Below are 56,607 nucleotides of genomic sequence, written 5' to 3'. Positions count from 1 at the left end.
CAGATTGACCGCCAGTTTGAAGGCTTTGTCGTTCTCACCAACGTAGGTCAAAGAAGTGGTCAGCGGGCCCATGAAGCTGTCGGCGAAACCGACTTTCAAGGTGTTGCCCAGATAATCCAGGCCCCAGTTGTCAGCGGCATAACGCGCGGCGTCGGTGAATTGATTGTGCTTGAGGGCGACTTTGCCGTTCAGGCTATTGATGAACACCAGCATGCGCGCCACCGGGTTCACGCCGGACTCTGGCTCGGAGGAGTGCGCAGAAACACCGGTCACCGTCAGTTTGACGTCTTTGCCGTCAACCTTGGCCGCCACTTCGAAGTTGCCGCCGTTGTTTTTGGCGAACTCATTGCCGGCCTTTTGCAGACTCGCCGCCAGTTCGGCAGGTTTGTCCGTCACCAACGTCACGACGGAGGCCGATGGAATCTGGTTGGTCGCCAAGCCGCCGGTCATCGAAGTGATTTCCGCACCTTTGCCTTCAGCTTTGCGCTTGGCGAAGTTGGCCATCACGGTGCCGTAACCTTTCTCGGCAATTACCACCGGGTAACCGCCATCCAGCGCCATGTTGTAGGCCGGCGTCGGGTTGTGTTCGAAGTAGTAAGGGATCGCGTCGCCGGTGGTCTCTTCGGTGGTGTCGACTAGCAGCTTGAAGTTGCGTGCCAGTGGCAGCTTTTCTTCTTTGATGACTTTCATCGCGTACATGGCGACGACGATGCCGTTCTTGTCATCCTCGGTGCCGCGACCGTACATGCGATCGCCGATCAGCGTGACCTTGAACGGATCGAGTTTGGTGCCGTCCTTGAGCACCCAGTTTTCCGGAGTGACCGGCACCACGTCGGCGTGCGCGTGAATGCCGACGACTTCATCGCCCTGGCCTTCCAGCGAAATCTCGTAAACGCGGTTATCGACGTTGCGGAAATTCAGGTTGAAAGATTCGGCCAGGCTCTTGATCTTGGCAGCGATCTTGATGAACTCAGGGTTGTCGTGCTGTGCCACACCTTCCTTCTGGAAGGTCGGAATCTCGACCAGTTCGCGCAGGGTTTCCAGCGCGGCTTTGCCGTACTTCACGCGGGTGTAAATGCCTAGCAGACGATGAATCTCGTTCTGCTGCTCAGCGTTCAGGGTTTTGTTGTCGAGGAAAGCGCTGATGGCCGGGCCGAGGTTGTCGGTTTTAGCGATGTCGCTTTTGGCCAGACTGCCCAGAAACTCGCGAAAATCCGTGACGGTTTTGGCGTCGAAGGATTTCAGGATGACCGCGCTCTGCTCTGGGGTGATGTTGGCTTGAGCGGCGGTGGTGAACGAGGCGAGGCTGGCCAGCATCAGGGTAGCGGCGGCCAGTTGCTTGAGGGAAAAGTCCATTACGGAGGCATTCCTTTGCAGGCGGTTAATGAGATGTTGCCGACGGGTGTGTCAGAAACATTTCGCAAACTAACACTGCAAGCACCTGCCGTGGGAGGCTCTAAACGGGATGTGTCGCACAGAACTGCAAAAGAGGCGCACAAATGAAAAAGTCCCGGCAGGCATCGCCGGGACTTTTTTTGCATTACATGGAGAGCATCAAGCGCCCGGCGAACAGAATCAAAATCACCCCCATGCTGCGTTCGAACCAGTGGCCCATGCGCATAAACAGCACGCGCACTTTGTTGCTGGAGAAGAACAGCGCGACGATGACAAACCACAGCGCGTTTACAAAACACATCCACAAACCATAGAAGGCCTGGATTTGCAGGGGCGTGCTGGCGCTGATGATCGTGGTGAAGATCGCCAGGAAAAACAGGGTTGCTTTGGGATTGGTCGCATTGGTCAGAAAACCGGTGCTGAACGCTTTGAACAAAGACTGTTCAACCAGTGGTTCCTCGGCCGTTTTTTCTCCTTCCAGTGCTGTCTTCGGTTTGCTGCGAATCAGGCTGACACCGAGGTACAAAATGTAAGCACCACCAACCACTTTGGCCACGGTCAGCAACCACGGCGTGGTGTGCATCAGCGCGCCGACCCCAAGCAACGTGTACAGCACGTGCACGGAAATCCCCGCACCAATGCCCAGCGCCGTGCAGATCCCCACCAGTCGCCCGAAGCGCACGCTCTGGCGGATGGTCACCGCGAAATCAGGGCCGGGAGCGACCACGGCAAGGAAGTGAATGGTGGCCAGCGCCAGAAACTCGCCCAGGTAATTCGAATACATCTCAGCTCCAGAAAGTCAGGGGTGAAGCATTGCCGCGATAGCCGACAAAGAAGGAAAGGCTCAAACGCGGATCGGCCACGCCCGGGGTCACCGAGTGCATGCAGCGCGAATTGAACATGATGAAATCGCCGGGTTCGGGGCGTACCTCAAGGGCTGGGCGGCCTAACAGCGCCGGGTCGATGCCGTAGCTGTCGCCGCGCATTTCGTCGAACTGATCCGGCGTGATGTCGTCGTCCCACATCTGCAAGGCGCCGCCCTCGGTGGGCATGTTCAGGTACACGTTGCAGGCAAATTGCGCATCGAGGCTGCGCGCCTGAAAACTGTCCGGGGCGTCCTTGGCGAAAATGTCGTGGTGGGCGAGAAAGCACACGCCGGGCTTCACCACGCGCGACAGGCCGACGTACATTTTGCGACCGTAGAGGTTTTCCAGATGCGCACCGGCCGGCCAGGATTCGTCGAGCATGCAGCGCAGCGTGTCGACCGGCGAGGAGTAGGGCGCGCAGCGATGGCGTAGTTCGGCGATGTTGCGGGTGGCGAGTTCGAAGTAGTCCTCGATCAGCATCGGCTGATTTTCTGCCTCGTAAAACGCCATGCCGATTCGGCCGATACTCGGCGCGTTGATGTAGCCCTCATAGCCCGGGGCGAGAATCTTGTCGCCAATTTCGATCGCCAGCGGCTTGGGCAAAAAGCCTTTGACGCGGATGGCGAGGACTTCTTCGTTGGCCAGTTTTTTTATGCACGTCTCATCGAGACGCTCGACGTCTAGCATCATTTTATTTTAGGTCCATCTATCGATAGTCAACGGAACCGGCGAGTGCGGTTCCACGGCGTCGGGCGCTGCGCGGCGGCAGCGCCCGAAATGCTCAATCCACGCTGTAGTGGACGGACAGCGTGCCCTTCTTCTGCGAGAGGGACGCGATCGTGACTGTGCCCAGATCCTTCAGGCTACGTACGTGGGTGCCGCCGCAACCGTAGGCTGGCAGCTCACCGAAACTGATTTCCCGTGCGCCTTCGCGCAGCGAGGTAAGGCGTGGCAGATCGTGCTCGATCCACTGGCCGACGCCGTATTGAACGGTCTCGGCATCGACATCCTGGGCGACATCGCTCGGTTTGAATTGCACTCGGCCTTCGTCCGGCCAGTGATGCGCCTTGATCGGTGTCCAGCCCATTGCCTGGACGAAATGACCGATCAGGTGCCCGGCCGAATGCATGCGTGTGTTGAAGCGGCGGCGATCTTCGTCGACGCGGATACAAGTCATGCCGAGCGGTACCGGGCGATCAACGAAATGCACGATGCGCTCTGGCTCCTGCACCACGCGCAGCACCTGGCCTTCGCCGATCCAGCCGGTATCGCAAGGCTGACCACCGCCCTGTGGGTGAAACAGGGTGGCACGGAGCACAACGGCATATTCGTTTTCGTGGGGTGTGCAGTCGAGGACTTCCACGTTGGCCTTGAGGTCATCACTGTGGAAAAACAGGCGAAGCGTCATGTTTCAGGCCTTATTAAAGTTCTGTTTTTATTATATGAATCGTGCAATAACGTGATAATCCATCCAAACATCAAAGGACTTGTGCGCTGTGAGCATCAATCTGCCGCTACCGCTGCTCGGTGAAATGGCGATTTTCGTGAAGGTCGTGGAGACCGGCAGCTTCTCTGAAGCGGCTCGCCAACTGGGCTCTTCGCCGTCGGCGGTCAGTCGCAGCATCTCGCGGTTGGAGAAAGCCTTGGCCACGCGCTTGTTGCAGCGCACCACGCGCAAACTGCGCTTGAGCGATGGCGGCGAAGAAGTGTTCAAGCGCTGTCAGGAGATGGTCAGCGCGGCCAAGTCGGTGATGGAAATCAGCGGCCAGTTCACCCACGAAGCGGAAGGGCTGGTGCGCGTCAGCGTGCCGAAAGCGGTGGGGCGCTTTGTGATTCATCCGCACATGCCGGAGTTTCTGCGGCGCTATCCCAAAGTCGATGTCGAGTTATTGCTGGAGGATCGGCAGGTCGATCTGATCGACGATCATGTAGATCTGGCCATCCGCATCACCGATCGGCCGCCGGCGGGGTTGGTCGGACGTCAATTACTGACCATCGACCATATGCTCTGCGCCACGCCGCAATACCTCGCCGAACACGGCACACCCACACATCCGCATGACCTGCTCAATCACAGCTGTATTTATCTGGGCGAAACCCCGAGCGATGCGCGCTGGAAATTCAAGAAGGGCAGCAAAGCAGTGACGGTCGGCGTGCGTGGTCGCTATGCCGCCAATCACACTGGCGTGCGACTGGGCGCGGTGTTGCAGCACATCGGCATTGGCAGCCTGCCGTACTTCACTGCGCGTTATGCGTTGGAGCAGAAGTTGGTGGTGCAGGTGTTGCCGGACTGGACGTTCCTTGCTTCGTATCACGGTGGGCTGTGGCTGTTGCATTCGCCCACGCGGTATCTGCCGCCGAAGCTGCGGGTGCTTATCGATTTTCTGGTGGAGTGTCTGGAGAAGGAACCGACCCTGAGCAAGCCGGGGAAGGTGGGCAATGCGAGTAACGCCGCGATGGCGTATGAACTGCCTGAAAGCGAAGGGTTGTTGTAGCGCAAAAGCAAAAGATCGCAGCCTTCGGCAGCTCCTACAGGGCGATTGCGTAATTCCCCTGTAGGAGCTGCCGAAGGCTGCGATCTTTTGATCTTCAACCAATCTATTTGATCAGTGCTTGCTGTCCTGAGCAGACATCGCCAGCAACTGCTTTTCCTGATTCCAGTCGAACGGTTCGTCATTCTGTTCAGCTTCGAAACGACGTTCTTCCAGCGCCTGATACAAGTCGATTTCTTCATCGGCCAGGTAATGCAGGCAGTCACCGGCGAAGAACCACAGCAAATCCCGCGGGATCAGGTGGGCAATTTGCGGATAACGGCTAATCACTTGAGTCAGGATGTCCTGGCCCAGGTATTGGCTTTCGATCGGATCGATCGGCAACGAAGCGAGCAGTTCGTCGAAACGCTCCAGAAACAAGGCATGGCTTTCTTCGGGAACCTGTTCGGCCTCACCTACGGCGACCAGGATACTGCGCAGGTGGTCGAGCAACACAAGATGATCGGCAACGACGTTGGACACGAGATAAGTCCTCAAGAGCAAAACGGGCGCGGGAGTATAAAGCTCCTGTGCCCGCTTGGACATGGGTCTCAGGATCAGCGGACTTTGCCCTCTGCCTGTTTCAGCTCTTCTTTGTCGAAATCATCGACATCAATCACCTTGCGGCGCGCCGCTTCGGCATCGCGCAAGCTCTGCGCTTCCACTGCTTGCAACACGCCAGCCTCCAGTGCCGCATCGATCGCGTGTTCGCCGGCGACCGGCTTGACCTGACCGCTTTTCAGCGACGCATGCAGCTTTTTATGCAGCGGTTGCGCAGCCGTCAGCAGATCGCTGGCGTGTTGCAACGCACCGACCGCGTCGTCCGGCGACTGTGGGCGATAGCAACCGGCGAGCAGTTCTTCCAGCGCCGGATCACCTTTCGCCCGACCAATCACGCCAGCCACTTCGGCCCCGAGTTTGTCCGACGGGCCTTTGTGACGACGGCCAAACGGGAAGACGATGACGCGCAGCAGGCAACCGAAGACCTTGTTCGGGAAGTTGCGCAGCAACTCGTCCATGGCGCGTTCCGCCTGGCCGAGGCTTTCTTCCATGGCCCAGCGGAACAGGGGCTCCATGTACGCCGGCGAATCCAGATCGTGATATCGCTTGAGCGCAGCGGAGGCCAGATACAGGTTGCTCAACACATCACCCAGACGTGCCGACAGACGTTCGCGACGTTTCAGCTCGCCACCGAGCAGCATCATGCTGAAGTCGGCGAGCATCGCAAAGGCTGCAGCCTGACGGTTAAGCGCGCGGAAGTAGCCTTGGCTGATCTTGTCGCCCGGCGCATGTTCGAAGTGGCCGAAACCAAGGTTCAGCACCAGTGTGCTGGCGGCGTTGCTCACGGCAAAACCGATGTGCTTGAGCAGCAGGCCGTCGAACTCTTTCAGCGCCTGATCCTTGTCCTCGCGACCGGCGAGGGCCATTTCCTTGAGCACGAACGGATGGCAGCGAATCGCGCCCTGACCGAAGATCATCAGGTTGCGTGACAGGATGTTCGCGCCTTCCACGGTGATGAAGATCGGCGCACCGTTCCAACTGCGCCCCAGGTAATTGTTCGGGCCCATGATGATCGCCTTGCCGCCGTGGACATCCATGGCGTGGCTGATGCATTCGCGGCCGCGTTCGGTAAGGTGGTACTTGAGAATCGCCGACAGTACTGAAGGCTTCTCGCCGAGATCCACCGCGTTGGCGGTGAGCATCCGCGCCGCGTCCATCATCCACGCGTTACCGCCGATGCGCGCCATCGCTTCCTGAATACCTTCGAACGCCGACAGCGGCACGTTGAACTGCTCACGAATCTGCGCGTACTGGCCGGTGACCAGACTGGTGAATTTCGCCGCACCGGTACCCACCGCTGGCAGCGAAATCGAACGGCCGACCGACAGGCAGTTCATCAGCATCATCCAGCCTTTGCCGAGCATCTCTTGACCGCCGATAAGGAAGTCCAGCGGGATGAACACGTCTTTGCCCGAGTTCGGGCCGTTCATGAACGCCGCGCCCAGTGGCAGGTGACGACGGCCGATTTCGACGCCGTCGGTGTCGGTCGGAATCAGCGCCAGGCTGATGCCGAGGTCTTCCTTGTCGCCGAGCAAGTGCTCTGGGTCATACGCTTTGAATGCGAGGCCGAGCAGCGTCGCCACCGGGCCGAGGGTGATGTAGCGTTTTTCCCAGTTCAGGCGCAGACCAATGACTTCCTGACCTTCCCACTGACCTTTGCAGATAATCCCGGTGTCGGGCATCGCGCCGGCATCGGAACCGGCGAGCGGGCCGGTGAGGGCGAAGCACGGAATGTCGTCGCCACGGGCCAGACGTGGCAGGTAGTGATTGCGTTGTTCGTCGGTGCCGTAGTGCAGCAACAATTCGGCCGGGCCGAGGGAGTTGGGCACCATCACGGTGGAGGCGAGGTCGCCGCTGCGGGTCGCGAGTTTCATCGCCACTTGCGAGTGGGCGTAAGCCGAGAAGCCTTTACCGCCAAATTCTTTCGGAATGATCAGGGCAAAAAAGCCGTGTTCCTTGATGTGCGTCCAGGCTTCCGGCGGCAAGTCCATCGACTGGCCGATCTGCCAGTCAGTGACCATCGCGCACAGCTCTTCGGTCGGGCCATCGATGAAGGCTTGTTCTTCTTCGGTCAGTTGCACCTTGGGATAGGCCAGCAGTTTGTCCCAGTCCGGACGGCCGCTGAACAGCTCGCCATCCCACCACACGGTGCCGGCATCGATCGCGTCGCGTTCGGTCTGCGACATCGGCGGCAGGGTTTTCTGGAACCAGTTGAACAGCGGCGCGGTGAAATGTTTGCGGCGCAGGTCAGGCAGCAGCAACGGCGCGGCGACCACCGCCAGCAGCACCCAGAACACCAGCAGCAGCCAGCCCGGTGCGTGACTGAAAATGCCCATTGCCAATAAGTAGACGGCAACGATGCCCAACGCGGGCAGCGGGGCGATACGCCGGTGGGCGATATACGCCACGCCGACAATCAAAATCAGTATCCACAACAACAGCATATTTCAGTCCTCCGTGAACCAAGGCAAATCGACCCTCCAGAGCTTAGACCGCATCTGCAAAACCGGGTGGTCAGACCAAGGTGATTGAAATCGTGGGAAACCCCGGATGGTGTTCGTAGGTTCGGTGGGCAACACGTGTGGGAAATCGTTCGGTGATCCCGCGTCTTTGCGTCCAAGTTTGGCCGAAACGTCGTTATCTCTGTGCTTGAGCTGTCGCTAGACTCCAGTTTCATCAAGGAGATTGTCGTCATGCACGAATATCTGAGTCCCGGCCGCTTCACCGATAGTGACCATCCGGCGGTGGTGGAGTTCGCTGAACGACACCGGGGTGCCAGCCGCGACCCGGTAGAGCAGGCGATCAATCTTTATTACGCCGTGCGCGAAGCGGTGCGCTACAACCCTTACACCTTCAGCCGTGATCCGCAAACCCTGCGTGGCAGCTATGCATTGGCGGCGGGGGAGAGTTATTGCGTGCCCAAAGCCACGCTGCTCGCGGGTTGCGCGCGGCATTGCGGGATCCCGGCGCGGATCGGTCTGGCCGACGTGAAGAATCATTTATCGACGCCACGTCTGCTCGAATTGCTGAAAAGCGACATGTTCGCCATGCACGGTTACACCGAGTTTTTCCTCAACGATCGCTGGGTAAAGGCCACACCGGCGTTCAACCAGAAACTCTGCGCACTGTTCAACGTCGCGCCGCTGGAATTCGACGGCATCAACGACAGTGTTTTCCACCCGTTCAATCGTGATGGCGCGCAGTTGATGGAATACCTGGTCGATCACGGCCAGTTCACCGATGTGCCGGAAACCTTCTTCTTCGAACACCTGGAAAAATGCTATCCGCACCTTTTCGGCGATCAGCAGCCACAACTGTTGGGTGACATGCACAGCGATGTAAGCCGCGTCTGATCCGGCGTATGCTGGCCGCCCACTCATTTGAAAAGAGGCGGTCATGCTGAAGATCTGGGGACGGAAAAACTCATCGAATGTCAGGAAGCCATTGTGGGCTGCCGAGGAACTCGGTCTGGCTTACGAGGCGATTGATGCCGGTGGCGCGTTCGGTGTGGTCGACACGCCGGAGTACCGGGCGATGAATCCGAACGGGCGTGTGCCGGTGATTGAAGACGACGGTTTCGTGCTGTGGGAATCCAACGCCATCGTGCGTTATCTGCTGGGTAAACATGCGCCGAACAGCACTTGGTATTCTGCCGATCCGCAAGCCCGCGCCCTCGCAGACAAGTGGATGGACTGGACGACCTCGAGTTTTGCCGGGCCGTTCCGCACGGTGTTCTGGGGCGTCTTGCGCACCCCGGCGGACAAGCAGGACTGGCCTGCGATCAACGCCGCGATCAAGGAATGCACCGAGTTGCTGAGCATGGCCGACGAGGCGCTGGTCAGCCAACCGTACCTGTCCGGAAAAGACATCGGCATGGGCGATATTCCACTGGGCAGTTTCATTTATGCCTGGTTCGAAATGCCCATCGAACGCGCCCCGCAACCGCATCTGCAAGCCTGGTACGAGCGCCTGAAGCAGCGTCCGGCCTACAAAAAAGCCGTTATGACCGCGTTGACTTAATACCTACTATCGACACACTTGACTGTACTTGTACGGCGGCGGCAAGCACCATTGCGCACTTGCGCTGCGGTTGGATCCATCGCCGCCGTCTCCTTTCTTCCTTCCATGGTGCGTAAATCAGATATGAGTTCCGCTCTGTCCATCCGGCAGCTAACCAAAACCTACGGCAACGGGTTCCAGGCCTTGAGTGGTATCGATCTGGACGTCGCCGAAGGTGACTTTTTCGCCTTGCTCGGCCCCAACGGTGCCGGCAAATCCACGACCATCGGCATTCTCTCGACCCTGGTCAACAAGACCAGCGGCAGCGTGAATATCTTCGGTCATGACCTCGACAAGAATCCTGCGCAGCTCAAGCGCTCGATCGGCGTGGTGCCGCAGGAATTCAACTTCAATCAGTTTGAGAAGACCTTCGACATCGTCGTCACTCAGGCCGGTTACTACGGCATTCCGGCGAAGATCGCCAAGGAACGCGCCGAGCAGTACCTGACGCAACTGGGCTTGTGGGACAAGCGCGATGTGCCGTCGCGTTCGCTGTCCGGCGGCATGAAGCGCCGTTTGATGATCGCCCGCGCGCTGGTGCACGAACCGCGTCTGCTGATCCTCGATGAACCGACCGCAGGCGTCGACATCGAGCTGCGCCGATCGATGTGGACGTTCCTCACCGAACTGAACCAGAAAGGCATCACCATCATCCTCACCACGCATTATCTGGAGGAGGCTGAGCAGCTGTGCCGCAACATCGGCATTATCGACCACGGCACCATCGTCGAGAACACCAGCATGAAACAGTTGCTGGGCCAGTTGCACGTGGAAACCTTCTTGCTCGATCTGAAAAACGACTTGAGCGTCACGCCGCAATTGCTCGGCTACCCCGCGCGGTTGATCGACAGCCATACCCTGGAAGTCCAGGTCGACAAATCCATGGGCATTACGGCGTTGTTCACTCAATTGGCGCAGCAGAACATCGAAGTGCTGAGCCTGCGCAACAAAACCAATCGCCTTGAGGAGCTGTTCGTGTCCCTGGTGGAGAAAAATCTGTCGAAGGTGGCGGTATGAGTTCCGAGTTACGTCCCAACCTCGTCGCCCTCAACACCATCGTTTATCGCGAGGTCCGACGCTTCACGCGGATCTGGCCGCAGACCCTGCTGCCGCCGGCGATCACTATGGTTTTGTACTTTGTGATCTTCGGTAACCTGATCGGTCGGCAGATCGGCGACATGGGTGGCTTCACCTACATGCAGTACATCGTGCCGGGGCTGATCATGATGTCGGTGATCACCAACTCCTACGGCAACGTGGTCTCGAGTTTCTTCGGCAGCAAGTTCCAGCGCTCCATCGAGGAATTGATGGTCTCGCCGGTGTCGCCGCACACGATCCTGATCGGCTATACCTGCGGCGGCGTGCTGCGCGGTTTGATGGTCGGCGTGATCGTGACGATTCTGTCGATGTTCTTCACCGATTTGCAGGTGCATCACCTCGGCGTGACGATTTTGGTGGTGGTACTGACGGCGACGATTTTCTCGCTGCTGGGCTTTATCAACGCCGTATTCGCGCGCAACTTCGATGATATTTCGATCATTCCGACGTTCGTGCTGACACCGCTGACTTATCTGGGCGGCGTGTTCTATTCGATCACCTTGCTGCCGCCGTTCTGGCAGACCGTATCACTGGCCAACCCGGTGCTGCACATGGTCAACGCCTTCCGTTACGGCATTCTCGGTGTGTCGGACATCAAGATCGGCATCGCCATCACCTTCATGCTGGTGGCGACGGTGGTGCTGTACCTCGGTTGTGCACGGTTGCTGGTGAGTGGACGCGGGATGCGTACCTGATCCACACACAATCCCTGTAGGAGCTGCCGAAGGCTGCGATCTTTTGATCTTGAAGATCACAATCAAAAGATCGCAGCGTGCCGCAGCTCCTACAGATAGTGTCCAGACAACACAAAACAAAACGGCCTCCCATCGCGGAGGCCGTTTTGCATTCAGGATTTGCGACTTTTCTTGCGCCGTGCCCACTGCCGCGCCACCCACCAGCGCCAATACATCATCACCAGAAAGTAGGCGAGGGCACCGAGCACCAGTCCCACCACCACCGATCCCAGCAAAAACGGCTGCCACAATGTCGACAACTCACCGCTGATCCATTCCCAGGTCAGCTCATCGGGCAGATGCCGCGCGGGCACATCCATCAACCACGCTCCGGCCTGATAGGTGCAGAAAAACACCGCCGGCATGGTGATCGGATTGGTCAGCCAGACCAGGCTCACCGCAATCGGCATATTGCCGCGCACCATGACGGCAAGCGCAGCAGCCACCAGCATCTGGGCCGGAATCGGCAGGAAAGCGGCAAACAAACCGACCGCCATCGCCCGCGCGACCGAGTGGCGATTGAGGTGCCAGAGGTTCGGGTCATGCAGCAACTTGCCGAGAAAGCGTAAGGATTTGTGTTCCCTGATGCTCGTCGGGTCGGGCATGTAACGTTTGAATAAGCGCCGGGGCATAAGGCTTCTCGGTCGGTTAAGGCGGCAAGTATGTCTGGATTCGATGAACCGCCCATTCAGACTTTGTGACAATTGTTGACGGCGCGAGTGCGCAACACCCGCTATGCCTAAGAACGGGACTCTCAAGGACGGGCTTATGCGCACAGGGATGATGGCGCTGGCAGTCGGTCTGCTGGCCCCGATGTTTTTACCGGCCTTACCGCCGGTCGGGTTGATACCGGTGTTGCCGGTGGTGGGTTTGATGCTGCTGCCGTTTCGCACCTATCCAGTGGCGTTTTTATTGTTTGGCTTTAGCTGGGCTTGTGTCAGCGCGCAATGGGCGCTGAATGATCGATTGCCCGCGGCTCTCGACGGTGAAACCCGCTGGCTCGAAGGGCGGGTGATTGGCTTGCCGCAAAATGCGGACGGCGTGGTGCGCTTCGAACTGGCCGATGCGCACTCGCGTCACGAAAAACTGCCGTCGCTGCTGCGTCTGGCCTGGTACGCCGGGCCGCCGGTCAACAGCGGCGAGCGTTGGCGATTGGCGGTCAAACTCAAGCGTCCAGTTGGTTTGCTCAATCCGGATGCGTTCGATCACGAGGCGTGGCTGCTCGCGCAACGTGTCGGCGCGACCGGCACAATCAAGGATGGCCAGCGCCTGAGTGAAGCACGCTGGGCTTGGCGCGACAGCATTCGTCAGCGCTTGCTGGCAGTGGACGCGCAAGGTCGCGCCGGAGCATTGGCGGCGCTGGTGCTGGGCGACGGTTCGGGGCTCAGCCGTGAGGATTGGCAGATTTTGCAGGACACCGGCACCGTGCATTTGCTGGTGATTTCCGGGCAGCACATCGGTTTGCTGGCGGCGGTGATGTACCTGCTGGTCGCCGGGCTCGCGCGTTTTGGACTGTGGCCATTGCGCTGGCCATGGTTGCCGTGGGCTTGTGGATTGGCGTTCGCGGCGGCGCTGGGTTACGCCTTGCTCGCTGGTTTCGACGTGCCGGTGCAGCGCGCCTGCGTGATGGTCGGATTAGTGTTGTTGTGGCGCCTGCGCTTTCGTCATCTGGGCGCGTGGTGGCCGCTGCTGCTGGCGTTCAACGGCGTGCTGTTGCTGGAACCGCTTGCCAGTTTGCGTCCGGGTTTGTGGCTGTCGTTTGCGGCGGTGGCGGTGTTGATTTTCACCTTTGGCGGACGCTTGGGCGCGTGGCGTTGGTGGCAAACGTGGACGCGGGCGCAATGGTTGATTGCCATCGGTTTATGCCCGGTGCTGCTGGCGCTGAATCTGCCGATCAGTCTCAGCGGGCCGCTGGCGAATTTGCTCGCGGTGCCCTGGATCAGTCTGGTGGTGTTGCCGCCGGCGCTGCTCGGCACTGTGTTGTTGCCGGTTCCTTATGTCGGCGAAGGGCTGCTGTGGCTGGCCGGCGGTTTGATCGATTGGCTGTTTCGCGCGCTGGCACTGATTGCCGGGCAATGGCCTGCGTGGATTGCGCCGTCGATACCGTTCTGGGTGTGGATTCTCGGCAGTCTCGGCGCCGTGCTGTTGCTATTGCCACGCGGGGTGCCACTGCGACCACTGGGCTGGCCGTTGTTGCTGATTCTGGTGGTGCCGCCGCGCGAGCGACTGGACGAAGGACTGGCCGATGTCTGGCAGCTCGATGTCGGCCAGGGCCTGGCGATCCTGGTCCGAACCCGCCATCACACGCTGCTCTACGACGCCGGCCCGCGCTTCGGCGATTTCGATCTCGGCGAACGCGTGGTGCTGCCGGCCCTGCGCAAACTCAGCGTGGACAATCTTGATGTGATGCTGCTCAGTCACGCCGACGCCGATCATGCCGGCGGTGCGCTGGCGATTGCGCGGGGCATGAAAGTCGTCCGTGTATTGAGCGGCGATCCGCCGGGCCTGCCTGCCGAATTGAGCGCTGAGGCCTGCGAAAGTGGCGAGCAATGGCAGTGGGACGGTGTGCGTTTTCAACTGTGGATGTGGGCGGATGCCCGCGACAGCAACCAGCGCTCTTGCGTGTTGCAGATCGAAGCCAACGGCGAGCGTCTGCTGCTGACCGGCGATATCGATGTGCATGCCGAGCGCGTTCTGCTCGGCAGTCCTTTGGCGGTGCCAACGCAATGGCTGCAATCTCCGCACCATGGCAGTCGTAGCTCATCATCCATGGCCCTGCTCAACGCGCTGAAGCCCGAAGCCGTGCTGATCTCCCGAGGCCACGGCAACTCCTTCGGCCATCCGCACCCGACCGTGCTGGCGCGTTATCGCAAGCAAGGCCTGCGCATTTACGACAGCGCCGAGCAGGGCGCCATTCATCTGCAACTGGGCCGCTTTCAAGCGCCGTGGACTATGCGTCAACAGCGGCGTTTCTGGCGCGATCCGCCTGCGCTCGCCCGTTGATCGGTGCCAGCATGGATGGCACATCACGGTCGTCGGAGCGGCGGGTCTTAATCGCGGATCGGTATGGTAAAGTGGCGCACTTTTTCGAGGGGACTGTCACTGTGTGGGAATTGGTCAAATCCGGCGGCTGGATGATGTTGCCGATCATTCTGAGTTCCATCGCGGCCATGGCGATTGTCGCCGAGCGCCTGTGGACCCTGCGCGCCAGTCGCGTCACCCCCGAGCATCTGTTGGGCCAGGTCTGGGTCTGGATCAAGGACAAACAGCTCAATAAAGAAAAACTCAAGGAACTGCGTGCCAACTCGCCGCTGGGGGAAATCCTCGCCGCGGGTCTGGCCAACTCCAAGCATGGTCGCGAGATCATGAAAGAGTGCATCGAAGAGGCCGCCGCCCGCGTCATTCACGAGCTCGAACGCTACGTCAATGCGCTGGGCACCATCGCTGCGATGTCGCCGCTGCTGGGTCTGTTGGGTACGGTGCTGGGCATGATCGACATTTTCAGCGCCTTCACCGGTTCCGGCATGACCACCAACGCCTCGGTATTGGCCGGTGGTATCTCGAAAGCGTTGATCACCACGGCAGCGGGCCTGATGGTCGGTATTCCGGCGGTGTTCTTCCACCGGTTCCTGCAACGCCGCATCGACGAGTTGGTGGTCGGCATGGAGCAGGAAGCGATCAAACTGGTTGAAGTGGTGCAGGGCGACCGTGACGTCGATCTGGCCGAGGGCCGCGCGTGAAATTCCGTCGCAAACCACGGGAAACGATCGACATCAACCTCGCGTCGCTGATCGACGTGGTGTTTATCCTGCTGCTGTTTTTCGTCGTGACCACCACGTTTACCCGCGAAACCCAGTTGCGCGTTGATTTGCCGGAAGCCGTCAGCGGCTCGCCCGCCGAAGATCAGCAGCTCAAGCAGATCGACGTGGCCATCAGCGCTGAAGGCGTGTTTTCGGTGAACAACAAGATTCTGCCGAAAAACGATCTGGCGACATTGATGGAAGCCATGCAGAAAGAATCCAACGGTGACACCAATATGCCGTTGTCGATCAGTGCTGACGGCAAGACTCAGCATCAATCCGTGATCACCGCCATGGACGCGGCCGGCAAGCTCGGTTTCAGCCATCTGCGCATGACCACGGTCGAGGCGGCGCCCAAATCCTGATGAGCCTGTCCGATCGCTTGCTCGCCGCGTGGTATCAGGGGCACCCGGCCCTGACGCTGCTGCGGCCGCTGGAAATGTTGTATCGCCGCGTGGTGGTCAACAAGCGTCAGCGTTTTCTCGATGGCCAGGGCGAAATTTATCAGCCGCCGGTGCCGTTGATCGTGGTCGGCAACATCACCGTGGGCGGCACCGGCAAAACGCCGATGATCCTCTGGTTGATCGAACACTGCCGGCGCAGCGGTTTGCGGATTGGTGTGGTCAGCCGTGGTTACGGGGCGAAGCCGCCGCAATTGCCATGGCGCGTCGAGGCCGACCAGACCGCTGACATCGCTGGCGACGAGCCACTGCTGATCGTCCAGCGCACCGGCGTGCCATTGATGATCGACCCCGATCGCAGCGCCGCCGTCAAAGCCTTGCTCGCCAGTGAACCGCTGGATCTGATTCTCTCCGACGATGGCATGCAGCATTACCGTCTGGCGCGAGACCTGGAGCTGGTGTTGATTGATGCCGCTCGCGGTCTCGGCAACAAGCGCTGCCTGCCGGCGGGGCCGTTGCGTGAGCCGATCGAACGTCTGCAAAGCGTCGACGGCGTATTGTTCAACGGTGCCACTGAAGATCGCGACGACGGTTTCGCTTTCCATCTGCAACCGACCGCGCTGGTTAATCTGCGCAGCGGCGAGCGCAAGTCGCTCGAGCATTTTGCGCCGGGTCAGAGCGTCCACGCAGTCGCCGGGATCGGCAATCCGCAACGTTTCTTCAATACCCTCGAAGCGCTAGACTGGCGCGCAGTCCCGCATGCATTTGCTGACCACGCTGAATACAGCGTGCAGGCGTTGAATTTCACACCGTCATTGCCGTTGGTGATGACCGAAAAGGACGCGGTGAAGTGCCGTGCCTTCGCTGCTGCCGACTGGTGGTATCTGGCGGTCGATGCCGTGCCGTCGCCGGCCTTCGTGGCCTGGTTCGACACACAGCTGATGCGCCTGATGCCCGATCGGCTTTTGCCTTAACTCATTTATCAGGGAAAGTTCATGGACACCAAATTGCTCGACATCCTCGCGTGCCCGATCTGCAAAGGCCCGCTCAAGCTCAGCGCCGACAAGACCGAACTGATCAGCAAGGGTGCCGGCCTGGCGTACCCGATCCGCGACGGCATTCCGGTGATGCTCGAAAGCGAAGCCCGCACCCTGACCACCGACGAGCGTCTGGATAAATGACCACCGCGTTCACCGTTGTCATCCCGTCGCGTTACGCCTCGACCCGTCTGCCCGGCAAACCGCTGCTGGACATCGCCGGCAAGCCGATGATCCAGCACGTCTGGGAACAGGCGAGCAAAAGCAGCGCGAGCCGCGTGGTCGTCGCGACTGACGATCCGCGCATCGTCGAGGCCTGCAAAGGCTTTGGCGCCGAAGTGGTGCTGACCCGTGAAGATCACAATTCCGGCACTGATCGTCTAGCTGAAGTCGCAGCGAAACTGGGCCTTGAGCCCGATGCGATCGTGGTCAACGTGCAGGGCGACGAGCCGCTGATTCCGCCGAGCGTGATCGATCAGGTCGCTGCCAACCTGGCCGCACACACCGAAGCGCGCATGGCCACGCTGGCCGAGCCGATCGAAGACGTGGAAACCCTGTTCAATCCGAACGTGGTCAAGGTCGTCAGCGACATCAACGGTCTGGCGCTGACCTTCAGCCGCGCGACTTTGCCATGGGCACGCGATGCCTTCGCCAAAAGCCGCGAGCAACTGCCGGAAGGTGTGCCGTACCGTCGCCATATCGGCATTTATGCCTACCGCGCCGGGTTCCTTCAGGACTTCGTGAGCTGGGGCCCGTGCTGGCTGGAAAACACTGAATCCCTCGAGCAACTGCGTGCGCTGTGGCACGGCGTGCGTATTCATGTTGCCGATGCGTTGATCGCGCCGCCGACTGGTGTCGATACCGTCGAAGACCTCGAGCGCGTTCGTCGCCTGCTGGGGGCCTGATGCGCGTTCTGTTTGTGTGCCTGGGCAACATTTGCCGTTCGCCCACGGCTGAAGGCGTGTTACGCCACAAGTTGCGCGCCGCAGGGCTGGCGGATCAGGTTGAAGTGGCCTCCGCCGGCACCGGTGACTGGCACGTCGGCAATCCGCCGGACAAACGCAGCCAGGCCGCTGCCAAAGTGCGCGGTTATGACTTGTCGGCGCAACGCGCGCAGCAAGTCAGCCGCGCCGATTTCGCCAGTTACGATCTGATTCTGGCGATGGACAACAGCAACCTGCGCAACCTCAAGGCCCTGCAACCGTCCACCGGCCGCGCTGAACTGGATCTGTTCCTGCGCCGTTATGCCGGGCTCGTCGATGAGGTGCCGGATCCGTATTACGACGGCGATCAAGGGTTCGAGCAGGTGCTGGATCTGATTGAAGCGGCTTGTGACCAATTGTTGATCGAAGTGAAGGGCCGGTTATGAGTTTGCAGGTGCAACCGCAGGTTTCCCTGAAACCGTTCAACAGTTTTGGCGTCGACGTTCGCGCGCAACTGTTCGCCGAAGCCCATAGCGATGGCGATGTTCGTGAAGCGCTGGCCTATGCCGTTGCTCATGATGTGCCGCTGCTGGTGATCGGCGGTGGCAGCAACTTGCTGCTCACGGCAGATATTCCGGCGCTGGTGCTGCGCATGGCTACACGCGGGATTCGTGTGATCAGCGATGACGGTAACCGTGTGGTGATCGAGGCGGAAGCGGGCGAACCGTGGCATCCGTTCGTGCAGCACACGCTGGCGCAAGGATTCTCCGGACTGGAAAACCTCAGCCTGATTCCCGGCACCGTTGGCGCTGCGCCAATGCAGAACATTGGCGCTTACGGTGTCGAGATCAAGGATGTCTTTGCAGGGCTCACCGCGCTGGATCGCCAGACCGGCGAGCTGCGCGACTTCAGCCTCGAAGAGTGCAACTTTGCCTACCGCGACAGCCTGTTCAAACAGCAGCCGGGGCGATGGTTGATTCTGCGCGTGCGTTTCAAACTGGATCGCGTCGCCCATCTGCATCTGGAATACGGCCCGGTGCGTCAGCGCCTGACCGAGCAGGGCATCGAACAACCGACGCCGACCGACGTCAGCCGCGCGATTTGCAGCATCCGCAGCGAAAAACTGCCGGATCCGGCGGTGCTCGGCAATGCCGGCAGTTTCTTCAAGAACCCGCTGGTGTCGGCGGCCATCGTCGCGCAGATCAAAGCGCAGCACCCGGATGTGGTGGCTTATGCGCAGCCGGACGGGCAGATGAAGCTGGCGGCGGGTTGGCTGATCGAACGCGCCGGTTGGAAAGGTTTCCGTGAAGCCGATGCCGGCGTGCATAAATTGCAGGCGCTGGTGCTGGTCAATTACGGCGCGGCGACCGGCCTGCAATTGCTCGATCTGGCGCAACGTATCCAGAAAGACATTGCCGAACGTTTCAATGTCGACCTGGAAATGGAGCCCAATCGGTATTGAAGCTACGCTTTCCAGGCGCCATCCAGAGCCCTGCACTGATGAAAAAGTGCAGGGCTTTTTTGTTAACGCTGGGTTAACTTAGCGAGCTAACGATAACCGTCATTTGCTCCACCAAAGGCCCGGTGCAGACGTTCGCGTCGACACAAGAGAGCCTCATTAGCCTGAGTCGATCTGCGTGAACCACCGCCGATGCTACGGCGGCAGATTGCTCGACCCCATAACCACCAAAAATATGCGGGCGTGCCCATGATTACCCTGAAACTCAATGGCCAGGATCATTCTCTCGACGTCACGGAGGACATGCCGCTGCTTTGGGCGATCCGCGACGTTGCCGGTTACAACGGCACCAAGTTCGGCTGCGGCATGGGCCTGTGTGGCGCGTGCACCATTCATATCGATGGCTTGCCGGCGCGCAGTTGCATCACGCCGATCGGCTCAGTGATCGGGCAGAACGTCACCACCATCGACAACCTGCATGCCGATCCGGTCGGGCAAGTCGTCCAGCAAGCCTGGCTCGATACGGCAGTCGCGCAGTGCGGTTTCTGTCAGGGCGGGCAAATCATGTCGGCCACCGCGTTGCTCAAAACCAATCCAAACCCGAGCGACGAGCAGATCGAAGAAGCCATGGTCGGCAACATCTGCCGCTGCGGTACTTATAACCGCATCAAAACCGCGATCCGCCAAGCCTCCACGCATTTGAAGGAGGCGAAAGCATGAGTCGCCTTCCGAATGATTTCGCCCTGAGCAATCTCAGTCGCCGCGGTTTCCTAAAAGGCGTCGGCGCGGCGGGCGCGTTGGTGCTGGCCGCGAGTTGGGGTTGGCAGGATGCGCTGGCCGACCAGAAAGAAAAGAAATTCGGCGCTGACGGCATGCCCAACGGCTGGATCGATGACCCGAAAGTCTACGTGAGCATTGCCGCTGACGGCACGGTCACCGTGGTCTGCAACCGTTCGGAGATGGGGCAGGGCGTGCGCACCAGTCTGACCATGGTGGTTGCCGATGAACTGGACGCCGATTGGGCCAGGGTCAAAGTGCAGCAGGCGCCAGGCGATGAAGTGCGCTTCGGTAATCAGGACACCGACGGTTCGCGCAGCATGCGTCACTGGTACGAACCGATGCGGCGTTGCGGTGCTGCAGCGCGGACGATGCTTGAACAAGCGGCGGCCACGCAGTGGAAAGTGCCGGTCGGCGAATGCCACGCGCAGTTGCACAAAGTCATTCACAAGCCGTCTGGTCGGGAGCTGGGTTATGGCGAACTGGCCGCTGCCGCGAGTGCGTTGGCGGTGCCAGCGCGTGACAGCCTGCGACTCAAAAAACCGTCGGAATTTCGCTACATCGGCAAGGAAGGCACCAAAGCCATCGACGGTGCCGATATCGTCAACGGCCGCGCGGTGTACGGTGCCGACGTGCATTTCGACGGCATGGTTTACGCGACCATCGCCCGTCCGGCGGTGTATGGCGGCAAGGTCAAATCGCTGGATGACAGCGCTGCACTGAAAGTCCCCGGTGTGCTTAAAGTGATTCAGATTGAAGGTCGTCCACTGCCTTCTGAATTTCAGCCATTGGGTGGCGTGGCGGTGGTGGCCAGCAATACTTGGGCTGCAATCAAGGGCCGCGAGGCGCTCAAAATCGAATGGGATGACGGCCCCAACGCCAGTTACGACTCGATCGCCTATCGCAAGGAGCTGGAAGCCGCCTCGCTGAAACCCGGCAAAGTGGTACGCAATACCGGCGATATCGACAAAGCATTGAGCGGCGCTGCCAGCACACTCGAAGCTTCGTATTATTTGCCGCATCTTGCGCAGGCGCCGATGGAACCAATGGTCGCCATCGCCCGTTACAAGGACGGTGTCTGTGAAGCCTGGGCACCGAGTCAGGCGCCGCAAGTCACCCGCGAGCGTATTGCCGAGCGTCTCGGTCTGCCGTTCGACAACGTCACCTTAAATGTCACGCTGCTCGGCGGCGGTTTCGGGCGCAAGTCGAAACCGGACTTCGTCGTTGAAGCGGCGATCCTCGCCAAAGAATTTCCCGGCAAAGCCGTGCGGGTGCAGTGGACGCGTGAAGATGACATCCACAACTCGTATTTTCACACCGTGTCCGCCGAATATTTGAAAGCAAGCGTCGGCAAGGACGGCATGCCGTCCGGCTGGTTGCATCGCACGGTGGCACCGAGCATCACCGCGCTGTTCGCGCCGGGCATGAACCACGAAGCGGCGTTCGAGCTGGGCATGGGTTTCACCAACATGGCCTACGCCATTCCCAACGTACGCCTGGAAAACCCCGAAGCGACCGTGCACACGCGGGTCGGCTGGTATCGCTCGGTGTCGAACATTCCTCATGGTTTCGCCATCCAGAGTTTCGTCGATGAGCTGGCGCACAAGGCCGGTGAAGATCCGCTCAAGTACCAGATCAAACTGCTTGGGCCTGATCGCCAGATTGACCCGCGCACCTTGAGCGAAGAGTGGAACTACGGCGAATCCCCCGAGCGTTATCCGATCGATACCGGGCGCATGCGCACCGTGCTGGAAACCGCTGCCAAAGCCGCCGGTTGGGGGCGTAAATTACCCAAGGGCCGTGGCTTGGGGCTGGCGGTGCATTACAGCTTCGTCACCTATGTGGCGGCGGTGATCGAAGTCGAGGTTAAAGACGATGGCACGCTGATCGTGCACAAAGCTGACATCGCCGTGGATTGCGGGCCGCAGATCAACCCTGAGCGGATTCGCTCGCAGTTCGAAGGCGCCTGCGTCATGGGTCTGGGCAACGCGGTGCTGGGTGAAATCAGCTTCAAGGACGGCAAGGTTCAGCAGGACAACTTCCATATGTACGAAGTGGCGCGCATGTCGCTGGCGCCGAAGGAGGTCGCAGTGCATCTGGTGACGCCGCCGGGCGATGTGCCGTTGGGCGGTGTCGGTGAGCCGGGCGTGCCGCCGATTGCGCCGGCGCTGTGCAATGCGATTTTTGCTGCCACGGGCAAGCGCATTCGTAACTTGCCCGTGCGTTATCAACTGCAGGATTGGCAGAAGGCGGACGCCTGATGGACAGTGTCGACCTCAATGTTCTGCGCAGCGTGCTCGAATGGCGCCGCGCCGGGCAGCGGGTGGTGTTGTTTAGCGTGGTGCAAACCTGGGGCACCGCGCCCCGGGCACCCGGGGCGATGCTCGCCTTGCGCGAGGATGGCGTGGTGATCGGTTCGGTGTCGGGCGGTTGCGTCGAGGATGACTTGATCGCCCGCCTGCACGATGGACGGATTGCCAGCGACGGGCCGCCGGTGCAACTGATCACCTACGGCGTGACCCGCGAAGAAGCGGCGCGGTTTGGCTTGCCTTGCGGCGGTACGCTGCGCCTGACCGAAGAGCGGGTTGGCGATCCGTATTGGGTCGCCGAGCTGCTCGCGCGTTGTGAAGCCCACGAAATCGTCGCCCGCGAACTGAATATCGAAACCGGTGAAGTGGTTTTGACAGCGGCGAGCAAAACCGATGCTCTGGAGTTCGACGGCAAGGTTCTGCGCGCGATTTACGGCCCGCGCTGGCGCTTGCTGTTGATCGGTGCCGGGCAATTGTCACGCTACGTCGCGGACATGGCGCGGCTGCTGGATTTCGAAGTGCTGATCTGCGATCCGCGCACTGAGTTCGTTTATGGCTGGGAAGAGCAGCACGGTCGCTTCGTTAAGGGTATGCCGGATGAGGCGGTGTTGAACATTCAGACCGATGAGCGTACGGCGATTGTCGCGTTGACCCACGATCCGCGTCTGGATGACATGGCCTTACTGACGGCGCTGGATTCGCCGGCGTTTTATGTTGGCGCACTCGGCTCGCGGGTCAATAGTTTGAAGCGCCGGGAGAATCTGGCTCAGCTAGGCTTGTCGGTAGAGGCGATTGCTCGATTGCATGGGCCGATCGGTCTGCACATCGGCAGTCATTCGCCGGCGGAGATTGCCTTGTCTTTGCTCGCAGAGATCGTCGCGATCAAAAACGGCGTTGAGTTGAAGCAGAAGAAACCCGTGGAGGGCGCATGAGCCGAACCATTGGCGTGATTGTGTTGGCCGCAGGCGAGGGCAGTCGCTTTCGCAAAGTGGCGGGTGCGGACAAGGATAAGTTGCTCGCCGATTGCACCGGTCGCGATGGCGCGGTGCGCTCGGTGATCGAGCAGGTGCTGGTGAATCTGCCGGCGAGCCTCGACAAACGTGTACTGGTCACGACGGAAGAACGACCGCAAGCGATGCGTATGGCTCAGGCGTATGGCTGTGAAGTTGTGACGATTGGCACGACCGGCATGGGCGACAGCATTGCGGCGGGCATCGCGACGTGCCCGCAAGCGGATGGCTGGCTGATTGTGCTGGGGGATATGCCGTTTATCTTGCCCTCGAGTATTGAGCGGGTTGTTGCGGCGATGGCTGATGATGCGGTGAGCGTGCCGGTGCAGGACGGTGAGTTTGGGCATCCGGTGGGGTTTGGCCGGTCGTTTGGTGCGGGGTTGCTGGCGTTGAGCGGTGATCGTGGGGCTCGGCCGTTGTTCAAGCAGGGCAGGGTGGTTGAGGTGTCGGTGGATGATCCCGGGGTTTTGTGGGATATCGATGTGCCGGAGGCTTTGGTTTTTAAATAACAGCAAGATCAAAAGATCGCAGCCTTCGGCAGCTCCTACAGGGGAACGTATTTCAAATTGTTGGAGCTGCCGAAGGCTGCGATCTCTTGATCTTTTAAATGGCATAAAAAAAGCCCCGCCAGGCTTTCACCGGGCGGGGCTTTTTTACAGCTTCAGGAATCAGACGAGGGGTTTAGGCTCGTGTTCTTTTTCCTGGGCTTCTTCGTGGTGCTCTGCTGCGTCTTGAACGGAGCGAGGCGCTTCAGCGATGACCGCTTCAACTACCGCTTGTTCAGCGACGACTTCTGCAACCGGAGCAGCAGCGGCAGCCTGTTCGGCTTCCTTCTGCAGGCGCTCTTCTTCACGCTTGCGACGACGCACTTCACGAGGATCGTTCGGTGCGCGACCGTTTGCAGCCAGAGCGCTGACCGGAGCCACTTCAGCCTCCGGAGCAGGAGCTTCGACAACTACCGGCGCTTCGACGACTGGAGCTGGTTCAGCAACAACCACTGGCTCGGCAGCTTTGGTCTCTTCAACCACTGGAGCTTCGGCAACAGGCGCTTCGTACGCTGGTGCTTCGAACACTGGCGTCTCAACAACCAGCGCTTCAACCACTGGCGCTGGTGTTTCAGCGACAACCGGCTCGGCGACCCAGTTGAACGCGGTCTGCTCTTCGCGAACTTCACGTACGGTTTCGGTCACGGTTTCAGCGACGGTTTCAACCACCGGCTCAGCAACCACAACTGGAGCCGGCTCTACCTGAGGCAGCGTTTCCTGAACCGGAGCCACTTCGACTTCCGGAGCAGCAACCACTTCTACTGGAGTGGTCGCTTCAACAACCGGCGCTTCCACTGGAGCGGTTTCCTGAACAGCAGCGGTGGCGCGTTCGGCTTGCTCAAAGGCTTGGGCTTCGGCCGGAGCGCTGATCACGGTGCTGGCAACGGCTGCGGTAACAGCCAGGCCGGCGGCCAGATCGGCATTGCTTGGCTCTTCAGCGTTTTCGCCGGCTTCGGATTCTTCCGAACCTTCGATCACGTTGCCGTTGGCATCACGCTGACGCTCACGACGGTTGCTGCGACGACGCTGACCGCGCGAACGACGACGTGGGCGATCGCCTTCGGCGCTCTCCGAACCGTCTTCCGGCAGTTGCTCTTCGTTGGTATTCACTTCTTCTTCAGCGACGGCAGCAGCGGCCTGTTCGGCGCGCGGTTGACGCTCTTCACGCGGCGGACGCGGTGCGCGCTCTTCGCGTGGCTGACGAACCGGACGCTCTTCAGCAGCCACCTCGGTGGTCACGGCAGGAGCGGCATCGAGTGGCTCGCGCAGTTCACGTACACGTTCTTCACGCTCGCCACGTGGCTTGCGATCTTCACGCGGAGCGCGCGGAGCACGTTCTTCACGCGGCGCACGTGGCGCGCGTTCTTCACGGGCGGCTGGCGCTGCTTCGGTACGGGCTTCACGCGGCTCGCGAACTTCGCGGGCTTCACGTGGCTGACGCTCTTCACGCGGCTCACGTGGGGCGCGTTCTTCACGCGGTGCACGCTCTTCGCGCGGTTTGCGTTCTTCATCGCGGCGACCATTACGGTTGCGGCTCTGTTGACGACCGTTGCGACGCTCTTCGTTACGGGCCGGACGCTCGGCAGCCGGTTTTTCAACCACGGCCGGAGCAACTGGCTCTTCTTTGGTAGCGAACAGGCTGACCAGCGACTTCACCAGACCTTTGAACAGGCTTGGTTCTGGCGCGGCAGCCGGAGCCGGCGCGGCGGCAGCAGCAGGTGCGGCCACTTCGGTCGGCACCGGAGCGTTGGCGCGAGCCGGTGCAGTTTTGACCGCGGCTTCCTGGCGAACCAGGGTGCGGGTCGCGGCGGCTGGCTGAACTTCTTCAACTTCGGCAGCGGCGGCAGCGATTTCGTAGCTGGACTGGTTGGTCGCGGCTTCCGGGCTGTCGTCACGCAGGCGCTGAACTTCGAAGTGCGGCGTTTCGAGGTGATCGTTCGGCAGAATGACGATGCGAGCACGGGTGCGCAGTTCGATCTTGGTGATCGAGTTGCGTTTTTCGTTGAGCAGGAACGCGGCCACCGGGATCGGCACTTGTGCGCGAACTTCGGCGGTGCGGTCTTTCAGGGCTTCTTCTTCGATCAGGCGCAGGATCGCCAGCGACAGCGATTCAACGTCACGAATGATGCCGGTGCCGTTGCAACGCGGGCAGACGATGCCGCTGCTTTCGCCCAGCGATGGACGCAGGCGCTGACGCGACATTTCCAGCAGGCCGAAGCGCGAGATGCGGCCGATCTGCACGCGAGCGCGGTCGGCTTCCAGGCATTCGCGGACTTTCTCTTCCACGGCGCGCTGGTTCTTGGCAGGGGTCATGTCGATGAAGTCGATGACGATCAGGCCGCCGATGTCGCGCAGGCGCAACTGACGGGCGATTTCTTCGGCGGCTTCAAGGTTGGTCTGCAGAGCGGTTTCTTCGATGTCGCTGCCTTTGGTGGCGCGCGCCGAGTTGATGTCGATGGACACCAGGGCTTCGGTCGGATCGATAACGATGGAGCCGCCGGAAGGCAGTTCAACGACGCGCTGGAAAGCGGTCTCGATCTGGCTTTCGATCTGGAAACGGTTGAACAGCGGCACGCTGTCTTCGTACAGCTTGATCTTGCTGGCGTACTGCGGCATCACCTGGCGGATGAAGGTCAGGGCTTCGTCCTGGGCTTCAACGCTGTCGATCAGCACTTCGCCGATGTCCTGGCGCAGGTAATCGCGGATGGCGCGGATGATCACGTTGCTTTCCTGATAGATCAGGAATGGCGCGGAGCGATCCAGCGAGGCTTCTTTAATAGCGGTCCACAGTTGCAGCAGGTAATCGAGGTCCCACTGCATTTCTTCGCTGCTGCGGCCAAGGCCGGCAGTGCGCACGATCAGACCCATGTCGGCCGGTGCAACCAGACCGTTCAGCGCTTCACGCAGTTCGTTGCGCTCTTCGCCTTCGATGCGGCGGGAGATACCGCCGGCACGCGGGTTGTTCGGCATCAGCACGAGGTAACGACCGGCCAGGCTGATGAAGGTGGTCAGGGCTGCGCCCTTGTTGCCACGTTCTTCTTTTTCGACCTGAACGATGACTTCCTGGCCTTCGCTCAGGACGTCCTTGATGTTGACGCGGCCTTCGGGGGCTTTCTTGAAGTATTCGCGGGAGATTTCTTTGAGGGGCAGGAAGCCATGGCGCTCAGAGCCAAAATCGACAAAGGCAGCCTCAAGGCTTGGTTCGATGCGAGTGATACGGCCTTTATAAATGTTGGCCTTCTTCTGCTCGCGTGCACCGGATTCGATGTCCAGGTCGTAGAGGCGTTGGCCATCTACCAGTGCAACACGCAACTCTTCGGGTTGAGTTGCGTTAATCAGCATTCTTTTCATGTAGTACCGTCGGTTTCCGGGCTGCCGGAAACGGCGTTCGGCACACACGACTTCTCACGGTCGGTGTCAGGTGCGTCGGGAGTGGTTGGCCATTCCCGTGTCCAGCGATATGCGGCCAATTGGGCCGATATAGCGACGTACGCGTCCTGCTTGCTGTGGCTACTTAAGCACTCAGTCAGGAGGAGGAATCAACCGTGGCTGTGGACGAGATGAAGCGTCTTGATAAAGCCTATTGCTACACAGTCCAGCGGTTGTGCATCTCCACCCTACACGTATCCCTGATAATTCGGGTGCTGCCGCGCGCAGAATCCGCAGCGGGTTGGCATTTACCGTGAGCTCCGAAAGGGGAGGTCACGCATCATGGCTAATCAGGCGGTGTTTCCGAAGCTCTCGCTCGGGGTCATCTGCGGTTGACTGCACTTTGTGAACTGGCCGTGAATATCTGCCTGTCAGGCGAGTAAAAACTCTGCTCGACGGTGTAATTCAGGCCTCATGTCACCTGCGCTTGTTACAACTGCAAACTCCACCGTTACGTAGCAAAAGCCCCGTAGGACGGCCTCGCGTCCTGGTGAATTGCGATGGTCAGGGCCGGTTTTTGACCGTGGTGCCGCTGTCCAGGCCGCTTTTGGCGGCGTTCGCGACTATAGCAGCAATGATTAAGTGCTTCAATTCCATAAAAATTGTTATCATCCGCGGCATGACAACTACTGCCCCTTCGACTCCAGGCGTTCAATTGCTTGAAGTCTCGCCGGAGTATGCCGGCCAACGAATCGACAATTTCCTCCTCGCCCGGCTCAAAGGCGTGCCCAAGACCTTGATTTACCGCATTTTGCGCAAAGGCGAAGTGCGCGTGAACAAAGGTCGGATCAAGCCCGAATACAAGCTGCAGGCCGGTGATATCGTGCGCGTGCCGCCCGTTCGCGTGCCTGAGCGCGACGAACCGGTGCCATTGGCCCAGGGTCTGTTGCAGCGCCTGGAAGCCTCGATTGTCTTCGAAGACAAAGCCCTGATCGTGATCAACAAGCCCGCGGGCATTGCGGTTCACGGCGGCAGTGGCTTGAATTTCGGTGTGATCGAAGCCTTTCGTCAGTTGCGCCCGGATACCAAAGAGCTGGAGCTGGTTCACCGTCTCGATCGTGACACCTCCGGCCTGCTGATGATCGCCAAAAAGCGCAGCATGTTGCGTCACCTGCACGAGCAATTGCGTGGTGATGGCGTCGACAAGCGCTACATGGCGCTGGTGCGTGGCAACTGGGCGACCTCGATCAAGAAAGTCAGCGCGCCATTGCTCAAGAGCAATCTGCGTTCCGGCGAGCGCATGGTCGAAGTCAACGAAGAAGGCAAAGAGGCCCTGACGATGTTCAAGGTGCTGCGCCGCTTCGGTGATTTCGCCACCATGGTCGAAGCCAAGCCGGTTACCGGTCGCACCCACCAGATTCGCGTGCACACTTTGCATGCTGGCCATTGCATTGCTGGCGACAGCAAATATGGCGATGAAGATTTCACCAAGGAAATCCGCGATCTGGGCGGCAAGCGTCTGTTTCTGCACGCTTACATGCTGACCGTGCCGCTGCCGGATGGCGGCAAGCTGACCTTGCAGGCGCCCGTCGATGAAATGTGGGCCAAGACCGTGGAGCGATTGAGTGCGCCCATCTGATTACAAGCTGCTGATTTTTGATTGGGACGGCACGCTGGCCGATTCCATCCATCGGATCGTCGAGGCGATGCACTCGGCGTCCGGGCGCTCCGGTTTCGAGTTGCGCGATGATTTCGCCGTCAAAGGCATCATCGGCCTGGGCCTGCCTGAGGCGATCCGTACCTTGTATCCCGAGATCAGTGACGCCGAAATGACCTTGTTTCGCGAGTATTACGCTGATCACTACATCGCCGCCGAAGCCGTGCCTTCGCCGTTGTTCGAAGGGGTGGTCGAGTCGATGGCGTCGTTCCGCGAGCAGGGTTATCACCTGGCCGTGGCCACCGGCAAGAATCGCCGGGGTCTGGATCGAGTGCTCAAGGCCAATGGTTGGGAAGATTATTTCGATATCACCCGCGCTGCCGATGAAACTGCGAGCAAGCCGCACCCTCTGATGCTGGAGCAGATCCTTGCTCATTGCGGCGTGCGCGCCGAGCAGGCGCTGATGGTTGGTGATTCGTCCTTCGATCTGCTGATGGCGCGTAACGCGGGGATGGATTCGGTGGCGGTCAGTTATGGCGCGCAATCGATCGAATCGCTGCAGCAGTTCGAGCCGCGCCTGTCGATCGACCGTTTTTCCGAATTGCATGCCTGGCTGGCGCAGCAGGCTTAATACGTTTTTGGGGTGGATGGCATGACCGACGAATGGAAAGCACCGGCCAAGGCAGATGCCGACGGCGGTGACGAGAAAAGCTGGAAGCTGCTGGAGAAGACTCTCCTGGCCGGCGTGCAAGAGCAGCGCCGTTCGCGGCGTTGGGGGATCTTCTTCAAGCTGCTGACGTTTGTTTATCTGTTTATTGCGCTGATCCTGTTCACGCCGCTGATGGACATGGAAAAAAGCGCCACCCGTAGCGATAACTACACCGCGTTGATCGATGTCACCGGGGTGATTGCCGATAAAGAGCCGGCCAGCGCCGATAATATTGTCGGCAGTCTGCGCGCTGCGTTTGAGGACAAGAAGGTCAAAGGTGTCGTCCTGCGCATCAACAGCCCGGGCGGCAGTCCGGTGCAGTCAGGTTATGTGTATGACGAGATCAAGCGCCTGCGCGGCCTGCACCCGGATATCAAGGTGTATGCCGTGATTTCCGATCTGGGTGCTTCCGGTGCTTATTACATCGCCAGCGCGGCGGATCAGATTTATGCCGACAAGGCGAGTCTGGTCGGTTCGATCGGTGTGACGGCGGCCGGTTACGGTTTTGTCGGCACCATGGAGAAGCTTGGCGTTGAGCGTCGCACGTACACCTCGGGCGAACACAAGTCGTTCCTCGATCCGTTCCAGCCGCAGAAGCCGGATGAAACGGCGTTCTGGCAGACGGTGTTGGATACCACGCACAAACAGTTCATCAATAGCGTCAAGCAGGGTCGTGGTGATCGTCTGAAGGACAAAGAGCATCCGGAGCTGTTCTCCGGGCTGGTCTGGTCGGGCGAGCAGGCGCTGCCGTTAGGTTTGATCGATGGGCTGGGCAATGCCAGTTCGGTTGCGCGTGACGTGATTGGCGAGAAAGAACTGGTGGATTTCACCGTTCAGGAATCGCCGTTTGATCGCTTCTCGAAAAAGCTTGGCGCCAGCGTGGCTGAGCAGTTGGCGATGTGGATGGGTTTCCACGGGCCTTCGTTGCGTTAATTCGTTGTAAAGATCAAAAGATCGCAGCCTGCGGCAGCTCCTACACGTTTCATGTCCGATCACATTTTCGTGATGGTATGAATCCCGTAGGAGCTGCCGCAGGCTGCGATCTTTTGCTTTTAAGGAATCTGCACGCCTTCCACCAACAGCATGTCAATCAGCCGAATCAATGGCAGGCCGATCAGGCTGGTCGCGTCCGGCCCTTCAGTAGACTGAAACAAGCTCACCCCCAAACCTTCAGCCTTGAAGCTGCCAGCGCAGTCATAAGGCTGCTCGATACGCAGATAGCGCTCAATGCGCGCCTGATCGAGCTGGCGCATGTGTACGGTAAACGGCACGCAGTCGACCTGGCATTCGCCGGTCTGGCTGTTGAGCAGCGCCAGGCCGGTCAGGAAGGTCACGCTGGCGCCGCTGGCGGCCATCAGTTGCTCGCGGGCCTTCTCGAAGGTGTGCGGCTTGCCGATGATCTGCTCGCCGAGCACGGCAACCTGGTCAGAGCCGATGATCAAGTGCGCAGGATGACTGTCGGCCAGTGCCCGGGCTTTTTGTTCGGCGAGGCGTTTGACCAGTTCGATGGCTGGCTCGCCCGGACGATGACTTTCATCGATATCCGGCGAGGAGCAGACGAACGGCACGTGCAGTCTGGCGAGCAATTCGCGACGATATGTCGAGCTTGAAGCGAGTAATAAAGGCAGCATTCGTGTCTCCTGAGGCAGGTGCGAATTCTAGCGGAGGCGTGCAAGTGACGGACAGGGAACAATTTCCTTTGACATGGGTGGGTGCATCCCTATAATGCTGCGCCTATGTTGAATGACCCGATTCCACCTCACGTTGACCCGCGCAAATTGGCTGATCGTGGCACCACCCTTCAAGGTGAATTGCTGCTAGCCGATTTGAAGAGACTCTGCGACCCGCTTTCCGACGATGTCGGTACGGTGCAGGCGAAATTCGTTTTTGAACGAGATGAACGTAAATCTGTGGTGATCCACAGCTTTATCGACACCGAGGTCAAAATGGTTTGCCAGCGTTGTCTTGAGCTGGTCACCCTGCCGATCCACAGCGAATGCAGTTATGCTGTGGTGAAAGAGGGTGCGAATACCCAGTCGTTGCCGAAAGGTTATGACGTGCTGGAACTGGGCGAAGATCCATTGGATCTGCAGTCACTGATCGAGGAGGAGCTTCTGCTCGCCTTGCCCATTGTGCCTGCTCATCATCCGGAAGAATGCCAGCAGCCGGCGGGTCTCGATGAGCCCGAACCGAGCGAGGACGAGTCAACGCGGTCCAACCCGTTCAGTGTATTGGCGCAGTTAAAGCGTGACCCAAACGTTTAGGAGTTAATCAATTATGGCTGTTCAGCAGAACAAAAAATCCCGCTCTGCCCGTGACATGCGCCGTTCGCACGACGCTCTCGAGGCTAGCACCCTGTCTGTAGAAAAAACCACTGGTGAAGTTCACCTGCGTCACCACGTATCGCCAGAAGGCGTATACCGTGGCCGTAAAGTGATCGACAAGGGCGCTGACGAGTAATCACTTGTCCGCTCAAGTCATCGCGATTGACGCAATGGGCGGGGACTTCGGTCCCCGCAGCATTGTTCAGGCCAGCCTTGCTTGCCTTTCTGCTACGCCCTCGCTGCACCTGACCCTCGTCGGTCAACCCTCCCTTCTTGAAGAATTGATCCACGGCCAATCGGCTGCCGATCGCGCGCGCCTGACGATTGTGGGTGCCAGCGAAGTCATCACCATGGACGAAAAACCGACTCAAGCCTTGCGTGGCAAGCCGGACTCGTCGATGCGTGTCGCCCTGGAGCTGGTGCGTGATGGCAAGGCGCAAGCCTGTGTCAGTGCCGGCAATACCGGTGCGTTGATGGCGCTGTCGCGATTTGTGCTGAAGACCTTGCCGGGTATTGATCGCCCGGCGATGGTGGCGGCAATTCCGACGCAGAAGGGTTTTTGCCAATTGCTCGATCTGGGCGCCAATGTCGATTGCAGTGCCGAGCATCTGCTGCAATTTGCGGTAATGGGTTCGGTGGCGGCGCAGACGCTGGGGATCAATCGTCCGCGCGTGGCGCTGCTGAATATCGGCACTGAAGACATCAAGGGTAACCAGCAGGTCAAACTGGCAGCGACGTTGTTGCAGGCTGCTCGTGGCATCAATTACATCGGCTTCATCGAAGGCGACGGGTTGTATCGCGGCGAGGCGGATGTGGTGGTGTGCGACGGTTTCGTCGGCAATATTCTGCTCAAATCCAGCGAAGGCCTGGCGACGATGATTGCTGCGCGCATCGAGGCGCTGTTCAAAAAGAATCTGGCGTCCCGTGCGGTGGGTGCGTTGGCGCTGCCATTGATGAAGCGTTTGCAGGCTGATCTGGCGCCGGCGCGACATAACGGCGCAAGCTTTCTCGGCTTGCAGGGTATCGTCGTGAAAAGTCACGGTTCGGCCGGTGTTCAGGGCTTCCAGAGTGCGATCCAGCGTGCGCTGATCGAGATTCAAGAGAACTTGCCCGAGCGTCTCCACGGTCGTCTGGAGGATTTGTTGTCTTAGGCGTTTTCGTCGGACAATGCTTAAATGTGACCGCCCGGTTCAAAGGGCCATCCAACTGTCAGTTTCTTGCGTCCCCAAGCGGGGCGTCATTTTCCGACGACAAGATCATTAGGGGCTTGTTACATGTCTGCTTCCCTCGCATTCGTCTTTCCAGGACAGGGTTCGCAGTCCCTCGGCATGCTGGCCGAGCTGGGCGCGCAATACCCGCTGATCCTCGAAACATTCCAAGAAGCCTCCGCTGCTCTGGGCTATGACCTGTGGGCACTGACCCAGCAGGGCCCGGAAGAGCTGCTCAATCAAACCGATAAAACCCAACCGGCCATTCTGACCGCTTCGATCGCCCTGTGGCGTCTGTGGCTGGCAGAAGGTGGCGCGCGTCCGGCCTTTGTTGCCGGTCACAGCCTGGGTGAATACAGCGCGCTGGTTGCCGCTGGCAGCCTGACACTGGCTGACGCGGTGAAGCTCGTTGAGCGCCGTGGTCAACTGATGCAGGAAGCGGTTCCGGCCGGGCAGGGTGGCATGGCCGCGATCCTCGGTCTGGAAGACGCTGACGTGCTGGCAGCCTGTGCCGAAGCTGCGCAAGGTGAAGTGGTCAGCGCCGTCAACTTCAACTCGCCTGGCCAAGTCGTTATCGCCGGTGCCAAGGCTGCCGTTGAGCGCGCCATCGAAGGCTGCAAGGCCCGTGGTGCCAAGCGCGCGATGCCGCTGCCGGTAAGCGTGCCGTCGCACTGCGAATTGATGCGTCCGGCCGCCGAGCGCTTTGCCGAATCCATCGCCGCTATTAACTGGCAGGCGCCGCAGATCCCGGTGGTTCAGAACGTCAGCGCGCAAGTGCCGGCTGATCTGGAAACCCTCAAGCGTGATCTGCTCGAACAACTCTACAAGCCAGTCCGCTGGGTTGAATCGGTACAGACACTGGCAGCCAAGGGCGCGACCAATCTGGTCGAGTGCGGCCCGGGCAAAGTCCTCGCCGGTCTGAACAAACGTTGCGCTGAAGGCGTGGCGACTTCCAACCTCAATACCCCAGACGCTTTCGCTGCCGCTCGCGCAGCGCAAGCCTGAATCAGGAGAAACTTGCATGAGTCTGCAAGGTAAAGTTGCACTGGTCACCGGTGCAAGCCGTGGCATCGGCCAGGCCATCGCGCTGGAACTGGGTCGTCAGGGCGCCATCGTTATTGGCACCGCGACCTCGGCTTCGGGTGCTGAGCGCATTGCTGCAACCCTGAAGGAAAATGGTATTCAGGGCACTGGCCTTGAGCTGAACGTGACCAGCGATGAATCGGTCAGCGCAGTGCTGGCGAGCATTCAGGAGCAGTTCGGTGCGCCAGTGGCGATCCTGGTCAATAATGCCGGCATCACCCGCGATAACCTGATGATGCGCATGAAAGACGATGAGTGGTACGACGTGATCGATACCAACCTGAACAGTCTATTCCGCCTGTCCAAGGGCGTTCTGCGCGGCATGACCAAGGCGCGCTGGGGTCGAATTATCAGTATTGGCTCGGTAGTGGGTGCCATGGGCAACGCTGGCCAAGTAAACTATGCAGCCGCCAAGGCCGGTCTGGAAGGTTTCAGCCGTGCCATGGCGCGTGAAGTCGGTTCGCGTTCGATTACGGTCAACTCGGTAACCCCAGGGTTTATCGACACCGATATGACCCGCGAACTGCCTGAAGCACAGCGTGAAGCCTTGCAGACGCAGATTCCGCTGGGTCGTCTGGGACAAGCTCAAGAGATCGCGTCTGTGGTCGCTTTTCTTGCATCCGACGGTGCGGCATACGTCACTGGGGCTACAATCCCGGTGAACGGTGGGATGTACATGTAAGTAAAATGTGACGGATTGCTTCAAAAAAATGTCATACGAGCTGTCTAAAATCCGTTATAAAGCTGCAATCTATTGATAGGCAGAGGGCCACCGGGTTTGAGGAGTGAAGCTTTCAGTTGAAAAGCTGAAAAGTCTTTCTATACACTTACCCACTGGCCAGCTGCCTGAATTTGTCCATTAGGAGTGAAAACAAGGTATGAGCACCATCGAAGAGCGCGTCAAGAAAATCGTTGCCGAGCAACTGGGTGTTAAAGAAGAAGAAGTGGTTAACACCGCTTCCTTCGTAGAAGACCTGGGTGCCGACTCCCTTGACACCGTTGAGCTGGTGATGGCTCTGGAAGAGGAATTCGAGACCGAAATCCCTGACGAAGAAGCTGAGAAGATCACTACTGTACAAGCTGCAATCGACTACGTTACTAGCCACCAGGCGTAATAGTTTGTAATCGTTGTTTGCTGTCATGGAAAAACCGCACTGCCATCATGGCGTGCGGTTTTTTCTTTAGGCCTGATGCAAAGTCGTCGTCATTTGAAAAAGGAGAGTGCTGTGTCGCGTAGACGCGTCGTAGTCACCGGTATGGGTATGTTGTCGCCACTGGGCACGGATGTGCCGAGCAGTTGGCAGGGCATTCTGGCTGGCCGCAGTGGCATTGGTCTGATCGAACACACCGACCTTTCTGCCTATTCCACCCGCTTTGGCGGCTCGGTAAAGGGCTTCAATGTCGAGGAATACCTGTCGGTCAAGGAAGCACGCAAGCTCGACCTGTTTATTCAGTACGGTCTCGCCGCCGGCTTTCAAGCTGTGCGCAACTCCGGTCTGGAAGTCACCGACGCCAACCGTGAACGCATTGGCGTGGCCATGGGTTCGGGTATCGGCGGTCTGACCAACATCGAAGAAACCAGCCGTACCCTGCATGAGACGGGCCCGCGTCGAATCTCGCCATTCTTCGTGCCAGGCTCGATCATCAATATGATTTCCGGTTTTCTGTCCATCCATCTGGGTGCACAGGGGCCTAACTACGCCATCGCCACTGCATGCACCACCGGTACGCACTGCATCGGCATGGCCGCGCGCAACATCATGTACGACGAAGCCGACGTGATGATTGCCGGCGGTGCCGAAATGGCCGCGTGCGGTCTGGGCATGGGCGGCTTCGGCGCGTCCCGTGCGCTGTCGACCCGCAACGACGAGCCGACCCGCGCCAGCCGTCCATGGGACAAGGGCCGTGACGGTTTCGTCCTGTCCGACGGTGCCGGTGCACTGGTACTCGAAGAGCTGGAGCACGCCAAGGCACGCGGCGCGACCATCTACGCCGAGCTGATCGGTTTCGGCACCAGCGGCGATGCGTTCCACATGACTTCGCCACCGGCCGACGGCGCCGGTGCAGCACGCTGCATCACCAATGCGTTGCGCGACGCGAAGATCAACGTCGACCAAGTGCAATACATCAACGCCCACGGCACGTCGACTCCGGCCGGCGACCTTGCCGAAGCCAACGCGATCAAGTCGGTGTTCGGTGAGCACGCTTACAAGCTGGCGGTCAGCTCGACAAAGTCGATGACCGGCCACCTGTTGGGCGCGGCGGGTGCGGTTGAAGCGATCTTCAGTGTGCTGGCGATCAATAGCCAGGTGGCACCACCGACCATCAACCTCGATGAGCCGGACGAAGGCTGCGATCTCGATTTCGTGCCGCACACCGCGCGCAACATGGACATCGATGTCGTACTGTCCAACTCCTTCGGTTTTGGCGGCACTAACGGCACCCTGGCGTTCCGTCGGTTCGCAGGCTGATGGACTGCTGGGTCGACGGTCAACCGGCTGACGCTCTGTCGCTGAAAGATCGCGGCCTGGCTTACGGCGATGGTCTGTTCGAGACCATTGCTGTGCGTGGCGGCCAACCGATCCTGCTGGATCGGCATCTGGCGCGACTGGCCGATGGCTGTTCGCGTCTGGCCATCGCCGCCGATATCGAGTTGATTCTTCATGAACTGCTGAGCTATGCGGCAGCGATGGGCGAGGGCGTGCTCAAACTCATCCTCACCCGTGGCGACGGTTTTCGCGGTTATGCGCCAGATCCTGCGGCACCGGGCCGACGCATTCTGCAAGGCAATCCACCGGCGGCTTATCCCGTTGTTCATGCTGAACAAGGCGTTCGCCTGTTTCCGTGCAGCACACGCTTGGCTATCCAGCCGCTGCTTGCCGGACTCAAACACCTCAACCGACTCGAACAAGTGCTCGCCCGTGCCGAATGGCAGGACAGCGAACACGCCGAAGGCTTGATGCTCGATCAGGCTGGTCGGGTCATCGAAGGGGTGTTCAGCAACGTGTTTCTGGTGCGTGACGGTGTGTTGATCACGCCCGATCTGAAACGCTGCGGTGTTGCCGGTGTGATGCGCGCCGAAATATTGTTTCAGGCCGAGTCATTGGCCATCCCCACGCAAATCGCCGACATCAGCCTCGAACAGCTGCAATGGGCTGATGAAGTGTTCCTCTGCAACAGTGTTTATGGCGTGTGGCCGGTACGCGCCTACGCTGCACTGAGCTGGCCGGTTGGCCCGCTCACCCGTAAACTGCAAACCATTGCCCGCGCGCTACTGGATGCCTGATTCGTGAGACGTAAACTTTTGCTGCTGCTGGAAACCGGACTGGTTCTGGCAGGGCTGTTGTTGGGCGCCAGCGCCTGGAAGATTCACTCCGCACTGGAACAACCCCTGAACATCACGCAGGAGGAGCTGCTGGATGTGCCGAAAGGCTCTACCCCCACCCGAACTTTCCTCGAACTCGAAACCGATGGCGTCATCAAGGACGCGTTCTGGCTACGGGTTTACTGGCGTTTCAATCTCGCCGGTACTCCGATCCACAGCGGCGAATACCGCATGCAGCCAGGCATGACCGTCAATGGTCTGATCGACTCTTGGAAGCGCGGCGACGTGGTTCAGTACAGCCTCACGCTGGTGGAAGGCTGGAACTTCCATCAAGTGCGTGCTGCATTGGCCAAGGACGAGAAAATCGAGCAGACCCTGAGCGGTTTGAGCGACAGCGACGTGATGGCGAAGATTGGCCACAAAGGCCTGTTCCCGGAAGGGCGTTTCTTTCCTGACACCTACCGCTTCGTGCGCGGTATGACCGATGCCGAGTTGCTGAAAAAGTCCTTCGACCGTCTCGATGAAGTGCTGGCCAGCGAATGGGAAAAACGTGCGTCTGATGTGCCTTACCGGGAGCCGTATCAAGCGCTGATCATGGCCTCGTTGGTCGAAAAAGAAACCGGCGTCCCGCAAGAGCGCGGGCAGATTGCCGGGGTCTTCGTACGGCGGATGGCGTTGGGCATGCAGTTGCAGACCGACCCAACGGTGATCTACGGTTTGGGCGATCGCTACACCGGCAAGCTGACCCGCGCGCATTTGAAAGAGCCGACGCCGTACAACACTTACGTGATTCCTGGCCTGCCGCCGACGCCAATTGCGATGGTCGGGCGTGAAGCGATTCATGCGGCGCTGAATCCGGTCGATGGCACCAGCCTGTACTTCGTCGCGCGTGGCGACGGCAGCCATGTGTTCTCGGATGATCTCGATGCGCATAACGCGGCGGTGCGTGAGTTTCAGCTCAAGCGTCGTGCGGATTATCGTTCCAGCCCGGCGCCTGTAGTTACACCGGAATCTGCGCAAGATCCGATTCCTGCAGCATCACCGGATACCGCGCCGGAAGCGTTGCCGCAAGTTCCCGCCGAGGAACCTGCGCCAACCCCGGCACCGGACGCCGCTGCACCCTCCAACGCGCAATGACTTTGACTAAGGACTGCCTGTGACTGGCTTGTTTATTACTCTGGAAGGCCCGGAAGGCGCCGGCAAAAGCACCAACCGCGAATACCTCGCCGAGCGCCTGCGCGCCGCCGGTATCGAAGTGGTGCTGACCCGTGAGCCCGGCGGTACGCCACTGGCCGAACGGATCCGCGATGTGCTGCTGGCCCCGGCCGAAGAAGTCATGAACCCGGATGCCGAGCTGTTGCTGGTGTTCGCGGCGCGCGCTCAGCACCTGGCCGAAGTGATTCGTCCGGCGCTGGCCCGCGGTGCAGTGGTGCTGTGTGATCGTTTTACCGACTCGACGTACGCCTATCAGGGTGGTGGACGAGGTTTGTCGCTGGAGCGCATCGCTACGCTGGAAAACTTCGTGCAGGGCGATCTGCGTCCTGATCTGACCTTGATTTTCGATCTGCCGGTGGAAATCGGCCTCGCTCGCGCCAGCGCCCGTGGTCGTCTCGATCGTTTCGAGCTGGAAGGCCGGGCGTTTTTCGAGGCAGTGCGCAATGCGTTTCTGAAGCGCGCCGAAGCCGATCCTGCGCGCTATGTGCGCATCGACGCCGGCCAACCATTGGCCAAGGTTCAGCAATCGCTGGATACCTTGCTGCCGAACTTGCTGGAGCTGGCCCGTGGCTGAGGCCTATCCATGGCAGGACAGCCTCTGGCAGCAACTGGCCGGGCGTAAGCAACACGCGCACGCGTATTTGCTGCACGGCCCGGCCGGGATCGGCAAGCGCGCGCTGGCCGAGCGCTTGATGGCGAGCCTGCTGTGCCAGCGTCCGACCCCGGAAGCGTGCGGCGAGTGCAAATCCTGCATGCTGCTTCGGGCCGGCAGTCATCCGGATAATTACATCCTCGAACCGGAAGAAGCCGACAAGGCGATCAAAGTCGATCAGGTGCGTGATCTGGTCAGTTTCGTGGTGCAAACCGCGCAACTGGGCGGGCGCAAAGTGGTGCTGATCGAGCCGGTCGAGGCGATGAACATCAACGCCGCCAACGCCTTGCTGAAAAGCCTCGAAGAGCCTTCCGGCGATACTGTGTTGCTGTTGGTCAGCCATCAGACCAGCCGTTTGCTGGCGACGATCAAGAGTCGTTGCGTGCAACAGGCCTGTCCGCTGCCGAGCGAGGCGATGAGCCTGCAATGGCTGGCTCAGGCGCTGCCCGATTGTTCTGAAGATGAGCGTGTCGAACTGCTGACGCTGGCGGCCGGTTCGCCGTTGATGGCGGTCAGTCTGCAATCTCAGGGTGTGCGTGAACAGCGCGCGCAAGTGGTCGAAGGCGTGAAGAAGTTGCTCAAACAGCAGCAATCGCCGACGCAACTGGCCGAAGAGTGGAAAAGCATTCCGATGCTGCGCCTGTTCGACTGGTTCTGCGACTGGTCGAGCCTGATCCTGCGCTATCAACTGACTCAGGATGAAGCGGGCCTCGGCCTGACCGATATGCGTAAAGTTGTGCAGTACCTCGCGCAGAAAAGTGCGCAGGGCAAAGTCCTCGAGATTCAGGACTGGATTCTCGCGCAGCGGCAGAAAGTCATGAGCAAGGCCAACCTCAATCCGGCGTTGCTGCTGGAGGCGTTGTTGGTGCAATGGGCGGGATTGCCTGGCCAAAGATAAGAATGTGTACCTAGACTCTGAACATCAGCAGTGGAGGTCAACATGAATGAACCCGTCAGCCCGGGGCCGCGTAATGGCATCTTGTCCCTGACCATCAAGGACAAGTCGGTGCTTTACGCCGCCTACATGCCGTTCATCAAGAACGGCGGTCTGTTCATCCCGACCAACAAGAGCTACAAGTTGGGCGACGAGGTGTTCATGCTGCTGAACCTGATGGACGAGGCGGAGAAGATTCCGGTGGCCGGCAAAGTCGCCTGGATCACGCCCAAAGGTGCGCAGGGCAATCGCGCCGCCGGTGTCGGCGTGCAGTTTAATGATGGCGACAACACCGCGCGCAGTCGCATCGAAACCCATCTGGCCGGAGCCCTCAAGTCCGACCGTCCCACTCATACGATGTAAGTAGCCGTCCTTTTTATGCTCGTAGATTCCCATTGTCACCTTGATCGCCTCGACCTCGCCGCCCATGACGGTTCGCTGGATGCCGCACTCGATGCCGCCCGGCAGCGCGGGGTAGGGCACTTTCTGTGCATCGGCGTCAGCGCCGACAACGCTGCCGACGTCAAAGCCCTTGCTGAGCGTTACGACGACGTCGATTGCTCGGTCGGCGTGCATCCGCTGGATGTGCAGCCGGGCGCTGCGCCTGCGCTTGATTGGCTGCTGCACGAACTCAATCATCCGAAAGTGGTGGCGATCGGCGAAACCGGTCTGGATTATCACTACGAGCCGGAAGCCGCTGAATTGCAGCAGGAGTCGTTTCGTCTGCACCTGCAGGCGGCGCAGCAAACGGGCAAACCGGTGATCATCCACACCCGTGGCGCGCGGGCCGATACTCTTGAACTGCTGCGCGAAGCGGCGCTGCCTCAGGCCGGTGTGCTGCATTGCTTCACCGAAGACTGGGACATGGCCAAAGCTGCGCTGGACATGGGTTATTACATTTCCCTGTCGGGGATCGTCACCTTCCGCAATGCCGATGCGTTGCGCGATGTCGCAAGCAAAGTCCCGGCGGATCGCTTGCTGGTGGAAACCGACTCGCCGTACCTGGCGCCGATCCCGTACCGCGGCAAGCCAAACCTGCCGCAATACGTGCGTGAAGTGGCGGAATTCCTTGCGATGCTGCGCGGTGAGAACTACGAGCGGTTTGCCGAGCAGACCACCGAAAACTTCAAACGCCTGTTCCCGCTGGCCTCCGTTAAATCTGCCGTGTAGGAGCTGCCGCAGGCCGCGATCTTTTGATCTTGATTTTGACAGGCAAAGGCAAAAGATCGCAGCCTGCGGCAGCTCCTACAGGTGTGATGTTCGGGTAGCTGGGGTAAGGGTCAAATCGCAGGCAAAAAAAACCCGGGTTCTGGGGGGTGAATCCGGGTTAAGACCATTAGGAGTAAAACAAAGGCACGCGGTCCGTTGGTACCTTTATCGGCGCGACACTTGGGGGAGATGTCGCCCGACAGTTCAAGTATTGATCAGTCTGGCGTGCAGTCCAGTGAGCCGGTCGGGGTTTTTAAACAAATTTGGAATACGTTTGCTTCAGTTGAGTTCTCATTGCGTCCAAAACGTTCTCAAAATGAACAAGAAACGCAGATATGGTCGGATGATCCGTGCATTTTTGCGCAAGTTAGGCATAATACGCGGCTTCGAATTTTGACCCTTCAGACCTTTTCTTATGCACAAAGAACCTCGTAAGGTCCGTGAGTTTCGTCGCCGCGAGCAAGAAATTCTCGATACCGCGCTCAAGCTGTTCCTCGACCAAGGTGAAGACAGTGTCACCGTCGAGATGATTGCTGATGCCGTCGGTATCGGCAAAGGCACGATCTACAAGCACTTCAAATCCAAGGCGGAAATCTACCTGCGCCTGATGCTCGATTACGAGCGCGATTTGAACGAGCTGCTGCATTCGGCCGACGTCGACAAGGACAAGGAAGCGCTGTCCCGCGCCTACTTCGAATTCCGCATGCGCGACCCGCAGCGCTATCGCCTGTTCGATCGCCTCGAAGAGAAGGTGGTCAAGGGCAATCAAGTGCCGGAAATGGTCGAAGAGTTGCACAAGATCCGTGCCTCGAACTTCGAACGTCTGACCCTGTTGATCAAGGGCCGCATCAGCGAAGGCAAACTCGAAGACGTGCCGCCGTACTTCCACTACTGCGCATCCTGGGCGCTGGTGCACGGCGCGGTGGCGCTGTATCACTCGCCGTTCTGGAGCAACGTGCTGGAAGATCAGGAAGGTTTCTTCCAGTTCCTGATGGACATCGGCGTGCGCATGGGCAACAAGCGCAAGCGCGACCCGGAAACCCCAAGCAGCTGAGCCATTCAGCCGCCTTATTGCGCCATGATTTCGCTACATGTCGCAGTACCGCAGGAATATACTCAGGCATAGGGCTTGCTAAAACTTGATTTGTGAGTCAAGTTTTAGCGGCTCGAAATTTTTCCGCCGGAGTGATCATGATCGTTGACCGTCAAGGCAGGCGTTTTCGCAATTTGCGCATCAGCCTGACCTCAGCCTGCAATTACGCGTGTACCTACTGCGTGCCCAACGGCAAGCGGCTGGTGGCTGCGCAGGATGAACTGTCGGCCGAAGCCATGGCGCGCGGCGTTGAATACCTGATCGAAGCCGCCGGCATCGAGCGCTTGCGCATCACCGGCGGCGAGCCGCTGGTCAGCCCGAAACTCGAATCGTTCATGACCGCCGTCGGCAAGATGGGCCTGGAAGACATCAGTCTGACCACCAACGGTCAACTCCTCGCCAAGAAACTCCCGCTGTTGGTCGATGCCGGTATACGCCGGATCAACGTGTCCCTCGATACCCTCGACGCCGGTGCCTTCCGCAGCATCGCTCGTGGCGGCGATCTGGCTACCGTGCTTGATGGCATGGATCAAGCTGCTGCCGCGGGGATGAAGATCAAGGTCAATATGGTGCCGTTGCGTGGGCAGAACCTTGATCAAGTGATGCCGCTGCTTGATTACTGTCTGCAACGAGGTTTCGAACTGCGCTTTATCGAATTGATGCGCATGGGCCACCTGGCCAAAGACTCCAATGCCTTCCTGCAACAATTCGTCAGCCTTGAGCAATTGCTCAGCCTGATCGGCGAGCGTTACGAGTATGCGCAGACTGATGCGCCGATCGATGCCACCGCTGTGCGCTATGCGATTCCGGGCTTGGGCAACTTCGGCGTGATTGCCAACGAAAGCGTGCCGTTCTGTCGGACATGCTCGCGCTTGCGACTGTCGTCGACCGGCTGGCTGCATGGCTGCCTGTCGTCGAGCAACCGCCACTATGTCGGTGATCTGCTCGACAAGCCGCGTCATCAGGCGTTGCCAGCGCTGCAGCGTTTGTTGGTCAAGGCGTTGGGCGACAAGCAGGAAGTGGCGTTCTCTGGCGGTGCAACCGTCATGAAGATTATCGGCGGCTGATACTCCCTATTCGCGGGCAAGCCTTGCTCCTACAGGATCGCGTAAATCTGTAGGAGCAAGGCTTGCCCGCGAAAGCATTCTATAAATCAACGAAGATCCCGAGCTGGCGCAAAAGCTGCATCCAACGGCCATTCGCCGGTTTTCCGTCACCGGCCTCTGGAGGAATAGGATGCGTAGCCTGGTTTTGCTGCTGGCCGTTTTGGCGCTTGGCGGCTGTATGACTGTCAGCGATATGGCCGAAGGCACTCGCTACCAGATGAGCGACGCCGGTTTGCTCGATCACAGCGACAGCCGTCGCGTGAACAACTTCCGCATTCAGCCTGATTCGTTCATCTACATCGCCCAAGGCGCGTTCGCCCCGCCGGGCGGTTCTTACCCGCGTCCAAACGTGGTCGCCGAAGAAGCCTTCAAGGGTTTCGTCGAATACTTCCCGATGGTGCGTCGTGCCCGCGCTCCGGAAGGCCTTGATCAGGCGATGGGTGAGGCCCGCGATGCCGGTGCTCACTACCTGCTGTACACGCGTTTCGCCAAGGCTGACGACCGCATTGGTAACTCTGATGAGTGGCTCGATGAAGAAGCGGTCGACCGTCTCGGCATCGACGGTGGCGTGATTCAGATCATGTTGATCGAGACCAGCACCCAGTATTTGATTGATACTGCACGCATCAAAAGTCGTGGCGGTTTACTGACGTTCCACGACAATAAACCCGAAGACCTCATCGGCCCGCCGCTGGCACAGTACGCGCGCAGCCTGTTGGGGATCGGCGACCAATAAATTCAAGGAGAACGCCATGAGTGGCCCGCAAAAAGCCAATGACCTGTTGGGACAAATCCCCAAAACCAAAGGCTTGCCGCCGGTGCACTTGTGGAACCCGGACTTCTGCGGCGACATCGACATGCGCATCGCCCGCGACGGCACCTGGTATTACCTGGGCACGCCGATCGGGCGTAAGCCGATGGTCAAACTGTTCTCGACGATCATGCGCCGCGATGGCGATGATTATTTCCTGATTACTCCGGTCGAGAAGGTCGGGATCAAGGTCGACGACGCGCCGTTTGTGGCGATTGCCGTTGAGGTGGAAGGCGAGGGTGAGGCGCAGCTTTTGCGTTTTACCACCAACGTGGATGAGACGGCTGAGGCCGGGCCTGAGCATCCGATCCGCGTCGAGATTGATCCGACGACGCAAGAGCCTGCGCCTTATGTGCATGTGCGTTCCAATCTTGAGGCGTTGATTCACCGCAATGTGTTCTACCAAATGGTGGAATTGGCGGTCAGCCGCGAAATCGATGGCCAGCGCTGGCTGGGCGTGTGGAGCGGCGGCGAGTTCTTCCGCATCGGCCTCGAACCTTAAAAGATCGCAGCCTGCGGCAGCTCCTACAGGGCATACATCTGTAGGAGCTGCCGAAGGCTGCGATCTTTTTTGTCGTTGACACCCAATCATATGATGATTAGCTTTATCACCCATCGCACTCCGCTTTGAGGTGTTCATGTCCAGCAGCTTCCACGCATCCACGGTTGACTGGCTCGGCAGCTGGATCGCCGCCGGCCAGGTCAAACCTGGGCAGACCATCAAGGTCGAGGCGGATCTGGGTGAGCAGCTCGGCGTCAGTCGCACGGTGATCCGCGAAGCGATCAAAACCCTCGTTGCCAAAGGCATGCTCGAAGTCGGGCCGAAAGTCGGCACCCGCGTGCTGCCGGTTCGGCGCTGGAATCTGTTCGATCCGCAAGTCGTCGGTTGGCTGTCGCGCAACGGCTTGCCGGAAAACTTCGTCGATGACCTGCTTGATCTGCGCCGCACCATCGAACCGATGGCCGTACGCTGGGCCTGCGAGCGCGCCACCTTCGAACAGATCGAAGCCGTTCAACTGGCCTACAACGCCCTCGAACGCGCGGTCGACAGCGGCATCGATTACAACCGCGCCGATCAGGTCTTTCACGAATGCATCCTCGCGGCCAGTCACAATCAATTCATTGAACAAATGGTGCCGGCGCTCGGCGCTTTGTTGGCGGTGTCGTTTGAAGTGTCTGCCGCCGATCCCGATGAACTGCGCCGCACATTACCGATCCACAAAGACATGGCCGATGCCATTGCCGCCAGAGATTCCGCGCGCGGTGTGTGGGCGTGCATGACTTTGATCGATAACGCCGATCTGGCGATCAAACGTTTTTACCCAAAAGTCATGGCCGACAAAAAAGCCAGCTGAACACACAGAAATCCCCTGTAGGAGTGAGCCTGCTCGCGATAGCGGTGAATCAGTCGCATTGAAGTCAACTGACACGACGCGATCGCGAGCAGGCTCACTCCTACAGAAAATCATAAGAACAATAGAGGAATGGATATGCCGTGTACCCCCCTGACCCAACACCGCGCCCAACTCGGTGAAGGCCCGTTCTGGGACGCGCCGACCCAGGCGTTGTACTGGGTCGACATCGCCGGCAAACAGGCCCTGCGCCTGATCGGCCAGAACGTACAAATCTGGCAAATGCCCGAGCACGTTTCTGCGTTCATCCCCTGCGCCAGCGGCGATGCGCTGGTCACGCTCAGCAGTGGCGTCTATCGCCTCGACCTCGATTCCCCTGGCCTCGAACCGCGCCTGACCCTGTTCTGCGTCGCCGACCCGCAACCGGGCAATCGGCCCAATGAAGCGCGTTGCGATGGCCAAGGCCGTTTGTGGCTCGGCACCATGCAAAACAACATCGGCGAAAATGGCGAAGACCTGCCGATCACTCGCCGCTCCGGTGGCCTGTTCCGCGTCGATGCGGATCAACGCGTCACGCCATTGCTGCGCGGTTTGGGCATTCCCAACACGCTGCTGTGGAGTGACGACGGCACCACAGTTCTGTTCGGCGACAGCATGGACAGCACGCTCCATCGCTATTTCATTCAAACGGACGGCCATCTCGGTGCCGCCGAAACCTGGTACGGCCCCGACCAACAGGGCGGCCCGGACGGTTCGGCGATGGACGCCGAAGGTTACGTGTGGAATGCCCGTTGGGATGGCAGTTGCCTGCTGCGCCTGACGCCTGAAGGCAAAGTCGAGCGCAAAATCGAGTTGCCTGTCAGCCGCCCGACCAGTTGCGTGTTCGGTGGCGATGACCTGAAAACCCTGTACATCACCAGCGCCCAGAGCCCGCACAAGCATCCTCTGGACGGTGCAGTGCTGTCGATGCGCGTTGATGTGCCGGGAGAACTCTGTACGCGCTTTGCTGGTTAAATCCCAAAATATGGGATGCAAAATTATATATTGAGATTATTTGGCCGGCGGGTTTATAGTCGGCTCCAGCAGTAACACGCACTCACACTTAAAAAGAACAAAACAGGTGAAGTGATGCAGCGAATCTCCATCGCACTCCCACGCGGAGTCCGCGTCTCGCAACGGCCCCATGCCGTCAGCGACGCCTGCCTGTTTTGTTTCAAACGCCTTCCGAACCGGACATCGTCAGCTGTCCGGTTTTTTTGTGCTTGCGAAACAGGAGTCGAGATCCATGGCTGAACCCCTTTCCCTGCCGCCGGTGCCTGCACCGCCGAAGGGCGAGCGTCTGAAAGACAAGGTGGTCTTGCTGACCGGCGCTGCGCAAGGCATCGGTGAAGCGATCGTTGCTGCGTTTGCCTCGCAGCAAGCGAAACTGCTGATCAGCGATATTCAGGCCGAAAAGGTTGAGAAGGTTGCCGCCCACTGGCGCGAGCAGGGCTGTGACGTGCAGGCGCTCAAGGCCGATGTGTCGCGCCAGCACGATCTGCACGCGATGGCCAAACGCGCCGTTGAATTGCACGGTCGTATCGACGTGCTGGTCAACTGCGCCGGGGTCAACGTGTTCCGCGATCCGCTGGAAATGACCGACGAAGACTGGCATCGCTGCTTCGCCATCGACCTCGATGGCGCCTGGTTCGGCTGCAAAGCAGTGCTGCCGCAGATGATCGAGCAGGGCGTTGGCAGCATCATCAACATCGCCTCGACCCATTCCAGCCACATCATTCCCGGCTGCTTCCCGTACCCGGTGGCCAAACATGGTTTGCTCGGCCTGACCCGCGCCCTCGGCATCGAATACGCGGCGAAAGGCATTCGCGTCAACGCCATCGCGCCGGGCTACATCGAAACCCAATTGAATGTTGATTACTGGAACGGTTTCGCCGATCCGCACGCCGAACGTCAGCGCGCCTTCGATCTGCATCCGCCGAAACGTATTGGTCAGCCACTGGAAGTGGCGATGACCGCTGTATTTCTGGCCAGCGACGAAGCCCCTTTTATCAACGCGTCATGCATCACCATCGATGGTGGCCGCTCGGTGATGTACCACGACTGAGCGCAGCGGCTTTCACGCGGGTAGATCCGGGTGAAATCCAATCATCATACGATATGACTATTTTCAACAGGCTTTGCAGGAACACGCTTTAACGCTTTTCAAACATTGCTCAAAAAAAATAACAAGGAGTCAGCTTATGAAACGTCGTTTCGGGATTCGTACCCTGTGCACTACCGCCCTGGCGGTCACTGCATTCAGCCTGAGCAGTTCGCTGCTCGCTGCCGACACCGTGAAAATCGGTTTTCTGGTCAAGCAGGCTGAAGAGCCGTGGTTCCAGACCGAGTGGGCTTTCGCCGAGAAAGCCGCCAAGGACAAGGGCTTCGAACTGATCAAGATCGCCGTGCCAGACGGCGAGAAAACCCTCTCGGCCATCGACAGCCTTGCCGCCAACGGTGCGAAGGGCTTCGTGATCTGCCCGCCGGACGTGTCGCTCGGCCCGGCGATCATGGCCAAAGCCAAACTCAATGACCTGAAAGTGATTGCCGTCGACGACCGTTTTGTCGACGCCAACGGCAAGTTCATGGAAGACGTGCCGTACCTCGGCATGGCCGCGTTCGAAGTCGGCCAGAAGCAGGGCAACGCGATGGTCGCCGAAGCGAAGAAGCGTAACTGGGACTGGAAAGACACCTACGCGGTGGTCAACACCTACAACGAACTCGACACCGGCAAGAAACGCACCGACGGCTCGGTGAAATCCCTTGAGGACGCCGGCATGCCGAAGGATCACATCCTCTTCGCCGCGCTGAAAACCCTCGACGTACCGGGCAGCATGGACGCCACCAACTCGGCGCTGGTGAAACTGCCGAGCGCGGCGAAAAACCTGATCATCGGCGGCATGAACGACAACACCGTGCTCGGCGGCGTGCGCGCCACTGAAGCCGCAGGTTTCGCAGCGACCAACGTGATCGGCATCGGCATCAACGGCACCGACGCCATTGGCGAATTGAAAAAGCCTAACAGCGGCTTCTTCGGCTCGATGCTGCCAAGCCCGCACATCGAAGGCTACAAAACCGCCGAGATGATGTACGAGTGGGTCACCACCGGCAAAGAACCGCCGAAGTACACCGCCATGGACGACGTCACCCTGATCACCCGCGAGAACTTCAAGCAAGAGCTGGAAAAAATCGGCTTGTGGAACTGATGCAGCGACGGCCCGGGCAGCCGGGCCGTTTTTCGGTGTGAAGAGGTGGCTTTATGCACGCGCAAGTACAGACACAACAACACAGCTCCAGCGGCAGCCTGCGCTTCAACGGGATCGGCAAAACCTTTCCCGGTGTGAAGGCGTTGGACGCCATCAGCTTCGTCGCGCATCCGGGGCAGGTTCATGCCTTGATGGGCGAGAACGGCGCCGGCAAATCGACCCTGCTGAAAATCCTTGGTGGCGCTTACATCCCCAGCAGCGGCGAGTTGCAGATCGGCGAGCAGACCATGGCGTTCAGGTCGACCGCTGACAGCATCGGCAGCGGCGTCGCGGTGATTCACCAAGAGCTGCATCTGGTGCCGGAAATGACCGTCGCCGAAAACCTGTTTCTCGGCCACCTGCCGGCCAGTTTCGGTTTGATCAATCGCGGCGCGCTGCGTCAGCAAGCGTTGAATTGCCTCAAAGGCCTGGCCGACGAAATCGATCCGCAGACCAAAGTCGGACGCCTGTCACTCGGCCAACGGCAACTGGTAGAAATCGCCAAAGCCCTGTCACGCGGCGCGCATGTCATTGCCTTCGACGAGCCGACCAGCAGCCTCTCGGCCCGTGAGATCGACCGCTTGATGGCGATCATCGGCCGCTTGCGCGACGAGGGCAAAGTCGTGCTCTATGTCTCGCACCGGATGGAAGAAGTGTTCCGCATCTGCGACGCGGTCACGGTGTTCAAGGACGGCCGCTACGTGCGCACCTTCGAGGACATGAGCCAGTTGACCCATGATCAACTGGTGACCTGCATGGTCGGTCGCGACATTCAGGACATCTACGATTATCGCCATCGTCCACGCGGCGCCGTCGCGCTGAAGGTCGATGGCTTGCTCGGCCCAGGTCTGCGTGAGCCGATCAGTTTCGAGGCGCACAAAGGTGAAATTCTTGGCCTGTTCGGATTGGTCGGGGCAGGGCGCACCGAGCTGTTCCGCTTGCTCAGCGGCCTTGAACGCAACACCGCGGGACGCCTCGAGCTGCGCGGCCATGAACTGAAACTGCGCTCACCGCGCGACGCGATTGCGGCGGGGATCCTGCTGTGTCCGGAAGATCGCAAGAAGGAAGGCATCATCCCGCTGGCCAGCGTCGCCGAGAACATCAACATCAGTGCCCGTGGCGCGCATTCGGGGCTCGGTTGCCTGATTCGCGGCTTGTGGGAAAAGGGCAACGCCGACAAACAGATCAAAGCGCTGAAAGTGAAAACCCCGCACGCCGGTCAGCAGATCAAATTCCTTTCCGGCGGCAATCAGCAGAAGGCCATTCTCGGCCGTTGGTTGTCGATGCCGATGAAGGTCTTGCTGCTCGACGAACCAACGCGCGGCATCGACATCGGCGCCAAAGCGGAGATCTACCAGATCATCCATAACCTCGCCGCCGAGGGCATTTCGGTGATCGTAGTGTCCAGCGACCTGATGGAAGTGATGGGCATTTCCGACCGCATTCTGGTGCTCTGCGAAGGCGCCCTGCGCGGCGAAATCAGCCGCGACCAGGCTAACGAATCCAACCTGCTGCAACTGGCTTTGCCGCGCCACCGCGCTGACGGCGTGGCGAACTGAGAGGTGACTATGATGACAACCCAAAACGAAACCCTGCCCAAAGAGCGCAAACCGCTGGACATGCGCCGCTTCCTTGATGACTGGGTCATGTTGCTGGCGGCGGTGGGCATTTTCGTGGCCTGTACGCTGCTGATCGACAACTTCCTTTCGCCGCTGAACATGCGTGGCCTCGGCCTGGCGATTTCCACCACCGGGATCGCCGCGTGCACGATGTTGTATTGCCTGGCGTCGGGGCATTTCGACTTGTCGGTGGGCTCGGTGATCGCCTGCGCCGGCGTGGTCGCGGCGGTGGTGATGCGCGACACCAACAGCGTGTTTCTCGGTGTCAGTGCAGCGTTGGTGATGGGCCTGATTGTCGGGCTGATCAACGGGATTGTGATCGCCAAGTTGCGCGTCAATGCGTTGATCACGACGTTGGCGACCATGCAGATCGTTCGCGGTCTGGCGTACATTTTTGCCAACGGCAAAGCGGTGGGCGTGTCGCAGGAATCGTTCTTCGTGTTTGGTAACGGCCAGTTGTTTGGCGTGCCGGTGCCGATTCTGATCACCATCGTGTGCTTTCTGTTTTTCGGCTGGCTGCTGAATTACACCACCTACGGGCGCAACACCATGGCCATCGGCGGCAACCAGGAAGCGGCGCTGCTGGCGGGCGTGAACGTTGATCGCACCAAGATCATTATCTTTGCCGTGCATGGCGTGATTGGCGCGCTGGCGGGGGTGATTCTGGCGTCGCGGATGACCTCGGGGCAGCCGATGATTGGTCAGGGGTTTGAACTGACGGTGATCTCGGCTTGCGTGTTGGGCGGGGTGTCGTTGAGCGGCGGGATTGGCATGATCCGGCATGTGATTGCCGGGGTGTTGATTTTGGCGATTATCGAGAATGCGATGAACCTGAAGAATATTGATACCTTCTACCAGTACGTGATTCGCGGGTCGATTCTGCTGCTGGCCGTCGTCATCGACCGCCTCAAACAACGCTAAGATCAAGAGCCCCTCACCCCAGCCCTCTCCCAGAGGGAGAGGGGGCCGATCGAGGTGTCTCGCGTAATCCGTCGACCTGAAAGACCTCGGCGATTATGGATTCGGCACCGCACTTTCAAGTCAGCGTACTTCCACAATATCCCCCATTCAGTCCCCTCTTCCTCCGGGAGAGGGCTAGGGTGAGGGTGCTTTTGACCTTCAACCTTCCGTCACTTCCCCTAAATTTCCCTTGCTCGCCCGAACCCGTTTCGGTTATCACTTTGTACATGATTAGACAGGTACGATTTGACAAGAAACAACGGGTGGTCGACGAACTCGTCCGGCGCATCGAAAGCGGCCTCATGGAGGACGGCTTTCTGTTGCCCGGCGAGCATCAGTTGGCTCAAGAATTCAAAGTCAGCCGTGGCACGCTGCGCGAAGCGCTGGCCGAACTGAAGCGGCGTAAATATATCGCCACACAAAGCGGGGTCGGCTCGATCGTCACCTTCGACGGTGTCGCCCTCGACCAGCGCAGCGGTTGGGCGCAGGCGCTGGCCGACAGCGGCGCGATGATCAACACCGAAGTGTTGCGTCTGGAAGCCGTGACCCGGCCCGATCTGCTCGCGCGTTTTGGCACTGACCAATTCATCACCCTCGACCGTCGTCGCCGTTCCACCGAAGGCACGCTGGTGTCCCTTGAACGTTCTTTGATGCCGGCCACCGGCGGCCTGGAAAGCCTGCCGCGCGTCGGTCTGATCGACAATTCCCTGACCATCACCCTGGCGGCCTACGGCTACGTCGGCGAGCGCGGCGATCAATGGATCGGCGCCGAACCACTGAATGCCGTCGACGCTGAACTGCTCGGCCGCGCGGAAGGCACGGTGTTCCTCAAAGCCCTGCGCACCACTTATGACCGGCAGAACCGTTTTATGGAGCTGGTCGAAAGCCTGCTCGACCCGGTGCATTTCCGTCTGCACCTGCAATTTGGAGAAGCAAAATGACCCCGCTCAACCGTGCCCTCGGCGCTTTCTATGGCCTGGCCCTCGGCGACGCGCTGGGCATGCCGACGCAATCGCTGAACCGCGAAACCATCAAGGCGCGCTTCGGCCAGATCACCGATCTGCAAGATGCCGGGCCACTGCAACCGATCGCCGCGAACATGCCTAAAGGCTCGATCACCGACGACACCGAACAGGCAATTCTAGTCGGGGAATTATTGGTTGAAGGCAATGGCCACATCGAACCGGCGATCCTCGCGCAACGCCTGATCGAGTGGGAAGCCGCGATGCAGGCCAAGGGCTCGCAGGATTTGCTCGGCCCGTCGACCAAACGCGCTATCGAAATGATCCTCGCCGGTCACTCACCGGAAGAGGCGGGGCGTTATGGCACCACCAACGGCGCAGCGATGCGCATTACACCGGTCGGCATCGCGGCGGATGTCGCCAATCCTGAGCGTTTTATTGCCGCCGTGGTGCAGGCCTGCCAGGTCACTCACAACACCACGCTGGGGATTTCCAGTGCGGCGGCGGTGGCGGCGGTGGTGTCTGCGGGCATCAACGGCATGGATCTGGGCGAGGCGTTGAACCTCGGTCAGCAAATCGCTCAGCAAGCGGAAGCGCATGGTCACTGGGTTGCCGGTGGGCGCATCGCTTCGCGGATCAGTTGGGCGCGCAGCATCAGCGTCGACAGCGACAACGCGTTGCTCGCCGATCTGCTCTACGACGTGATCGGTACATCGGTGGCGTCGCAGGAATCGGTGGTGGTCTCGTTCGCGCTGGCGCAGCAAGTGGCCGTCGGTGAGATGAGTGCGTTTGATGCGCTGTGCATGGCTGCCAGTCTTGGCGGCGACACCGACACCATCGCGGCGATTCTTGGGGCGATGCTTGGGGCCTGCCTGGGTCTTGAGAGTTGGCCTGTCGAGATGATCGAGACAGTGAAAACCGTCAACGATCTGGAGCTTGAACCCCTTGTGAAAGGACTCCTCACTCTTCGCTGAGGACACCCATGTGTAGGAGCTGCCGAAGGCTGCGATCTGTTGATCTTCAGCAGTCTTCAGGCCGCCCCAAAATCGAGATCAAAAGATCGCAGCCTGCGGCAGCTCCTACAGGGGAGAGGTGCAGGTATTGAATTGCCCATAAACACAAGAATGGCAAACAGGAGCATTTTTCATGAGTTCATCAAACGCCGGGCAAAGCGCCGGACAACTGGAAACCCGCGGCATCGAGCCGGTGCCGGAAGCCGAGTGCAACGGTCATCCGCTGCAACTGTTCTGGGTCTGGTTCGCCGCCAACATTTCCATCCTCGGTCTGCCGCTGGGCGCCACGCTGGTCGCGTTTCGCGGGTTGGCGATCTGGCAAGCCATCATCGTCGCAATCATCGGTGCTGCCGGCTCGTTTGCCGTGGTCGGGATCATCTCGATTGCCGGTCGCCGTGGCCGTGCGCCGAGCCTGACCCTGTCGCGCGCAATCTTCGGCGTGCGCGGCAATATTGGCCCGACGCTGGTCTCGCTGATGTCGCGTCTGGGCTGGGAAACGGTCAACACCACCACCGCGGCATTCGTGCTGTTGTCGCTGTGTTCGATCCTGTTTGGCTCGCCGGTTGAAGCGAAAAGCGCTCCGGTACTGACGCTGATTTTCATCGCCATTTTCGTCCTGCTGACCTTGTCGGTTTCCGGCCTCGGTCACGCGACGTTGCTGGTGATCCAGAAGTGGGCGACCTACGTGTTCGGCGCGCTGAACATTCTCGTCGGCGGCTTCCTCTGCGCCACCATCGACTGGAGCGCGGTGTTCAACGCCACGCCGGCACCGATGAGCGCGATGATCATCGGCATCGGCACCATGGCCGCCGGCACCGGCATCGGTTGGGCCAACGCTGGCGCCGACATGTCGCGCTATCAGCATCGCAGCGTCAAAGCCGTACGCTTGGTCGCGTCGGCAGCATTCGGCGCAGGCATTCCGCTGGTGTTGTTGATCACCCTTGGCGGCTTGCTCTCGGTGGGCAACAACGACCTGGCTTCGGCGACTGACCCGATCGTGGCGATCCGCGACATGTTGCCAACGTGGATGGCCGTGCCTTACCTGCTCACCGCCTTCGGTGGCCTGCTGCTGTCGAACAACCTGTCGGTGTACTCCGCCGGTTTGACCACGCTGACCCTCGGTCTGAAGGTCAAGCGCGTCTACGCCGTGGTGGTCGATATCGTTGCGATCTTCGCCGGTTCGATCTACTTCATGCTGATCGCTGACAGCTTCTACGGCCCGTTCATCACCTTCATTTCCTTGCTGGCAGTGCCGATCACCGCGTGGGTCGGGATCTTCATCGTTGACCTGATTCACCGTCACTACTACAGCCCGACAGACTTGCTCGATGTCAGCCCGCGCAGCGCCTACTGGTACAACGGCGGCATCGAGTGGCGTGCGTTCGGCGCGTGGGCGATTGCCATCGTACTCGGCTTCAGCTTCACCACCATCGGCACCACCGCTGAAAATGTCTGGTTCAAGGGCTTCCTGTCCGACTCGTGGCTGGGCCACAACGGCCTCGGCTGGATCGTGACCTTCGTGGTCGCCGGTGGCATTTACTTCGTCCTCGGCGGGGCGAAAGATCGCCGCGCCGCGCCAACCGAGAATGCTCATGCCTAAGATGCTGCACACCGGCCAGGTCATCATCGACCTGGTCATGGCCGTGGATAAACTGCCGCAGATTGGCGGCGACGTGCTCGCGCAGTCAGCCGGTTTCGAGGCCGGCGGCGGCTTCAACGTGATGGCAGCGGCGGTACGTAATGGCTTGCCGGTGGTGTACCTCGGTCGCCACGGCACCGGGCGTTTCGGCGATCTGGCGCGTGACGCGATGACTGTCGAAGGCATTCACATCGGCATCAAAGAACGTGCGCCGCGCGACACCGGTTTGTGTGTGGCGCTGACAGATGCCTCGGCTGAGCGCAGTTTCATTTCCTACATCGGCGCTGAGGGTGAAGTGACCGAGGACGATCTGAACAGCGTTGCCGCCGAGGCGGGCGATTACGTTTATCTCAGCGGTTACAGCTTGCTTCACGAAGGCAAGGCACAGGCGTTGCTCGACTGGACGCTGGCGTTGCCGGGCTCGGTCAACGTGGTCTTCGATCCGGGCCCGCTGGTGGAATCGCCGGATTCGCCGATGATGCAGGCGCTGCTGCCACGCATTGATGTGTGGACGAGTAACAGTGTTGAAGCGCTGCGGTTTACCGGCGCTGAAGACATTGCGCTGGCGCTGGATCGGCTGGCTGAGCATCTGCCCAAAGAGGTGTTGATGGTGGTGCGCGACGGGCCGCAGGGTTGCTGGATTCATCAGGCTGATGAGCGTCGGCATGTGCCGGGTTTTGCCGTGAAAGCGGTGGACAGCAATGGCGCTGGCGATGCGCATGCCGGGGTGTTTGTTGCCGGGTTGGCGCAGGGTTTGAGTGCGCATGAAGCGGCGCGGCGGGCGAATGCGGCGGCGGCCATTGCGGTGACCCGCTGGGGGCCGGCGACCTCGCCGGGGACGGCTGAGGTGGATGCGTTTATCCGCGAGTCTGGCGGTGCTTGATAGATAGCTTTCGCGAGCAAGCCCGCTCCCACATTGGATCTGTGTCGCACCTAAATCCCCGGGAGGAGCTGCCGAAGGCTGCGATCTGTTGATCTTGAAAATCAAAAGATCGCAGCCTGCGGCAGCTCCTACAGGGGGATGTGTCAACTGGCCTTGCGCAGCGCCTCGATCAACTGCTGCTTACGCATCGAAGACCGCCCCGGAATTTTCTTGGCCCGGGCCTCCTTCATCAAACTATCAACCGTCTGCGCATCCCGCGAAGCCGTGCTGTTACGCGAATGTCCCTCGCGACTGGCCACTGCTCGTCGCGACGACTCTTTGCGATCTTCAGACTTGGCACTCGCCGGTTTCTTGCGCCCGGAACCGCCGGCCTTGTCGCCGCCTCCCGATTGTTTGTTCACCGTCGCCCAGGCTCGCGCTTCGGCTTCATCCTTCGGCACGCCCTTATTTTCGTAGCTGTCTTCGACGTGCTCGGCTTTGCGCTTTTGCTCGGCGGTGTATTTTTCTTTGCTTCCACGAGGCATGGGATTTCTCCTTGCATCCGTAGATGAATTGCCATGTAGGAGCTGCCGAAGGCTGCGATCTGTTGATCTTCAAAATCAAAAGATCGCAGCCTCCGGCAGCTCCTACATAATTTACGATCACACGATCACACGATCACACGATCACACGATCACACGATCACACGATCACAC

Annotated in this window: 57 protein-coding genes (1 of these 57 only partly in view); 47 read left to right on the top strand and 10 right to left on the bottom strand. The window is 59.7% G+C overall.

The annotated features are described in order from the left end of the window. From QMX93_RS09970 to QMX93_RS09955, 4 genes are all read right to left on the bottom strand, one after another. A protein-coding gene (locus QMX93_RS09970; protein WP_053122694.1) for a dipeptidase crosses the window boundary here: on the bottom strand, positions 1 to 1,356 show its 5' portion. The gene continues 384 nt to the left of window position 1, outside the view; the window shows 1,356 of its 1,740 coding nt (coding positions 1–1,356); its start codon is at positions 1,354 to 1,356; its stop codon lies beyond the left edge, outside the window. A gap of 184 nt (positions 1,357 to 1,540) precedes the next feature. Continuing rightward, a complete protein-coding gene (locus QMX93_RS09965) occupies positions 1,541 to 2,179 on the bottom strand; it encodes a LysE family translocator (protein WP_053122691.1) in 639 nt (212 codons plus the stop codon). 1 nt (position 2,180) lies between these two features. Next, entirely contained in the window at positions 2,181 to 2,951 is a 771-nt protein-coding gene (locus QMX93_RS09960) for a 2OG-Fe(II) oxygenase (RefSeq protein WP_053122688.1), read from the bottom strand. A 91-nt stretch (positions 2,952 to 3,042) separates the two neighbouring features. Further along, complete coding sequence (locus QMX93_RS09955) at positions 3,043 to 3,669, bottom strand: alanyl-tRNA editing protein (RefSeq protein WP_282355273.1); 627 nt, start codon at positions 3,667 to 3,669, stop codon at positions 3,043 to 3,045. 88 nt (positions 3,670 to 3,757) lie between these two features. Here QMX93_RS09955 and QMX93_RS09950 point away from each other — a divergent pair, with 88 nt between their 5' ends. Then, positions 3,758 to 4,756 (top strand): LysR family transcriptional regulator, encoded by a 999-nt coding sequence (locus QMX93_RS09950; RefSeq protein ID WP_053122682.1) that lies wholly within the window; start codon positions 3,758 to 3,760, stop codon positions 4,754 to 4,756. Between the two features lie 111 nt (positions 4,757 to 4,867). On the opposite strand, the gene QMX93_RS09945 is transcribed toward QMX93_RS09950, so the two are convergent. Together QMX93_RS09945 and QMX93_RS09940 are read right to left on the bottom strand one after the other, a co-directional pair. Further along, positions 4,868 to 5,275 (bottom strand): PA2817 family protein, encoded by a 408-nt coding sequence (locus tag QMX93_RS09945; RefSeq protein ID WP_053122680.1) that lies wholly within the window; start codon positions 5,273 to 5,275, stop codon positions 4,868 to 4,870. Between the two features lie 74 nt (positions 5,276 to 5,349). After that, complete coding sequence (locus QMX93_RS09940; RefSeq protein ID WP_282355265.1) at positions 5,350 to 7,797, bottom strand: acyl-CoA dehydrogenase; 2,448 nt, start codon at positions 7,795 to 7,797, stop codon at positions 5,350 to 5,352. Positions 7,798 to 8,046: 249 nt separating this feature from the next. Here QMX93_RS09940 and QMX93_RS09935 point away from each other — a divergent pair, with 249 nt between their 5' ends. The 4 genes from QMX93_RS09935 (at position 8,047) to QMX93_RS09920 (ending at position 11,205) form a co-directional block, all read left to right on the top strand. Then, positions 8,047 to 8,706: a transglutaminase family protein gene (locus tag QMX93_RS09935; RefSeq protein WP_282355263.1), complete on the top strand. Its 660-nt coding sequence runs from the start codon at positions 8,047 to 8,049 to the stop codon at positions 8,704 to 8,706. Positions 8,707 to 8,749: 43 nt separating this feature from the next. Beyond that, on the top strand, positions 8,750 to 9,373 hold the full coding sequence (locus QMX93_RS09930) for a glutathione S-transferase (protein ID WP_282355260.1): 624 nt from the start codon (positions 8,750 to 8,752) through the stop codon (positions 9,371 to 9,373). A gap of 123 nt (positions 9,374 to 9,496) precedes the next feature. Continuing rightward, the gene (locus tag QMX93_RS09925) at positions 9,497 to 10,429 is read left to right on the top strand and encodes an ABC transporter ATP-binding protein (protein WP_053122667.1); all 933 of its coding nucleotides are present in this window, start codon (positions 9,497 to 9,499) and stop codon (positions 10,427 to 10,429) included. After that, positions 10,426 to 11,205 (top strand): ABC transporter permease, encoded by a 780-nt coding sequence (locus QMX93_RS09920; RefSeq protein ID WP_053122664.1) that lies wholly within the window; start codon positions 10,426 to 10,428, stop codon positions 11,203 to 11,205. The genes QMX93_RS09925 and QMX93_RS09920 overlap by 4 nt, the downstream gene beginning before the upstream one ends. Positions 11,206 to 11,357: 152 nt before the next feature. On the opposite strand, the gene QMX93_RS09915 is transcribed toward QMX93_RS09920, so the two are convergent. Further along, positions 11,358 to 11,876: a DUF2062 domain-containing protein gene (locus tag QMX93_RS09915; protein WP_053122655.1), complete on the bottom strand. Its 519-nt coding sequence runs from the start codon at positions 11,874 to 11,876 to the stop codon at positions 11,358 to 11,360. A gap of 136 nt (positions 11,877 to 12,012) precedes the next feature. Here QMX93_RS09915 and QMX93_RS09910 point away from each other — a divergent pair, with 136 nt between their 5' ends. The 12 genes from QMX93_RS09910 (at position 12,013) to QMX93_RS09855 (ending at position 23,469) form a co-directional block, all read left to right on the top strand. Further along, on the top strand, positions 12,013 to 14,247 hold the full coding sequence (locus QMX93_RS09910) for a DNA internalization-related competence protein ComEC/Rec2 (RefSeq protein ID WP_282355257.1): 2,235 nt from the start codon (positions 12,013 to 12,015) through the stop codon (positions 14,245 to 14,247). A gap of 101 nt (positions 14,248 to 14,348) precedes the next feature. Continuing rightward, positions 14,349 to 14,984, top strand: a complete 636-nt coding sequence (locus QMX93_RS09905) for a MotA/TolQ/ExbB proton channel family protein (RefSeq protein WP_007908216.1) — start codon at positions 14,349 to 14,351, stop codon at positions 14,982 to 14,984. Beyond that, the gene (locus tag QMX93_RS09900) at positions 14,981 to 15,409 is read left to right on the top strand and encodes a biopolymer transporter ExbD (RefSeq protein ID WP_007908223.1); all 429 of its coding nucleotides are present in this window, start codon (positions 14,981 to 14,983) and stop codon (positions 15,407 to 15,409) included. Before QMX93_RS09905 ends, QMX93_RS09900 begins: the two co-directional genes overlap by 4 nt. Then, a complete protein-coding gene (gene lpxK / locus QMX93_RS09895) occupies positions 15,409 to 16,419 on the top strand; it encodes a tetraacyldisaccharide 4'-kinase (protein ID WP_282355253.1) in 1,011 nt (336 codons plus the stop codon). Before QMX93_RS09900 ends, lpxK begins: the two co-directional genes overlap by 1 nt. 21 nt (positions 16,420 to 16,440) lie before the next feature. Further along, entirely contained in the window at positions 16,441 to 16,626 is a 186-nt protein-coding gene (locus QMX93_RS09890) for a Trm112 family protein (protein WP_003174668.1), read from the top strand. Further along, entirely contained in the window at positions 16,623 to 17,387 is a 765-nt protein-coding gene (gene kdsB, locus QMX93_RS09885; protein ID WP_053122642.1) for a 3-deoxy-manno-octulosonate cytidylyltransferase, read from the top strand. The genes QMX93_RS09890 and kdsB overlap by 4 nt, the downstream gene beginning before the upstream one ends. Next, positions 17,387 to 17,851, top strand: coding sequence for a low molecular weight protein-tyrosine-phosphatase (locus tag QMX93_RS09880; RefSeq protein ID WP_053122639.1), 465 nt, complete (start codon positions 17,387 to 17,389; stop codon positions 17,849 to 17,851). The genes kdsB and QMX93_RS09880 overlap by 1 nt, the downstream gene beginning before the upstream one ends. Further along, positions 17,848 to 18,867, top strand: coding sequence for a UDP-N-acetylmuramate dehydrogenase (gene murB / locus QMX93_RS09875; RefSeq protein WP_282355251.1), 1,020 nt, complete (start codon positions 17,848 to 17,850; stop codon positions 18,865 to 18,867). Before QMX93_RS09880 ends, murB begins: the two co-directional genes overlap by 4 nt. A gap of 246 nt (positions 18,868 to 19,113) precedes the next feature. Continuing rightward, positions 19,114 to 19,584, top strand: coding sequence for a (2Fe-2S)-binding protein (locus QMX93_RS09870; protein WP_053122632.1), 471 nt, complete (start codon positions 19,114 to 19,116; stop codon positions 19,582 to 19,584). Next, the gene (locus QMX93_RS09865) at positions 19,581 to 21,902 is read left to right on the top strand and encodes a xanthine dehydrogenase family protein molybdopterin-binding subunit (RefSeq protein WP_282355249.1); all 2,322 of its coding nucleotides are present in this window, start codon (positions 19,581 to 19,583) and stop codon (positions 21,900 to 21,902) included. Before QMX93_RS09870 ends, QMX93_RS09865 begins: the two co-directional genes overlap by 4 nt. Continuing rightward, positions 21,902 to 22,882 (top strand): XdhC family protein, encoded by a 981-nt coding sequence (locus QMX93_RS09860; protein ID WP_282355246.1) that lies wholly within the window; start codon positions 21,902 to 21,904, stop codon positions 22,880 to 22,882. The genes QMX93_RS09865 and QMX93_RS09860 overlap by 1 nt, the downstream gene beginning before the upstream one ends. Continuing rightward, positions 22,879 to 23,469, top strand: coding sequence for a nucleotidyltransferase family protein (locus QMX93_RS09855; RefSeq protein WP_282355243.1), 591 nt, complete (start codon positions 22,879 to 22,881; stop codon positions 23,467 to 23,469). The genes QMX93_RS09860 and QMX93_RS09855 overlap by 4 nt, the downstream gene beginning before the upstream one ends. A 159-nt stretch (positions 23,470 to 23,628) precedes the next feature. Here the strand turns inward: QMX93_RS09855 and rne are convergent, their stop codons facing one another. After that, complete coding sequence (gene rne, locus QMX93_RS09850; protein ID WP_282355241.1) at positions 23,629 to 26,856, bottom strand: ribonuclease E; 3,228 nt, start codon at positions 26,854 to 26,856, stop codon at positions 23,629 to 23,631. A 697-nt stretch (positions 26,857 to 27,553) separates the two neighbouring features. Between rne and rluC the strand changes: the two genes are divergently transcribed. Genes rluC through sppA form a run of 3 tightly spaced genes read left to right on the top strand, consistent with a single transcriptional unit; the run spans position 27,554 to position 30,173 of the window. Continuing rightward, entirely contained in the window at positions 27,554 to 28,513 is a 960-nt protein-coding gene (rluC, locus tag QMX93_RS09845; RefSeq protein WP_045123283.1) for a 23S rRNA pseudouridine(955/2504/2580) synthase RluC, read from the top strand. Next, positions 28,500 to 29,162 (top strand): HAD-IA family hydrolase, encoded by a 663-nt coding sequence (locus QMX93_RS09840; RefSeq protein WP_053122618.1) that lies wholly within the window; start codon positions 28,500 to 28,502, stop codon positions 29,160 to 29,162. The genes rluC and QMX93_RS09840 overlap by 14 nt, the downstream gene beginning before the upstream one ends. A gap of 21 nt (positions 29,163 to 29,183) precedes the next feature. Next, entirely contained in the window at positions 29,184 to 30,173 is a 990-nt protein-coding gene (gene sppA, locus QMX93_RS09835; protein WP_053122616.1) for a signal peptide peptidase SppA, read from the top strand. Positions 30,174 to 30,292: 119 nt separating this feature from the next. On the opposite strand, the gene QMX93_RS09830 is transcribed toward sppA, so the two are convergent. Next, positions 30,293 to 30,871: a nucleoside triphosphate pyrophosphatase gene (locus tag QMX93_RS09830; protein ID WP_212548975.1), complete on the bottom strand. Its 579-nt coding sequence runs from the start codon at positions 30,869 to 30,871 to the stop codon at positions 30,293 to 30,295. A 105-nt stretch (positions 30,872 to 30,976) separates the two neighbouring features. Between QMX93_RS09830 and QMX93_RS09825 the strand changes: the two genes are divergently transcribed. From QMX93_RS09825 to QMX93_RS09695, 27 genes are all read left to right on the top strand, one after another. Then, positions 30,977 to 31,504, top strand: a complete 528-nt coding sequence (locus QMX93_RS09825; protein WP_008086273.1) for a YceD family protein — start codon at positions 30,977 to 30,979, stop codon at positions 31,502 to 31,504. 13 nt (positions 31,505 to 31,517) lie between these two features. Continuing rightward, entirely contained in the window at positions 31,518 to 31,700 is a 183-nt protein-coding gene (rpmF, locus tag QMX93_RS09820) for a 50S ribosomal protein L32 (protein ID WP_003179396.1), read from the top strand. A gap of 4 nt (positions 31,701 to 31,704) precedes the next feature. Continuing rightward, a complete protein-coding gene (gene plsX / locus QMX93_RS09815; RefSeq protein ID WP_082341469.1) occupies positions 31,705 to 32,715 on the top strand; it encodes a phosphate acyltransferase PlsX in 1,011 nt (336 codons plus the stop codon). Between the two features lie 123 nt (positions 32,716 to 32,838). After that, a complete protein-coding gene (fabD, locus tag QMX93_RS09810; RefSeq protein ID WP_212543787.1) occupies positions 32,839 to 33,777 on the top strand; it encodes an ACP S-malonyltransferase in 939 nt (312 codons plus the stop codon). Positions 33,778 to 33,793: 16 nt separating this feature from the next. Further along, positions 33,794 to 34,537, top strand: coding sequence for a 3-oxoacyl-ACP reductase FabG (fabG, locus tag QMX93_RS09805; protein WP_007908254.1), 744 nt, complete (start codon positions 33,794 to 33,796; stop codon positions 34,535 to 34,537). Between the two features lie 196 nt (positions 34,538 to 34,733). Beyond that, complete coding sequence (gene acpP / locus QMX93_RS09800; RefSeq protein WP_003175607.1) at positions 34,734 to 34,970, top strand: acyl carrier protein; 237 nt, start codon at positions 34,734 to 34,736, stop codon at positions 34,968 to 34,970. 111 nt (positions 34,971 to 35,081) lie between these two features. After that, complete coding sequence (gene fabF / locus QMX93_RS09795) at positions 35,082 to 36,326, top strand: beta-ketoacyl-ACP synthase II (protein WP_053122604.1); 1,245 nt, start codon at positions 35,082 to 35,084, stop codon at positions 36,324 to 36,326. Beyond that, positions 36,326 to 37,141, top strand: a complete 816-nt coding sequence (gene pabC / locus QMX93_RS09790; RefSeq protein WP_282355219.1) for an aminodeoxychorismate lyase — start codon at positions 36,326 to 36,328, stop codon at positions 37,139 to 37,141. Before fabF ends, pabC begins: the two co-directional genes overlap by 1 nt. Positions 37,142 to 37,144: 3 nt before the next feature. Then, positions 37,145 to 38,317, top strand: coding sequence for an endolytic transglycosylase MltG (gene mltG / locus QMX93_RS09785; protein WP_159811497.1), 1,173 nt, complete (start codon positions 37,145 to 37,147; stop codon positions 38,315 to 38,317). A gap of 19 nt (positions 38,318 to 38,336) precedes the next feature. Next, positions 38,337 to 38,969: a dTMP kinase gene (tmk, locus tag QMX93_RS09780; RefSeq protein WP_282355211.1), complete on the top strand. Its 633-nt coding sequence runs from the start codon at positions 38,337 to 38,339 to the stop codon at positions 38,967 to 38,969. Then, complete coding sequence (locus QMX93_RS09775; RefSeq protein WP_282355209.1) at positions 38,962 to 39,945, top strand: DNA polymerase III subunit delta'; 984 nt, start codon at positions 38,962 to 38,964, stop codon at positions 39,943 to 39,945. Before tmk ends, QMX93_RS09775 begins: the two co-directional genes overlap by 8 nt. Before the next feature lie 42 nt (positions 39,946 to 39,987). Beyond that, a complete protein-coding gene (locus tag QMX93_RS09770; protein WP_007950801.1) occupies positions 39,988 to 40,344 on the top strand; it encodes a PilZ domain-containing protein in 357 nt (118 codons plus the stop codon). 15 nt (positions 40,345 to 40,359) lie between these two features. Beyond that, on the top strand, positions 40,360 to 41,151 hold the full coding sequence (locus QMX93_RS09765; RefSeq protein WP_212548978.1) for a TatD family hydrolase: 792 nt from the start codon (positions 40,360 to 40,362) through the stop codon (positions 41,149 to 41,151). 454 nt (positions 41,152 to 41,605) lie between these two features. Next, positions 41,606 to 42,244, top strand: a complete 639-nt coding sequence (locus QMX93_RS09760) for a TetR/AcrR family transcriptional regulator (RefSeq protein WP_007908276.1) — start codon at positions 41,606 to 41,608, stop codon at positions 42,242 to 42,244. Positions 42,245 to 42,381: 137 nt separating this feature from the next. Further along, the gene (locus tag QMX93_RS09755) at positions 42,382 to 43,350 is read left to right on the top strand and encodes a radical SAM protein (protein WP_159811500.1); all 969 of its coding nucleotides are present in this window, start codon (positions 42,382 to 42,384) and stop codon (positions 43,348 to 43,350) included. Positions 43,351 to 43,519: 169 nt separating this feature from the next. After that, entirely contained in the window at positions 43,520 to 44,125 is a 606-nt protein-coding gene (locus QMX93_RS09750; protein ID WP_053122582.1) for a DUF4823 domain-containing protein, read from the top strand. A 16-nt stretch (positions 44,126 to 44,141) separates the two neighbouring features. Continuing rightward, complete coding sequence (locus tag QMX93_RS09745; RefSeq protein WP_282355191.1) at positions 44,142 to 44,702, top strand: DUF1285 domain-containing protein; 561 nt, start codon at positions 44,142 to 44,144, stop codon at positions 44,700 to 44,702. Between the two features lie 136 nt (positions 44,703 to 44,838). Further along, complete coding sequence (locus QMX93_RS09740; RefSeq protein WP_053122577.1) at positions 44,839 to 45,555, top strand: FadR/GntR family transcriptional regulator; 717 nt, start codon at positions 44,839 to 44,841, stop codon at positions 45,553 to 45,555. 135 nt (positions 45,556 to 45,690) lie between these two features. Continuing rightward, positions 45,691 to 46,566, top strand: a complete 876-nt coding sequence (locus QMX93_RS09735; protein WP_282355180.1) for an SMP-30/gluconolactonase/LRE family protein — start codon at positions 45,691 to 45,693, stop codon at positions 46,564 to 46,566. 271 nt (positions 46,567 to 46,837) lie between these two features. Continuing rightward, positions 46,838 to 47,656 carry an SDR family oxidoreductase gene (locus QMX93_RS09730; protein WP_159811504.1) on the top strand — a complete coding sequence of 273 codons (819 nt, stop codon included), beginning with the start codon at positions 46,838 to 46,840 and terminating at the stop codon, positions 47,654 to 47,656. A 136-nt stretch (positions 47,657 to 47,792) separates the two neighbouring features. Continuing rightward, on the top strand, positions 47,793 to 48,797 hold the full coding sequence (locus QMX93_RS09725; RefSeq protein ID WP_008087257.1) for a substrate-binding domain-containing protein: 1,005 nt from the start codon (positions 47,793 to 47,795) through the stop codon (positions 48,795 to 48,797). A 53-nt stretch (positions 48,798 to 48,850) separates the two neighbouring features. After that, positions 48,851 to 50,395: an L-arabinose ABC transporter ATP-binding protein AraG gene (gene araG / locus QMX93_RS09720; protein ID WP_008087259.1), complete on the top strand. Its 1,545-nt coding sequence runs from the start codon at positions 48,851 to 48,853 to the stop codon at positions 50,393 to 50,395. 12 nt (positions 50,396 to 50,407) lie between these two features. Further along, positions 50,408 to 51,376, top strand: coding sequence for an L-arabinose ABC transporter permease AraH (gene araH, locus QMX93_RS09715; RefSeq protein WP_026000669.1), 969 nt, complete (start codon positions 50,408 to 50,410; stop codon positions 51,374 to 51,376). Positions 51,377 to 51,642: 266 nt separating this feature from the next. Continuing rightward, a complete protein-coding gene (locus QMX93_RS09710; protein WP_212543778.1) occupies positions 51,643 to 52,356 on the top strand; it encodes a GntR family transcriptional regulator in 714 nt (237 codons plus the stop codon). Further along, positions 52,353 to 53,351: an ADP-ribosylglycohydrolase family protein gene (locus tag QMX93_RS09705; protein WP_212548981.1), complete on the top strand. Its 999-nt coding sequence runs from the start codon at positions 52,353 to 52,355 to the stop codon at positions 53,349 to 53,351. Before QMX93_RS09710 ends, QMX93_RS09705 begins: the two co-directional genes overlap by 4 nt. A 172-nt stretch (positions 53,352 to 53,523) precedes the next feature. Further along, positions 53,524 to 54,990: a cytosine permease gene (locus QMX93_RS09700; RefSeq protein WP_282355155.1), complete on the top strand. Its 1,467-nt coding sequence runs from the start codon at positions 53,524 to 53,526 to the stop codon at positions 54,988 to 54,990. Further along, positions 54,983 to 55,912, top strand: a complete 930-nt coding sequence (locus tag QMX93_RS09695) for a PfkB family carbohydrate kinase (protein WP_282355152.1) — start codon at positions 54,983 to 54,985, stop codon at positions 55,910 to 55,912. The genes QMX93_RS09700 and QMX93_RS09695 overlap by 8 nt, the downstream gene beginning before the upstream one ends. 143 nt (positions 55,913 to 56,055) lie before the next feature. Here QMX93_RS09695 and QMX93_RS09690 read toward each other — a convergent pair whose 3' ends face one another. Next, the gene (locus QMX93_RS09690) at positions 56,056 to 56,436 is read right to left on the bottom strand and encodes a Rho termination factor N-terminal domain-containing protein (RefSeq protein WP_282355150.1); all 381 of its coding nucleotides are present in this window, start codon (positions 56,434 to 56,436) and stop codon (positions 56,056 to 56,058) included. Between the last annotated feature and the right edge of the window lie 171 nt (positions 56,437 to 56,607).

This window comes from Pseudomonas sp. PS01303, assembly GCF_029959385.1.
Lineage (GTDB): Bacteria > Pseudomonadota > Gammaproteobacteria > Pseudomonadales > Pseudomonadaceae > Aquipseudomonas > Aquipseudomonas rustica.
Note: the sequence above shows the minus strand (reverse complement) of the source record. Positions and strands in the feature narration are given on the sequence as shown.

Bases quoted from the DNA above. Each gene is read 5' to 3' on its own strand.
- QMX93_RS09910 (WP_282355257.1), top strand. From the start codon at position 12,013: ATGCGCACAGGGATGATGGCGCTGGCAGTCGGTCTGCTGGCCCCGATG.
- QMX93_RS09920 (WP_053122664.1), top strand. From the start codon at position 10,426: ATGAGTTCCGAGTTACGTCCCAACCTCGTCGCCCTCAACACCATCGTT.
- QMX93_RS09880 (WP_053122639.1), top strand. From the start codon at position 17,387: ATGCGCGTTCTGTTTGTGTGCCTGGGCAACATTTGCCGTTCGCCCACG.
- araG (WP_008087259.1), top strand. From the start codon at position 48,851: ATGCACGCGCAAGTACAGACACAACAACACAGCTCCAGCGGCAGCCTG.
- QMX93_RS09890 (WP_003174668.1), top strand. From the start codon at position 16,441: ATGGACACCAAATTGCTCGACATCCTCGCGTGCCCGATCTGCAAAGGC.
- rne (WP_282355241.1), bottom strand. From the start codon at position 26,856: ATGAAAAGAATGCTGATTAACGCAACTCAACCCGAAGAGTTGCGTGTT.
- QMX93_RS09830 (WP_212548975.1), bottom strand. From the start codon at position 30,871: ATGCTGCCTTTATTACTCGCTTCAAGCTCGACATATCGTCGCGAATTG.
- QMX93_RS09770 (WP_007950801.1), top strand. From the start codon at position 39,988: ATGAATGAACCCGTCAGCCCGGGGCCGCGTAATGGCATCTTGTCCCTG.
- QMX93_RS09870 (WP_053122632.1), top strand. From the start codon at position 19,114: ATGATTACCCTGAAACTCAATGGCCAGGATCATTCTCTCGACGTCACG.
- QMX93_RS09755 (WP_159811500.1), top strand. From the start codon at position 42,382: ATGATCGTTGACCGTCAAGGCAGGCGTTTTCGCAATTTGCGCATCAGC.
- QMX93_RS09935 (WP_282355263.1), top strand. From the start codon at position 8,047: ATGCACGAATATCTGAGTCCCGGCCGCTTCACCGATAGTGACCATCCG.
- araH (WP_026000669.1), top strand. From the start codon at position 50,408: ATGACAACCCAAAACGAAACCCTGCCCAAAGAGCGCAAACCGCTGGAC.
- QMX93_RS09915 (WP_053122655.1), bottom strand. From the start codon at position 11,876: ATGCCCCGGCGCTTATTCAAACGTTACATGCCCGACCCGACGAGCATC.
- pabC (WP_282355219.1), top strand. From the start codon at position 36,326: ATGGACTGCTGGGTCGACGGTCAACCGGCTGACGCTCTGTCGCTGAAA.
- QMX93_RS09930 (WP_282355260.1), top strand. From the start codon at position 8,750: ATGCTGAAGATCTGGGGACGGAAAAACTCATCGAATGTCAGGAAGCCA.
- QMX93_RS09750 (WP_053122582.1), top strand. From the start codon at position 43,520: ATGCGTAGCCTGGTTTTGCTGCTGGCCGTTTTGGCGCTTGGCGGCTGT.
- QMX93_RS09700 (WP_282355155.1), top strand. From the start codon at position 53,524: ATGAGTTCATCAAACGCCGGGCAAAGCGCCGGACAACTGGAAACCCGC.
- fabG (WP_007908254.1), top strand. From the start codon at position 33,794: ATGAGTCTGCAAGGTAAAGTTGCACTGGTCACCGGTGCAAGCCGTGGC.
- QMX93_RS09730 (WP_159811504.1), top strand. From the start codon at position 46,838: ATGGCTGAACCCCTTTCCCTGCCGCCGGTGCCTGCACCGCCGAAGGGC.
- QMX93_RS09690 (WP_282355150.1), bottom strand. From the start codon at position 56,436: ATGCCTCGTGGAAGCAAAGAAAAATACACCGCCGAGCAAAAGCGCAAA.
- QMX93_RS09955 (WP_282355273.1), bottom strand. From the start codon at position 3,669: ATGACGCTTCGCCTGTTTTTCCACAGTGATGACCTCAAGGCCAACGTG.
- QMX93_RS09960 (WP_053122688.1), bottom strand. From the start codon at position 2,951: ATGATGCTAGACGTCGAGCGTCTCGATGAGACGTGCATAAAAAAACTG.
- QMX93_RS09825 (WP_008086273.1), top strand. From the start codon at position 30,977: ATGTTGAATGACCCGATTCCACCTCACGTTGACCCGCGCAAATTGGCT.
- lpxK (WP_282355253.1), top strand. From the start codon at position 15,409: ATGAGCCTGTCCGATCGCTTGCTCGCCGCGTGGTATCAGGGGCACCCG.
- rpmF (WP_003179396.1), top strand. From the start codon at position 31,518: ATGGCTGTTCAGCAGAACAAAAAATCCCGCTCTGCCCGTGACATGCGC.
- QMX93_RS09740 (WP_053122577.1), top strand. From the start codon at position 44,839: ATGTCCAGCAGCTTCCACGCATCCACGGTTGACTGGCTCGGCAGCTGG.
- QMX93_RS09725 (WP_008087257.1), top strand. From the start codon at position 47,793: ATGAAACGTCGTTTCGGGATTCGTACCCTGTGCACTACCGCCCTGGCG.
- QMX93_RS09925 (WP_053122667.1), top strand. From the start codon at position 9,497: ATGAGTTCCGCTCTGTCCATCCGGCAGCTAACCAAAACCTACGGCAAC.
- fabD (WP_212543787.1), top strand. From the start codon at position 32,839: ATGTCTGCTTCCCTCGCATTCGTCTTTCCAGGACAGGGTTCGCAGTCC.
- QMX93_RS09745 (WP_282355191.1), top strand. From the start codon at position 44,142: ATGAGTGGCCCGCAAAAAGCCAATGACCTGTTGGGACAAATCCCCAAA.
- rluC (WP_045123283.1), top strand. From the start codon at position 27,554: ATGACAACTACTGCCCCTTCGACTCCAGGCGTTCAATTGCTTGAAGTC.
- acpP (WP_003175607.1), top strand. From the start codon at position 34,734: ATGAGCACCATCGAAGAGCGCGTCAAGAAAATCGTTGCCGAGCAACTG.
- QMX93_RS09860 (WP_282355246.1), top strand. From the start codon at position 21,902: ATGGACAGTGTCGACCTCAATGTTCTGCGCAGCGTGCTCGAATGGCGC.
- QMX93_RS09695 (WP_282355152.1), top strand. From the start codon at position 54,983: ATGCCTAAGATGCTGCACACCGGCCAGGTCATCATCGACCTGGTCATG.
- QMX93_RS09940 (WP_282355265.1), bottom strand. From the start codon at position 7,797: ATGCTGTTGTTGTGGATACTGATTTTGATTGTCGGCGTGGCGTATATC.
- QMX93_RS09760 (WP_007908276.1), top strand. From the start codon at position 41,606: ATGCACAAAGAACCTCGTAAGGTCCGTGAGTTTCGTCGCCGCGAGCAA.
- QMX93_RS09865 (WP_282355249.1), top strand. From the start codon at position 19,581: ATGAGTCGCCTTCCGAATGATTTCGCCCTGAGCAATCTCAGTCGCCGC.
- sppA (WP_053122616.1), top strand. From the start codon at position 29,184: ATGACCGACGAATGGAAAGCACCGGCCAAGGCAGATGCCGACGGCGGT.
- QMX93_RS09965 (WP_053122691.1), bottom strand. From the start codon at position 2,179: ATGTATTCGAATTACCTGGGCGAGTTTCTGGCGCTGGCCACCATTCAC.
- QMX93_RS09855 (WP_282355243.1), top strand. From the start codon at position 22,879: ATGAGCCGAACCATTGGCGTGATTGTGTTGGCCGCAGGCGAGGGCAGT.
- QMX93_RS09705 (WP_212548981.1), top strand. From the start codon at position 52,353: ATGACCCCGCTCAACCGTGCCCTCGGCGCTTTCTATGGCCTGGCCCTC.
- QMX93_RS09710 (WP_212543778.1), top strand. From the start codon at position 51,643: ATGATTAGACAGGTACGATTTGACAAGAAACAACGGGTGGTCGACGAA.
- QMX93_RS09735 (WP_282355180.1), top strand. From the start codon at position 45,691: ATGCCGTGTACCCCCCTGACCCAACACCGCGCCCAACTCGGTGAAGGC.
- QMX93_RS09765 (WP_212548978.1), top strand. From the start codon at position 40,360: ATGCTCGTAGATTCCCATTGTCACCTTGATCGCCTCGACCTCGCCGCC.
- murB (WP_282355251.1), top strand. From the start codon at position 17,848: ATGAGTTTGCAGGTGCAACCGCAGGTTTCCCTGAAACCGTTCAACAGT.
- kdsB (WP_053122642.1), top strand. From the start codon at position 16,623: ATGACCACCGCGTTCACCGTTGTCATCCCGTCGCGTTACGCCTCGACC.